The following is a 55128-nucleotide window of genomic DNA, read 5'->3' as shown; positions in this document are numbered from 1 at the left end:
GGCTGGTAGAGGAGCGAATCGGCCAGCCGTTGTTTGCCCGCACCACGCGCAGCGTCTCGCTGACCGAGACTGGCACCGCGCTTGTCGCTGCGGCGGAGCCGGCGTTGGAAGACATTGCCGACCGGATCGAACGCATCCGCTCGGTCAAAGGCCGGGCAAGCGGACTGCTCAGGATCAACGCGCCGCGTTTGTCGCTGCCTCTGGCGCTGATGCCCATCCTAACGGCGATGGCGGAGCGTTACCCTGACGTGACGGTGGAGATCGTCACCGACGAACGTCTGAGCGATATCGTCGGCGAGGGTTTCGACGCCGGCATCCGGCTGGGCGAGATGATCGCCGAGGATATGGTGACGGTGCGACTGACTCAGCCGTTCCGGACGACCATTGTCGCCTCTCCGGCCTATGTCGGCCGCCACGGAAAGCCGCGAACAATTGCTGATCTCTCCACCCGCAACTGCATCGGATATCGGCTGTTACGATCACGTGCGCTCTATCGCTGGGATCTGTCAGACCAGGGCAAGGATATCAGCGTCGAGACACGCGGCAGCGTGGTCGTCAGCGATCCGCTGTCGGCAAGGGACATGGCGCTTGCCGGCATCGGCCTCGCCTATCTGTTCGAGCCGCTTGTCAAGCCCGACATCGAAGCAGGCCGGCTGGTCGAAGTCCTTGGCGAGGCATCGATCGAGGAACCGGGACTGTTCCTCTATTTCCCGCGCCGCGCCGCGATGGCCCCGAAGCTCCGCGCCTTCATCGACACCGCACAAGAAATCGGCCGGGCATCCTCGCGGACACCCGGCCGAAAAAGCCTTTCGAGCGGATAGTTTACTTCTTGACCGCTGCCGCGACTTCCGCCGCGAAATCGGTCTCTTCCTTCTCGATGCCCTCACCGAGCGCGAAGCGCAGATAGGCAGCGATTTTGGCTGGCGCGCCGATCTCGCTTTCGGCATCCTTCAGCGCCTTCTCGACGGTGATGTCGGGATTGAGCACGAAAGCCTGCTTGAGCAGCACGACCTCTTCGTAGAACTTGCGCAAACGGCCCTCGACCATCTTCTCGATGATCGCTTCCGGCTTGCCGGACTGGCGCGCCTGGTCGGCGAAGATCGCCTTCTCGCGCTCCACCGCGACCGGATCGAGCTCTTCGGTGGTCAAGGCCATCGGATTGGTGGCAGCGACATGCATGGCAACCTGGCGGGCGAAGGCGTTCGCGGCATGCGCGTTGCCCGTCGTCTCGATGGCCACCAGCACGCCGAGCTTGCCAAGGCCGTCGGCGACCGCATTGTGAACGTAGGTTGCGACAGCGCCGTGCTCGACGGTGAGCTTGGCCGAGCGGCGGAAGCCCAGATTCTCGCCGATGGTGCCGACGGCGTCCTTGATGGTCTCAGTGACCGACTTGCCCGAGCCCGGATAGGGAGCAGCGGCAACGGCCTCGGTCTTGCCGCCATGGGCGAGCGCAACCTTCGCGACATTGGCGACGATCTCCTGGAACGCAGCATTGCGCGCAACGAAATCCGTCTCGGAATTGACCTCGACGATCGCTGCCTCGCGGACGCCGGAATCGACACCGATCAGGCCTTCGGCAGCGGTACGGCCAGCCTTCTTGTCGGCCTTGGAAATGCCCTTCTTGCGCAGCCAGTCGATGGCTTCTTCCATGTTGCCGTTGGTCTCATTCAACGCCGCCTTGCAGTCCATCATGCCCGCGCCGGTCAAGTCGCGGAGTTCTTTGACCTGTGCAGCCGAAATGCTCATTGTCGCCTCTTTGTCTAAATGCACTGACGACGCACCATCGATTTTCGATGATGCGCCTGGTGCCGGTGGCGCTTACCGCGCCAACATATTGGAAAGATGAAGGCCGCAGCCGGCCTTCGCTACTATGCTTCCGGGGTCTGGGCAGCCGGGCTCTCGGCGGCCGGGGTCTGATCGAGCGCCGGCTCGACCGGAGCCTCGACCGATGCGCCGATATCGACACCGAGCGCGCCCTGCTGACGGGCGATGCCGTCGATAGCTGCCTTGGCGATCAGATCGCAATAGAGCTGGATGGCGCGGGCCGCGTCGTCGTTGCCGGGGATCGGGAAGTCGATCTTGTCCGGGTCGCAGTTGGAATCGATGATGGCAACGACCGGGATGCCGAGACGCTTGGCCTCGAGAATGGCGATCGCTTCCTTGTTGGTGTCGATCACGAACATCAAATCGGGCGTCGAACCCATATCCTTGATGCCGCCCAGCGCCTTGTCGAGCTTCTCACGCTCGCGATCGAGGTTGAGGCGCTCCTTCTTGGTCAGGCCCTGAGCCTCGCCGGCCAGCATTTCGTCGAGCTTGCGCAGGCGCTGGATGGAATTCGAGATCGTCTTCCAGTTGGTCAGCATGCCGCCGAGCCAGCGCGAGTTGACATAGTACTGGGCCGAACGCTGCGCGGCATCGGCGACGATGTCGGAGGCCTGGCGCTTGGTGCCGACGAACAGCACGCGGCCGCCCTTGGCAACAGTGTCGGAAACCTGCTTCAGCGCCTGGTGCAGCAAAGGCACCGTCTGCGAGAGGTCGATGATGTGGATGTTGTTGCGGGCGCCGTAGATATAGGGCGCCATTTTCGGGTTCCAGCGGTGGGTCTGGTGGCCGAAGTGAATGCCAGCTTCCAATAGCTGGCGCATGCTGAAATCAGGCAGAGCCATTTCTTATTTCCTTTCCGGTTAGCCTCCACGGACACAGGCATTTTTGGACTTTGTCCTCGAACGCCACCGGAGGTTTCAGCCGGATTTCTCCCGGGCAGACACCAAAGTCCGTGTGTGGAATGAGCGCGCATATAGAGGGGAAGCGCGACAAACGCAAGCGCTGTGGCGTCGTGCGGCTCAGCGTGCGGCGATCAGCGCACCGGTGTCATCGTCGCATCTTTCCCTTCGGCACCCGCACACGCCGGAAAACAGCGACGATCTCGTCGCGGCTGCATTCGATGGCGCCTAACCGCACCGCGCGGTCGCGCTCGAACCCGGTTATGTCATAATGTGGCGCCGATGTCTTCGGCGGCCCTTGGTAGGACGAGCGCTTGATGCCGAGCTGCCCGGCGAAGCGATGCAGCTCGTCGGTATCGTCTGCCAGCAGATGACACCAGCGGTGGCCGACCCATTTCCAGATCGCCGCATCGACATAGACCGCCATGAGGCTTGCCGCACTCCTTCATCTTGCGCCGACCAACACGCCGCTAACGATGATAGAAGGGATTGGCGTAGAAAATGAAGCCGCCGCCGGCCTCGAGTTGCGCCATGGTGTTGGTGATGGTCGCCTGCATGCGGTCGTGCAGTTCGGCGAGCGCCTCCTCGACGGAGCCTTGATAGGCGTGCAAGCCTAGCGGCTCCGGTACCCGGATATGGGCGCGGCGTGGGCCGGCCGGCTGCGGCACGAAACGGTTGATCGTATCGCGCAGTGTACCCTTGCAATAATCGTTGCGGATCCGCTTCAAATGTTCGGCGATCTCCTCCTGCGTGATGCGCGGATTGGCCGAAGCCCACGGCCCGACACGCTGCAGGCGCTGGATCGTATCTGCCAGCGTTCGGACCTGCTTTTGGCTTCCGGTGCCGTCCGTGTTTTCCCGCAGCCAGCGCCGCGACCGGCGCAAAAGCTCGGCATTGTCGAGCGTGCCGGCTTCGAGCGAAACAAGTTCGGCAAGGCGACGGCCGAGTTCGGTCAGCAGATCCTTCTGACGTGTGGCATATGAAGCCCGCTCATCAGGCCGCAGGCCATTTGCAGCCTCGTCGCGCGATACTAGCGTCGCGTAGATATGATGGACGCGCTCCGGCAGCGTATCGGCGGCACGGCGTTCGATCTTCAGGCTGTGCTCGACATAGGCGCATTCCTTTGCCAGCGCTGCCTCGACATTCCCCGTAAAAGCGAGCTTCCAGATCACGGGCGCGATCCAAACCTTGAAATCCGGATCCATCAGGCGGCCGCGCTTCAGCGCTTCGAACCCCATTTCGACCGCGCCTGGCAGCAGCGGGGCAACGATGTTGGCATGCCAGCCGACACCGCCTTCGGGATGCAGGAGCACGCCGTGCCCTTTCAGCGCCCAGGCCACCGAATGTTCCTTGGCCGCCGCGCTATTGCCCGGGATTTGCGCGATCAGATTGTTGGCCAGCCAGAATTTCTGCATCAGCCGGCCAAGCCCATTGACGACGCCATGCGTGGCCCAGGATGCCGCCAGCGGGCTTACCCGCGACACGACCTCCTTGTCGATCATCCAGTCGGTAAAGAATTCGGGATGGTTGGGTGTGATGAACGTCGCCTTGCCCGCACCGCAACAAGCCTTCAGCCTTTGCCGGTCATCCTCCGGAAAATCGATGTGGCGGACATTGGCGACGCCGCGCAAACCGGCCAGACGGTTGAATGGCAACAGGTCGCGAAGCCCCGGAATGCCGTGCAGCATGACAATCCGGTTGACGAATGTCATGGCCTTGATCAGCGTCGCATTGGGCCGCGGCGCCACAAAAACGTCGATCCTGCTCAACCTGCTCCCCCCACGGCGCTTACCGTCGTAAGACGTTGATAGGCAATTGCGGCATGCTCAAGTCGATGCGACATGCCCCGCAAGATCAAGCGCTACTATCCCGGATAGCGCCGGCGGCTTGTCGTTGGTTCGAGCCTATTTCGACGGGCAGGTCTTTGGCTGATCGAACAGCGACAGATTGACCAGTTTGCCCGTCATCGAGAACTCGCCATAGTCCATCACGAGATCGCGCGTGATGCCGTTCTCGTGCAGCTTGAAGCTGATCCGGTATTCCGGCACCTCCTCGCCGCCTTTGTCGGCATCGTCGAAATAGGCGATGTCGACCGGCCAGTATTTGTCGGTGGCGAGCTTGGCCAGCGCCGGCGCTTCCGGATCGGTGTTGTCGGCATCGGCTTGCTTGCCGACGACGACGGTGGTGGTCACCACCTTGTTGGCGTCCTCAGAGCCGTCGAACAGGTTGGTTTCGTAGAACCGCTCGCCCTTTTCCGCCTTGCCGATCATTTCGACCATTTGCTGGGTCGGGAACTGGGTCGGCGCGAGTTCCAGGCTGCTCTTTTCGGGCTTGTCGATATCGACCTTGAGACCATTGGCCTCCTTCGTTGCGGTACCCTTGACCTCCTTGTCGAGGTTCTGGTCGACAAAGGATTTGTTCACGAAGGAGAAGGTCTTGCCCTCGGCATCCTCGAAGGTGGTCATCTGCTGGTCGGTCAGCCTAGTGTTGTCGTTGGTTACGATCTGGGTCACCAAACGGAACTTTACCGTATAGCCCTCGCAAGGCGAGCCGTTGAACTCGTAGACCATGCGGCCGGTGATGCCAGTAATGCCGGAGCGATCGGAGGCCTTGTCGAGCGAAATGTCGTAAACAGCACGATGCGCCTGCAGCGCAGGCACCGCAAAAGCGGGAGCCGCCCAGGAAGCCGCTGTCAGGAGGACGGCGTTGAATGCGAGGCGCGTTGCGCGCATGGGGTGCTCCGATCATCGCGGCTAATGGCAGGCCGCATGGAAAGATGGTCCAGCTTAAAAAAAGTCGTGGCGGAAGCGAGGCAAAAATAGCAATTTCGGCCCGGCCTGCGCGGCGCCTTCAAGCAATAGGGAAATAGCATGAGCGAAACAATCGAAAAGCGGCTAAGCGAACTCGGCGTGACGCTGCCGGTCGCCGCCGCGCCCGCCGCCAATTACGTGCCATATTGCAGGACCGGCAATCTGCTGTTCACCGCCGGGCAGTTGCCGCTCAAGGAGGGCAAGCTCCAGGCGAGCGGACTGCTTGGCCGCGATGTCGACACCGCGACCGGCAAGGAAGCCGCAAAATACTGTGCGATCAACATATTGGCGCAGGCCCAGGCGGCACTTGGCGATCTCGAGAAAATCCGTCGCTTGGTGAAGATCACCGTCTTCGTCGCCTCGGCACCGGATTTTGTCGAACAGCATCTGGTTGCCAACGGCGCCTCGGATTTTCTCGTCGCCGTGCTCGGCGATTGCGGCAAGCACGCTCGCTCCGCCGTCGGGACCGCCTCCCTGCCGCTTAATGCCGCAGTGGAAATCGAAGCGATCTTCGAAGTCGAATGACCGGGACCGCGACCATGACCGATCTTTCCTGGCTGACTGCCCGGCCCGTCGCCCATCGCGGCCTCCACGACATGAACAAGACGCGCTGGGAGAACACGCTTTCCGCTTTCGCTGCGGCAGCCGAGCGCGGCTACGCGATCGAATGCGATGTGCACCTGTCATCCGACGGCGTCCCCGTCATCATCCACGATGGCGATCTGCGGCGGCTGACCGGCAAGGACGGCTTCGTTTGGCAGCGTACGGCTGCCGAGATCACGGCGCTGAAGGTCGGCGGCACCGCCGACCATTTGCCGACGCTGCAGCAGGCGCTTGATCTGGTCGACGGCCGTGTGCCGATGGTTGTCGAACTGAAAGGCGCTGCCGGGCACGACGAAGGCCTGGTCGAAAGCGTCGGCAAGATGCTCAAGCAATACAAGGGCAAGACCGCGATCATGTCGTTCGACCATTGGCTGATCCGCGAGTTCGCGAAATATGCACCCGGCATACCCGGCGGGTTGACCGCCTACGGCAACGACAACCACCTGATCGAGGCGCATTTCGCCATGCTGGCGCATGACATCGCCTTCACCTCCTACGCCGCCGGCGACCTGCCGAACCGGTTCGTCTCCTTCGTGCGAGAGACACTCGGCATGCCGGTGATCACCTGGACCGTGCATGACCAGCCTGCCGTCGATCTGACCTTCAAATATGCCGACCAGATGACGTTCGAAGGATTCGAGCCCGATCTTGTACGGCTTGCCTGAGCGGGCTTGTATGGGTCCGCAGCGAGCTTAAGTAAGCCTCATGGATCAAGGGGACGACTGCGAAAGACAAACGGCGAATGCGGAGCTGTCGATCCGCATCGCCGCGGGCATCGGCGCCTTCACCAGCGCTGAATGGGACAGCCTCGGCGGCACTACGCGCGGCGATGCAGAAAACGGCTACAACCCGCTTGTTTCATTCGCTTTTTTGAGCGCGCTGGAAGATTCCGGCTGCGCTGTTCGGCGCACCGGCTGGCAAGGCCATCACCTCCGGCTGGAAACCGCGCGAGGCAAGCTGCTCGGGGCGGTCGCCTGCTATCTGAAGTCGCACAGCCAGGGCGAATATGTATTCGACCATGGCTGGTCAGACGCATTCGAACGCGCCGGCGGGCGCTACTATCCGAAGCTGCAGTGCGCGGTGCCGTTCACGCCCGTCACCGGCCCTCGCCTGTTGGTCGGCAAGGGCGAGGACAGCCACACCGTCAAGGCCGGTCTTGCGGCCGGCCTGAAGGCGGTGACGGATAAACTCGGCGTGTCTTCCGCGCATGTTACTTTCGCGCCGGAGGACGACGTCCAGACATTGGCGGCGGCCGGCTTCCTGCATCGCACCGACCAGCAGTTTCACTTCTTCAACGAAGGCTTTTCGAGCTACGACGATTTTCTCGCGACGTTAGCCTCGCGCAAGCGCAAGGCAATGAAGAAAGAGCGGCGCGAGGCGCTCGCCGACGGCATCTCGATCGACTGGCTGACCGGCAAGGATCTGACCGAAAAGGCCTGGGACGACTTTTTCGCGTTCTACATGGATACCGGCAGCAGGAAATGGGGCCGGCCCTACCTCAACCGCGATTTCTTCTCGCTGATCGGCGAGCGCATGGCCGACGACATCCTGCTGATTATGGCCAAACGCAACGGGCGCTACATTGCCGGTGCCATCAACTTCATCGGTTCCGACGCGCTCTACGGCCGCAATTGGGGCTGCATCGAGGACCACCCATTCCTGCATTTCGAGGTCTGCTACCATCAGGCGATCGATTTCGCCATCTCGCGCAAGCTGAAGGTGGTTGAAGCCGGTGCGCAGGGCGAGCACAAGCTGGCGCGCGGCTACCGGCCCGTGACGATGCATTCGGCGCACTACATCGCCCATCCAGGTCTGCGCAATGCAGTGGCCGACTACCTCCATCGCGAGCGCCGCGAAGTCGAGCGGATGAGCGAATATCTGGAAGAGCACACCCCGTTCCGCAAGGACCTGGCGGAGTAGGGTAGCGAGACCCAATCGCTCAGCCGCGCGGGCCGGCATGGCCGATGTCGATCGATCGTCCTTGCCCGCCCGGAACAGCTTCGCTACACGAGACAGCGAGCCAAGAACCGGAGCGCGCGCCATGGCCGAAGCAACCTACGACAGCAGCAACATCTTCGCGAAAATCCTGCGCGGAGAAATCCCTTCGCACCGCGTCTACGAGGATGACGCGGTCATCGTCTTCATGGATGTGATGCCGCAAGGACAAGGTCACACGCTGGTGGTGCCGAAAGCGCCGTCGCGCAACCTGCTCGACGCGGATCCGGCGGTGCTTGGCCCGCTCTTCGTTCACGTCCAGAAAGTTGCGCGGGCCGTAAAGAAGGCCTTCGATGCCGATGGCGTCACGGTCTTGCAGTTCAACGAACCAGCTTCGGGCCAGACCGTCTTCCACCTCCATGTCCATGTCATTCCGCGCTTCGACGGCATTCCCTTGAAGCCGCACAGCGGACAGATGGAAAAGCCTGAAGTCCTGGCCGAGAACGCCGGCAAGATACGGATAGCGCTGGCAAGCTGAACCGGCGCAAACCGCTCCGGCGGGCGCCGGGTGCTTAACCGGAAGGTGTCATAAAAAAAGCCCCGTTTCCGGGGCTTTTTTTGCTGGCTTGTTCGTCAGTTCTTGCGCGGCAGTTGCGGCACAAGGCTGCGCTTGCCGCCATCCTTGCCCTTCGGCTCCGGCTTCTGCGCCACCGCCTTTTTCGCGGCGGGCTTCTTCGCCACCGCCTTCTTGGCTTTCGGCACGTCGTCCGGCTCTTCCTTCTTCGGCTTCACCGGCGCCTCGTCGGCGAGCGATTCGAGCTTCAGGCCGGTCTCGCCGGTTTCCTTCTTCTCGACGGTGACACGCACCGTGCCGCCCTTCTTGAGCTTGCCGAACAGCACCTCGTCCGCTAGCGGCTTCTTGATGTGCTCCTGGATGACACGGCCAAGCGGCCGGGCGCCCATGCGCTCGTCATAGCCCTTGTCGGCCAGCCATGCGATTGCATCCTGCGACAAGTCGAAGGTCACGCCACGCTCGGAAAGCTGCGCTTCCAGCTGCATGACGAACTTCTGCACCACCTGATGGATGACCGGCACCGGCAGCGAGCCGAACGGAATAATCGCATCGAGGCGGTTGCGGAACTCCGGCGTGAACAGCCGGTTGATCGCCTCGACATCGTCGCCTTCGCGCTTCGTCGAACCGAAACCGATCGCCGCGCGCTGCGCATCGGATGCACCCGCATTGGTGGTCATGATCAGGATGACGTTGCGGAAGTCTATCTGCTTGCCGTTGTGGTCGGTCAGCTTGCCGTGATCCATGACCTGCAACAGGATGTTGAACAGGTCCGGATGCGCCTTCTCGACTTCGTCCAGCAACAGCACGCAATGCGGATGCTGGTCGACGCCGTCGGTCAGAAGGCCGCCCTGGTCGAAGCCGACATAGCCGGGAGGCGCGCCGATCAGCCGCGAAACGGTGTGGCGTTCCATATATTCCGACATGTCGAAGCGGATCAGCTCCACGCCAAGCGAGGCGGCGAGCTGCTTGGCCACTTCCGTCTTGCCGACGCCGGTCGGGCCCGAGAACAGGTACGAGCCGATCGGCTTTTCCGGTTCGCGCAGGCCGGCCCGCGCCAGCTTGATGGCCGAGGTCAGTGCTGTGATTGCGGTGTCCTGGCCGTAAACGACGCGCTTCAACTCGATGTCGAGGCCTTGCAGCACCTTCTCGTCGTCGGCGGAAACCGTCTTCGGCGGGATGCGTGCCATGGTGGCGATCGTCGCTTCGATCTCCTTGATGCCGATGGTCTTCTTGCGTTTGGCTTCCGGCACCAGCATCTGCGAGGCGCCGGTCTCGTCGATCACGTCGATCGCCTTGTCCGGCAGCTTGCGGTCGTTGATGTAACGCGCCGAGAGCTCGACCGAAGCCTTGATCGCCTCGCTCGTGTAGCGGACCTTGTGGAACTCCTCGAAATAGGGCTTGAGGCCCTTCATGATCTCGATGGCGTCCTCGACGGTCGGCTCGTTGACGTCGATCTTCTGGAAGCGCCGCACCAGCGCGCGGTCCTTCTCGAAGAACTGGCGGAACTCCTTGTAGGTGGTCGAGCCGATGCAGCGGATGGCGCCTGACGACAATGCGGGTTTCAACAGGTTCGATGCATCCATGGCGCCGCCGGAGGTGGCCCCTGCCCCGATCACGGTGTGGATTTCATCGATGAACAGCACGGCGCCGGGATAGTCCTCGAGCTCCTTGACGACCTGCTTCAGCCGCTCCTCGAAATCGCCGCGATATCGGGTGCCGGCCAGCAGCGTGCCCATGTCGAGCGCGAAGATGGTGGCATTGTGCAGCACTTCGGGAACGTCGCCCTCGACGATGCGCTTGGCGAGGCCTTCGGCGATCGCCGTCTTGCCGACGCCGGGATCACCGACATAGAGCGGGTTGTTCTTGGAGCGGCGGCACAGCACCTGGATGGTCCGGTTGATCTCGCTCTCGCGACCGATCAATGGATCGATCTTGCCGGCCTTGGCCTTGTTGTTCAGGTTGACGCAATAAGCAGTCAGCGCGTCCTGCTGCTGCTTCTTCTTGCCGCCTTCCTCTTGCGGCTCGGCCCCGCCCTGGTTGCCTTGCTCGTCGTCGGCGCCGCGCGGCGTCCGCGTCTCGGAGGCGCCGGGGCGCTTGGCGATGCCATGCGAGATGTAGTTGACCGCGTCGTAGCGGGTCATCTGCTGTTCCTGCAGGAAGTAAGCGGCGTGGCTCTCGCGCTCAGCGAAGATGGCGACGAGCACGTTGGCGCCGGACACTTCCTCGCGGCCTGACGACTGCACATGGATCACCGCGCGCTGGATGACGCGCTGGAAACCGGCAGTCGGCTTGGAATCTTCATCGTAGCCGGTGACGAGGTTGTCGAGCTCGGTGTCGATATAGGTGAGGACCGTATGCTTCAACTCGTCGAGATCGACGTTGCAGGCACGCATGACGGCGGCCGCCTCGGTGTCGTCGATCAGGGCGAGCAGCAAATGTTCAAGGGTTGCATATTCATGGTGCCGCTCATTGGCGAGCGTCAGCGCTTGGTGAAGCGCCTTTTCCAGGCCTTGGGAGAAAGCCGGCATGTTACCTCACTTCTTCTCCATCACGCATTGCAGCGGATGCTGATTCTGTCGGGCGAAATCCATGACCTGAGACACTTTGGTCTCGGCCACCTCGAATGTATAGACCCCGCACTCGCCCACCCCATGATTGTGAACATGAAGCATTATGCGTGTGGCGGCTTCGCGGTCCTTCTGGAAAAAGCGCTCCAGCACGTGGACCACGAATTCCATGGGTGTGTAGTCGTCGTTAAGAATGAGGACCCGATACAGACTGGGCTTCTTGGTCTTGGTTTTTGTGCGCGTGATGACGGCCGTGCCGCGACCGGCCTCATTGCCGTTGCTGCCGTTCTGCATTCGCACCACGTAGCTCGTGGCAGTCAAACCTGTAGTCACGTAGTCCTGCCTCTTTCGAATCCTCATGCATCCTCGACATGTAGGTGTTCGATGGACGATTTTAAGCCCTTCTGTTTAGCTGACAATATGGCTAGGTGGCCAAACTTGACCGATTTTTCAAATCGTGAAGACCGCAGGCCCCGATTTCGAGCTGGCATGAAAAAACCCGGCCGCGCGTTTGCGACCGGGTCTGTCTTTGCGAGCCCAGGGTCGGCTCGGAACGTTCGTCGAATTTACTTCGCCTTGGCGACGATCGATTCGAACGGCTTGTAGGCTTCCTTGGCGAGTTCGGCATAGAGATCGCCAAGCTTGGTGGCCTCGGTGACGAAGCTCTCATAGGACTGCTTGGCATAGTCGGACTGGATCTCGATCGCCTTGTCCAGCGACTTGGCGGAAAAGAGCTTCTCGACAGCGGCGCTACCGGCTTCGAAGCTTTTCTTGGTGTACTCGCCCGCCTCGGCGGCGATAGCCTGCGCACCCTTGGACAGCGATGCAAAGCTCTTCAATCCGGTGTCGGCAAATTCCTTGCCGTATTTGCTGAAATCTTCATAGGTCTGGGTCATTTCACGCATTCCCTTGAACGGTTGCCTTTGGACGATGGACGCGCCTTGTCCGGGCCGCGTTGTGCAATGCGTGTAAATATATTGTGCAGTGCACAAAAAGTCAAGATTTCCGCGGCAATGCGCATCGTGAGCTGCCGGCAATCGCTAAGATTCGAATAAAGAGAAGCTCAATCCCGCAGAAAACGGTGAACGCGGCGGTTACCATAAACGGATTGGTAACGCTGCGCGCGTTAGCGTGGCCGGAGGTGAGGCAGGACCCTTTGCCGCCTCCAAGGCAACGGAAATTCAAAGGAACTATCAGTGCGTAAGGCGTTGTCGGGCTTCGTTTCCAAATCCGCGGGCTCCCTCCAAACGATCATGATCCTCGCTATGGCGATGAGCTTCGTCGTCGCGGACGCGGCTTCATCCATGGCGGCCAAGTCGGCGGCCATCGTCATCGATGCCAAGACCGGCAAGGTGCTTTATTCGTCGGACGCCGATGGCCGGCGCTATCCGGCGTCGCTTACCAAGATGATGACGCTCTATCTGACGTTCGAGGCATTGGCGAAGGGCAGGATCAGCGAGAATTCCCCGGTCGTGTTCTCGGCCAATGCCGCTGCCGAACCGCCGACGAAGCTCGGCGTCAAGCGGGGCGGCTCGGTCACGGTCGAGACCGCGATCCTGTCGATGGTGACCAAATCGGCAAACGATTCCGCAACGGCGCTTGGCGAGATGCTCGGCGGCAATGAAGCCAATTTCGCCCGCATGATGACCGCCAAGGCGCGGGCGCTGGGCATGAGGGGAACCGTTTTCCGCAACGCCAACGGCTTGCCTGATCCCGGCCAGTTCACGACCGCGCGCGACATGGCGATGCTCGGCATCGCCCTGAGAGAGCATTTTCCGCAATATTACGGCTATTTCTCGCAACGCTCCTTTCTTTATGGGCGGCAGCGTATCAACGGCCACAACCGTCTGCTCGGACGTATCAAGGGCGTCGACGGCATCAAGACCGGTTACACCCGCGCCTCCGGTTACAATCTGGTCTCCTCGGTCTCGGATGGCGATCGGCGCATCGTAGCGGTGGTCATGGGCGGCAGGTCCGGCGGCAGCCGCGACAGCCAGATGGCCGGGTTGATCAATGCCTACATGCCGAAGGCGTCGTCGCGCGGCGGCGGCGTGCTGATTGCCAAGGCTGGTGGCGGCAATCCGATTTCAGCCTTGGCCAAGGTGCTTCTACCGAAGCATGACGCGCCGACACCGGACAGTAAGCCGGACGACGATGCCGTTGCCTCCCTTGTCGAGGAAAATGCGCCCGTCGTTGAAGAAACCACTCCGGTCGTTCAGGCCAAGAGGGTCAAGACGACGGCTGTGTCGACGGTGGACGACGTGGCGACAGCCCGGGTCGCCGCAGCCTATGCCGAACCGGCGGCAGAGGTCGATCCGGTCAGCACGGCGTCAGTGCCATCCGGCTGGGCAATACAGGTCGCCTCTTCGCCAAATCAGGCCGAAGCGAAGGCTTTCCTCGACAAGGCGACGAAGCAGGCGCCCTCCGTTCTGGCCGATGCCTCCGGTTTCACCGTCGCCTTCGACAAGGACGGTGTCACCTACTACCGCGCCCGGTTCGGTGGTTTCGGTTCGAAGACCGCTGCCTGGAAGGCCTGCAACGCTTTGAAAAAGAAGAAGATCGAGTGCTACGCCGTCCAGCAGTAAGCGGCGCGCGAAACGATATCTTTCCCGAAAGTTCTGCGTCGAAGGAGACTAGTTGTGATTGGAGAGCAAGACGTCCTTGGCTTCATTGATCCGCGCCGCCAGGAAAGACGTGCCACCGATATCGGGGTGCAGGCGCTGCATCAGGCGGCGGTGCGCCTTGCGGACATCCGCCGCGGCAGCCCCCGCTTCAAGACCAAGGATCTTGTAGGCCTCCTCCTTAGTCATGGCGCCAGAACCTGGCGCAACACCCAGCCCTTCGCCACCATTCGCATCAGCGTCTTTGCGCCAGATGGGAAATCTGCCGTCAAGATACGTCTCTAGCAATTGGCGGCTCTCCGGATCGCCGGAGAGTTCGCGATAGAGTTGCTGCAATTCGGCAAGCCCCATCGAGCCAAGCATCTTGCCTTCATGGCGCCCAGCCAGCACGAGGCCTTCGAGGCCGCCGGTATCGTGATCGAGTTCCATCTCAAGCGCCGCTGTACGAACTGTCGAACGCTTGCCTGGTGCCAGTTTTGCTGCCGGCCGATTCATGCGCATGGAGCCGTACCAGGCGAGCGCAGCCGACAGGATCAAGCCGCCGATACCCTCGCGCCCGACCAGCAGCACGGCGACGCCAATCAGCCCGAGCAGCACAGGTCCAAGCGTCCTCATGCCGCCTGCAAGCTTGGCCGGATCGGCGCGCAGGAAGACAGTGACCGTGCCGAGAAACACCAGAAGCAATGCTACAAAAGCGATAATTGCGCCCATCAGTTTCCGCCGCCCCTCAGATGCTCGATCATCAGCCGGTCCTCCGGCCTGCCCCGGGCCTCCAGTGCTTTCAGGCCGCCGGTCGCAAACACGGCGACGGACGAAAGCAGGCCGGCCAAGGTTGCGGCAGCCCGCCGATCGAACCGGAACCAGGCCCCTTTCGACAGCCGCGCAATTTCCTTGAACGCCTTTTCCGCGGCGGCATCATGGCCCTCCTGAAAGACGAAGACAGGAACGCCGTGCAGACCGAGGCTGCCGGCCTTTTCGGCCAGATCATCTATGTTTTCTTCCATCGCGTCGCCGATATAGACCAGCGCGTTGACCTTGGCCGCCGCCGTCTGTTTCAGCGCATGGGCGAGCACCTTGCCGATTTGGGTATGGCCGCTGCGGCATTCGATCCGCGTCATCAACTGCTTCAGAGCTTCGGTATCGGGGACGAATGCGGAGGAGCGGCACTCGCCAAGGCCGCGAAAATAGACAAGTTGAACCTTGAACGCCCCGGTCTTGCCGACGGCGTCGAACATCTCGGCCTGCAGCGCACAGGCGAGATCCCAGGTCGGCTGGCGGCTCATCGTCGCGTCGAGGGACAGGATCAGCCTGCCTGAACCGGTGGCGGATGCAGCGAGCGTTCTTGCCTGACGGAGAAACGCGTCGATCTCGCCGGTGCTCGATTGAGACTCGACCGGCGCAGGATTTGCCTTTGCAGGCACGGGCTGCTTCTTGTCGCTCATGACATTCAAGATGTGGCGTTGTTCCCCGGCTTGCAAGCCCAGATGAGGCGACCTGGAGGACCGGTGATGATGGCAACTGCGGACAAGCGCTTCGCCTGGTGGTCTTGGCGTCGCGGTTCTCGGCGTCAGAGCAGGCCGAGATCGGCAAGCTCACGCCTGAGCTTCGGCGGCATCTCGATCAGCCCGGCTTTGCCCTTGCCGAGATCGGCCGGCGCGTCCGCCGGCTTCAGGTAGCGCCACCCCTGGAATGCACGGCGCGGTTGCCAGTCGGTGCGCACGACCTCGGGATCGAGGATCAGATGGCAACGGCCGATACCCTCGTCATCGGTAAAGGGCCGGATTTCGGTGATCAGCTGGCGGCATTGAACATTGCCCTTGATCACCCAGTAGAGCGAGCCGCCGTCGGTAATCTCGGCGCCGCGTGTCGGCACCATGCGGGTGGTGTGGTAGTGCTCGGCCGGTTCGCCGGCGCGGCGCCGCTCGTCGAGACGGAAGGCAATCCACTCTTCCAGATCCTCGACGCTGTCACAGCCGACGCAAAGCTTTATGAGATTGAGAGACATCGTTTAAGGTTTAGTCCAGCACGCGAACGCGTCAACGGCCTGATCGACTTCTCCACAGTGGTGGTCCAGGCCGCCAGATTGGCGCTCAGCACTCCACGACATTGACGGCCAATCCGCCAAGGCTGGTTTCCTTGTACTTTTCGTTCATGTCGAGGCCGGTCTGGCGCATCGTCTCGATCGCGGCATCGAGCGGCACGAAATGAACGCCATCGCCCTTGATGGCCAGCGAAGCGGCGGTCACCGCCTTGACGGCGCCAAGCGCGTTGCGCTCGATGCACGGCACCTGCACCAGGCCGCCGACCGGATCGCAGGTCATGCCGAGATGATGTTCCAGCGCGATTTCGGCGGCGTTCTCGACCTGCTCGGGTGTGCCGCCCATGACGGCGCACAGTCCCGCCGCAGCCATTGCCGAAGCCGAACCGACCTCGCCCTGGCAACCGACTTCCGCCCCCGAGATCGAAGCATTGGTTTTGATGATGCCGCCCACCGCCGCCGCCGTCAGCAGGAAATCGCGGATGCTGGGCTGGTCGGCTTCGGGATGGAAATGCAGCCAGTAGCGCAGCACCGCGGGCAGAGTGCCGGCCGCCCCATTCGTTGGCGCGGTGACGACACGGCCGCCGGCAGCGTTCTCCTCGTTGACCGCCATCGCATAGATCGACAGCCAGTCATTGGCGAGCAGCGGGTTGGGCCGGTTCTGCTGCCATTGCTCTTGCAGCTTGTCGTGCAGCATCCGGGCACGACGGCGCACCTTCAGTCCGCCCGGCATGATGCCGTCTTGCGACAGGCCGCGCTCGATGCACCCCTTCATGGCGCTCCAGATGCCGTCGAGACCGGCGTCGAGCTCCTCGCGCGACATCTGCGTCTCCTCGTTGACGCGCTTCATCTCGGCAATGGAAAGCCCGCTTCTCGCTGCCAGGGACAGCATTTCGACGGCATTCTTGAACGGATACGGAACCTTCTTGCCCTCTGTTGTCGCCGAGCCCCTTGCCTTCAGCCGCTGCAGTTCTTCCTCGGACACTACGAAGCCGCCGCCGATCGAATAGTAGACCCGCCTCAGCAGCAACCGGTCGCCGGCATCATAGGCAGAGAAGGCCATGCCATTGGCGTGACCCGGCAGCGGCGTCTTGCGATCCAGCACAAGATCCGTTCCCGGGTCGAAACGATAGGACGGATGGCCAGGCGGCGAAATCCGCTTCTCGGCGGCGATGCGAGCGACGATGCCGTCCGCCTGGTCGGGATCCACCATCTGCGGCGTCTGGCCGGCGAGGCCGAGCACCACGGCACGATCGGAGCCATGGCCGATGCCGGTGTAGGCGAGCGAGCCATGCAGGCTGGCCGCGATGCGGTCGACCTTGGCGCCGGCCGGGCGCGGCCAGTCGTCTCCCGCAATCTCATCGAGAAACCGCCGCGCAGCCGTCATCGGCCCCATCGTGTGCGAACTCGATGGGCCGATGCCGATCTTGAACAGGTCGAAAACCGAAAGGAACACGTGGGCGTTTTCTCCTGGGACCCTGTTGAGGTCTACATATAGGAACTGCCATGATGTTTTCCGCTGTTTTGAAGATCGCGGCGCTGCGCCTGCCGACCTTGTTTGCTCCGGCAGCGACATTCCAGCTTCGACCATCGAAGCGTCCCCTCGGCCTGTGGTAAAAGCAACGCATGAGCGATTCCTTTCATCTATCGATGGCCGACCTTGCGGCGCTGGGGTTCTTCCTTGCCGCGTGGGTGCTGCATACGCTCGCCGCCGACGGAATGCTGGTCAGCCGCATGTCGCTGACGAGGGCGATGAACGTGCAGCGTGAGGCCTGGATGCGGACCATGGCCGAACGCGAGATCCGCATCGTCGACACCGCCATCATGAGCGGCCTGCAACAGGGAACCGCCTTCTTTGCCTCCAGTTCGCTGATTGCCATCGGCGGCTGTTTTGCCCTGCTCGGCGCCTCCGATCAGGTTCTGACCGTGCTGAGCGACCTGCCGTTTGGCGCCACGTCCTCACGCGCGGCCTTCCAGACGAAGGTGTTCGGGCTGGTGCTGATCCTGGCCTTTTCCTTCTTCAAGTTCGGCTGGGCTTACCGGCTATTCAATTATTGCTCGATCCTGATCGGCGCCGTGCCGATTCCGCATGGCGAGGCGTCGCGCAATCCGGTCACCGAAACGGCAGTCTGGCGTGCCGCGCGCATGAACATGCTGGCCGGGAAGCATTTCAATTCGGGCCTGCGCGGCGTGTTCTTCTCGATTGGTTATCTCGGCTGGTTCGTCGATCCCACCGTTTTCGTGCTATCGACGCTGCTGCTACTGGCGGTACTGGTGCGCCGCCAATTTTTCTCGGCGGCGCGGCAGGCGGTGCTCGGTCAGCCGCCCGGCCCGGGAAAAGGCCGATCGATGCGGCCCGACAGCCAATAGGCGATGAGCCCTATCCATTCGCGGATCGCAACAGTGGTGACCTCCAGCCAGTCGCCGGGATAGGGGAACGTGGTGATGCCTTCCCTACCGGAGGTGCGATAGTCGACTGGCCACGGAACGGTCGAAAAGCCGGCTTTGTCGAACAGCGCCTTGGCGCGTGGCATGTGGAAGGCCGAGGTCACCAGCAACCAGGTCTCGCCCGGTTTCGGCGTCACCAGTTCCTTGGTAAAGACAGCATTCTCGTAGGTGTTGCGGGATTTGTTCTCGAGGATCAGCCGATCGGCCGCGACGCCGAAAGCGGCAAAAAGACGCGGCGCGGTATCTGCATCGCCTTCGCCGCCGCGGAACGTTTCGATGCTGCCACCGGAGATAACGACTTTCGCTATCGGAAACCGCCGCGCCAGCACGGCCGCCTCGACCATCCGGTCGCCGCTGGAGTTCATTTCATAGCCACCACGCACCAGATTGACGGCGCCATCCAGACTGCCGCCAAGCACCACGATACCGTCAACCTTTTCCGGCAGCGGCGGCCTGGGGAAGCGTTCCTCCAGCCGATTGAGCATCATGGGGCCGAGCGGGCTCCATGTCGAAACCGCCAGAATGAGGAAGGCAAGAGCGCTGCCGGCGGTCGCCAACCGTCGCCGACCGAACATCGCCGCGACCAGCCCCGCCAGCAGCAGGAAGATCGTGAGATTCAACGGCTGGACGAAGAACCAGAGAATCTTGGAGACATAGAAGAACATCCCTCACCCCCTCAGATGAGAAACGATCCTACCACCATTTTTCCGGCTGAAATGTGCCGGCCGCCTGTTCGATGACGTGGGCGGTCTGGAACAGCGTTTCCTCGTCGAAGGGCCGGCCGATTAGCTGCAGGCCGAGCGGCAGCCCCTTGGCGTCGAGCCCAGCCGGGACCGCTATGCCGGGCAGGCCGGCCATGTTCACCGTCACCGTAAAGATGTCGTTGAGATACATTTTGACCGGGTCGGCTGCCATGTCCTCGTCGGCGATGCCAAAGGCGGCGGACGGCGTTGCCGGCGTCAGAATGACGTCGACGCCTGCGGCAAACACATTTTCGAAGTCACGTTTGATCAGGGTTCGAACCTTCTGCGCCTGCAGATAGTAGGCATCGTAATAGCCGGCGGAAAGCACATAGGTGCCGATCATGATACGGCGCTTGACCTCGCGCCCGAAGCCGGCGGCGCGGGTCTTTTCATACATTTCGACAATGTCCTTGCCGGGCACGCGCAACCCATAGCGGACGCCGTCGTAACGGGCGAGGTTGGACGAAGCTTCGGCGGGCGCCACAATGTAATAGGCCGGCAGCGCGTATTTCGTGTGCGGCAGCGAGATATCGACGATCTCGGCGCCGGCATCCCTCAGCCAGGCAATGCCTTTCTGCCACAGCGCCTCGATCTCCGCGGGCATGCCGTCGACACGGTATTCCTTGGGGATGCCGACCTTCATGCCCCTGATCGGGCGGCCGATCGCCGCCTCGTAATCCGGCACCGGCAGGTCGACGGAGGTCGTGTCCTTCGGGTCGACCGAAGCCATCGACTTCAGCAGGATCGCGGCGTCGCGGACGTCGCGCGCGATCGGCCCGGCCTGGTCGAGCGACGAGGCGAAGGCGACGATGCCCCAGCGCGAGCAGCGGCCATAGGTCGGCTTGATGCCGACCGTGCCGGTGAGGGCAGCGGGCTGGCGGATCGAGCCGCCGGTATCGGTGGCGGTGGCGCCGGCGCACAGGAAAGCCGAGACGGCTGATGCCGAGCCACCGGACGAACCGCCCGGCACCAATTGGGCATTGTCCAACGTGCGCGCGGTCCTGGTGCCGCCGGCCGAAACGAAGCCGCCCTCGCCCTGATGCGTCGTCGGCATCACCACCGTGTCGAGGCGCGAACGCCGCCACGGGTTGATGACGGGCCCGTAATACGAGGTCTCGTTGGACGAGCCCATGGCGAACTCGTCCATGTTGAGCTTGCCGAGCATGACGGCGCCATCCGCCCACAGATTGGCGGTGACAGTCGATTCGTAGCGCGGCTTGAAGCCGTCTAGCACATGGCTGCAGGCCTGGGTGTGGACGCCTTCGGTGCCGAACAGATCCTTGATGCCGAGCGGGATACCCTCAAGCGGCCCGCCCTCGCCCTTGGCTAGTTTCGCGTCGGAGGACTTGGCCATGTCCCGCGCCTTGTCGTCGGTGACCACGACATAGGCGTTGAGCGCCGGATTGGCTCGCTCGATCGCCGATAGATAAGCCTCGGTGATTTCGGTGGCAGTGATCTCCCTGGAGCGCAATTTGGCGCGGGCCTGCGAAATCGTCAGCTGGGTCAGATCGCTCATCAGGCAAGGCTCTTTTCGTAAAACACCGACCACTCGGAATCGGGATAATTCAGCACCGGACGGCAGCGAGAAAAACCGGCGCGTTCGTAGACGGTCCAGGCGGCGGGATGACGGTCCCCCGTCTCCAGCACCAGACGCTTAAGCCCTTCTTGGCGCGCCAGCGCCTCGATTCGCTCGACAATCTTCGCGCCGATCTTGCGGCCGCGATGCGAAGGTCGCGTATACATGCGCTTGACCTCGCCGACGACAGTATCGTGGCGCTTCAGTGGGCCGCAACCGATGGCAAGACCGTTATCGCGGGCGATGAAGACGGTCGTGTCGCCGTCCGCCATCTGCTCGACCGTCAAATGGTAGCAATGCTCCGGCGGCGTCAGCTCCAGCAATGTGGCGTTGAGCTCCTCGACCAGCCCACGCACATCGTCCTGCAGCGGCGTCTCCGCGGCGATCTCGATTGCCATCGGCCAGCTACTCCACGACCTTCGGCACAAGGAAGAAATTCTCTTCGGTCGCCGGCGCGTTGGCGACGATGTCGGCTGCCTTGCCGCCGTCAGTGACGCCGTCCTGGCGCTTTTTCATTGCCATCGGCGTGACCGAGGTCATCGGCTCGACGCTGGAAACATCGACCTCGTTCAATTGCTCGACAAAGCCCAAAATGGCGTTCAATTCGCCGGTCATGCGCTCTGCATCCTCCTCGCTCACCGCAATACGGGCAAGATGCGCGACGCGCTTCACGGTTTTTATATCAACGGACATGTTTGTGCCTCGGGGAAAACCAGCGCTATAGCGGCGCGGCGCGTGCCGCGCAACATGCATCGTGCCGACAACTGCCCTATGGCATCGCGACGCCGTCGCAGAGGAAATAACTGCCGCCGTTGCCGCTCTGCTCGCCTTCGTCGGCGGCAGGCCGAACCGATACCAGGTCGATCTGCTTCGGGCTCATCTGTGTCAGTGAGAGAACATCGGGAAAGACGTAGCCCGGTTCCTGGCATATGGCGGTCACCGCCCAGCTTGGCGAGCGAGTCGCTTTGGTGATCTGCAGGAACTCACAGTTATATTCGATGCTTTCCAGGCCATTTGCAGACAGCACGATATTGCCGCCCTCGATCACCGTCTGCAGCGTATCCTTTTTGGCCTGCGCGCAGAGATCCTCCGATTGCAGATAGATGCCCTCGATGAAATCCTCCGCCGCCAGCGCCGGCGACGCGGCAACCAGCATGGAAATGCAAAGAGAATTTCTCAAGCGCATCGTATCGTTCCGGATCGGCTTTCTTTACAGCGTAATCGTCTTGCCGATCTTCGGCAACGCCACTTTCACGCCCGATCCGTCCAGCCCGGCCACGAATTTGTCGGCGGTCTGGTCGATCATCGGAAACGTGCCGAAGTGAGCGGGAACGACCGTCTCGAACTTGAAGAAACGCAGGCAGGCAAGGGCTGCCACCGCCCCACCCATGGTGAAGCGGTCGCCGATCGGCACGATGCCGATCTTCGGTTCATGCAACTCGTTGATCAGCGCCATGTCGGAAAAGATGTCGGTGTCGCCCATATGATAAAGCGTCTTGTCCTCGGGGAAGTGCAGGACGAGCCCGCCCGGATTGCCGAGATAGGTATTCTGGCCGCCCTCGCCCGGAAAGGACGATGAGTGCAGGGCCTGAACGAAGGTGGTGGTGAAGCCGCCGCAATCGACCGTACCACCGATATTGCCGGGATTGATCTGCTTGTCACCGACGCCCTTGCCGACCAGGTACATGCAAATCTCGAAATTGGCGACCAGCATCGCGCCGCTTTTCTTGAGCACTTCGATGGCGCCGCTGATGTGGTCGCTGTGGCCATGGGTAAGCAAGACATGCGTGATCCCTTCGGCCGGCCCTTCCCAGCCGCCCGTCCACGACGGGTTGCCGACTAGATAGGGGTCGATCAGGATTTTCGCGCCTTCGATTTCGATTCGGAATGCCGAATGTCCGTACCAGGTCAGTCTCATCAATGCTTTCCTCGATTTTTGTTTCGGTAGAGGATAGAACGCCGACGGCGAAATTAAAGTGCCACGCACGCTTTGCGCGTATAGGACGTGCGGCGTCGCGGTCAAAGGAAAAGCCGTTGGGCATCATCACCATCGAGGAGTTGCCGGCCCGGCTAGGCGGCGGCAAAACCCTGGCCGGTCTCGACCTCGGCGACAAGACGATCGGCGTGGCGGTTTCCGACCGCGGCTTGTCCTTCGCGCACCCGCGCCCTGTCATCATGCGCAGGAAATTCTCGCTCGATGCCGCAGTGCTGCTCGCTCTGCTACAGAAGGAAAATGCCGGCGCCGCGGTGATCGGCCTCCCCATCAACATGGACGGCTCGGAAGGCCCGCGCGCCCAAAAATCCCGCGCTTTCGTGCGCAATATGGCTGGATTGACCGATCTGCCGTTCGTCTTTTGGGACGAAAGGCTGTCGACGGTGGCGGTCGAGCGGACGCTGATCGAGATGGATTTTTCCCGCAAGAAGCGCGCCGGCAAGATCGATTCGGCGGCGGCCGCTTTTATCCTGCAGGGCGTTCTCGACCGCCTTCAGGCGCTCGGCGTCGATGCCTGGTCGAAATAGCGGTTGCGCATCGCCGTGATCCAGCCGCCAATTGCCTTGCGGCGGCGAAATGCCCAGAACGCCATCAGCAGCAGCCCGTCGAATACGCAAGCTTTCGCCACCATGCCCGGAATGAGCGCGGGATCAACGCCCAGCATCTGTCCATAGAGCTGGAAGACGAGATCGTGCAATTGGCGGCTCAGCATGACATAGCCGAAATTGATGTCGTTGAGCGACAGAAAGAACCAGCCCCAAAATAAGAGGAGCGGAGCCGCCCACAGCGCGAACAAGGTGCGCATTAGCGGTCATCCCTCGAATCCAGCCGGCCGGAAATGCGGGCAAGCGAGGAATTATGCGCCGCTGCCTTGGCCATGACATGGGCGGCCGCTCGGATTTCGCCGGTTCCTGGAACTGCCGCGGCAACGGCCGACCGCCGCTCGGCGAGCATCGCGACATAGGACGCCAGAAGTGCCGCCAATTGCACCGCGACAACCATGAACAGCCCATTAATGCCTTGCGCGGCGCCGCCGATGACTATCAGCGACAGCACGCCCAAGGCGGAGATGAAGGCGATCCGCACGACGCTGTCGGCGGGGTCCGGGTTGGTCGCGTCGCTGGTCAGTGCTTCAACAAAGGCCCAGCAGAACAGCACCGCGACGACAAGCAGTGCCACGGCGAGCGGCGCCACGACGACAGCGTTTTCGAGATCGGCAAATCGAGTGTTCTGGACGGGAACGCCGAGCACGCCAAGGGCCGTCGCGACGCCTCGATTTCCGTCGATGCAGATGAACGCCAGCAGGGCGAAAACGGCCGCCCAATGCAATGCCAGAAAAGAGCTCAGAATATGCCGCATGACGCTCCTGCTTCGCAGGGCAAAGCCGCTCAAGCTGAACAATCCTTGCCTTAACCATAACACTGGGCTTTGCCACCGGTCGCCGCAATGGAAACCATTCGTTAAGGTTAACGGCCATCCACAGGGGGCGCGAGAGCGGCAGCGAATTGGGCGACGGCACTTAGTTGATCGGCGGGTAGAGCGTATCGATGATCATGCGCGCATCATGGCGCGAATCGATCATGCCATAGGTATTGCGCCACTGGCCGGCGAGGCGCGTTTCGACGAAGGCGTCGGCGATCCGCCCTGCCCCCAGCCTGCGAAGCTCTGCCGCCGCCGCCGACAATGCCAATTGCTCGGTCAACAGCCGCGCCGAGCCCTCGTCGGTAGCCGCGACCTGCATTGCCGCCTTGAGCACGCCGACGGTGCCGCGTCCGCCTGCACCGAGATCGCGGTCGATGCCGGACAGCACGTCATCGAACAGGCCGGGTGCACGCCCCAGCACACGTAGCACGTCAAGCGCCATGACGTTGCCTGAACCTTCCCAGATCGCGTTGACCGGAGCTTCGCGATAGTAGCGGGCGAGCGGCCCCTCTTCGACATAGCCGTTGCCGCCGAGGCACTCCATTGCTTCATAGAGCAGCGGCGGCGCGATCTTGCAGACCCAGTATTTGACGACCGGCGTCATGGCGCGGGCGAAGGCCGCCTCGCCGCGGTCGCCGGCCGCCTCGTCGAAGGAGCGCGCCAGCCGGAACGACAGCGCGGTAGCGGCGGCAACGTCCAGCGCCATATCGGCCAGCACACGCTGCATCAGCGGCTGCTCGATCAGATTGGTTCCAAACACCTTGCGGTGGCGCGTGTGGTGGACAGCCTCGGCCAGTCCGGCCCGCATGATCGCCGACGAGGCGACGGCACAGTCGAGCCGCGTCAGGGTCACCATGTCCATGATCGTCTTCACGCCGGCGCCGGGCTCGCCGACCATCTCGCCGATGGCATTGACGAATTCCACCTCCGACGAGGCATTGGATCGATTGCCGAGCTTGTCCTTCAGCCGTTGAAAACGGAAGCCGTTGCCGGATCCGTCGCCGAGCAAGCGGGGCACGAGAAAGCACGACAGTCCCTCCGGCACCTGTCCGAGCACCAGGAAGGCATCCGACATCGGCGCCGACATGAACCATTTGTGGCCGGTCAGGCGATAAAACCCGCTGCCGGCGCGCTCGGCCCTGGTGACGTTGGCACGGACATCGGTGCCGCCTTGCTTCTCGGTCATGCCCATGCCGAGCGTCAGCCCGGCTTTTTCGACCGGAGGCTTTTGGCTTTGATCGTATTTCCGCGTCGTCACCCGAGGCGCCCATTCGCGAAACAGCTTCGGGCTGGCCATCAGCGCTGCCAGCGAAGCGCTGGTCATGGTGATCGGGCAGAGATGCCCGGTCTCGAGCTCAGCCGTGAGATAAAAGCGCGCGGCACGCACCTGGTGGCGACGGCCGATCTCGGCGTCGCCATTCTCCCAGACCGACGAATGCAGCCCGTTGGCAACAGAGCGGCGCATCAGCGCGTGATAGGCGGGATGGAACTCGACCTGGTCGATGCGCCGGCCCTGGCGATCATGGGTCCTGAGCTTCGGCGTCTCGACATTGGCAAGACGGGCCAGTTCCTGCGCCTCATGGGTCAGAACGAAACGACCAAGCCCGTCGAGGTCCTTGCGGACCGGATCGGAAAAGCGCTCGGCAAGCTGGATCAGCAACGGATCGCCCCGCCAGGCGTTGCCGCCGGCCAGCGGCGGCGGCTGGTTGGTCACGTCGTCAGTCACGCTTCGTCCTTATCACCTGAAGGCTGCGAATCCAAAGCCAAGGCGGTTTATAGCCTATGGCCAGCGGCGCGCGACGAAAATACCGGGGAGAACCAATCCAATCCCAAGCCGGTGCTTGCAGCCGCGAGGCCTCCCCCCTATAGCAGCGACTTGAGATGACCGACGCATCGTCCCTGCCACTTTATCCCCACCGCCATCTTCTGGGCATCCGCGATCTTTCCCCCGCCGATATCGAGCTACTGCTCGACCGGGCGGACCGGGCCGTTGCCATCTCGCGGCAGTCGGACAAGAAGACATCGACGCTGCGCGGCCGCACTCAGATCAATCTCTTCTACGAAGCCTCGACCCGGACGCAATCGTCGTTCGAGCTGGCCGGCAAACGGCTCGGCGCCGACGTCATGAACATGTCCGTAGCGAGCTCTTCGGTGAAAAAGGGCGAAACGCTGATCGATACGGCGATGACGCTGAACGCCATGCGTCCCGACATATTGATCATCCGCCATCAATCGGCCGGTGCGGCAGCACTTCTTGCCCAAAAAGTCGGCTGCTCGGTGGTCAATGCCGGCGACGGCGCCCATGAGCACCCTACCCAGGCGCTGCTCGACGCACTGACCATCCGCCGCGCCAAGGGTCCGCTGTCAAAGCTGATCGTGGCGATCTGCGGCGACATCCTGCATTCGCGCGTGGCGCGCTCCAACATCATCCTGCTCAACGCGCTTGGTACCCAGGTCAGGGTCGTCGCCCCTTCGACGCTTTTGCCCGCCGGCATCGAGAAGATGGGCGTCATCGTCACCCGCTCGATGGCCGAGGGTCTGAAGGACGCCGACGTGGTGATGATGCTGCGCCTGCAGCGCGAACGCATGGAAGGCGCTTTCGTACCGTCGGTGCGCGAATATTTCCACTATTTCGGCCTCGACGCCGAGAAGCTGAAAGCAGCCAAGGACGGCGCGCTGGTCATGCATCCAGGCCCGATGAACCGCGGCGTCGAGATCGCCTCCGAGATCGCCGACGGCCCGCAAAGCGTCATCCAGGAACAGGTTGAGATGGGCGTCGCCGTACGTATGGCGGTGATGGAAGCACTGCTCGATCCCCGTCGAAACCACGAGGGCCGCGGCGCATGAGCATAGCGGTCTTCAGCCGAGCCCGCATCGTCGACCCGTCGCGCGGCATTGATGAGGTCGGTACCGTCATGGTCGAAGGCCGCAAAATCGTTGCGGCCGGCAAGGCGGCCTTGAACCAGGGCGCGCCCGAAGGCGCCACGATCATCGACTGCGCCGGCAAGACTATCATCCCCGGATTGATCGATGCGCGTGTCTTCATCGGCGAACCGGGCGGCGAACACCGCGAGACCATTGCTTCGGCGAGCATCGCTGCGGCGGCCGGCGGCGTCACCTCAGTCGTCATGATGCCCGATACCGACCCGGTGATCGACAATGTCGCATTGGTCGAGTTCGTGCTGCGCACCGCCAAGGACACTGCAATCGTCAACATCTTTCCGGCGGCAGCGATCACCAAGGGGCTGGAAGGCCGCGAGATGACCGAATTCGGCCTGCTGCGCGAGGCCGGCGCGGTCGCCTTCACCGACGGCCGCCATTCTATTGCCAGCGCGCTGGTGATGCGCCGCGCGCTGACCTATGCGCGCGATTTCGGCGGCGTCATCGCGCATGAAACCCAGGACGCCGATCTCGCCTCGGCCGGCGTCATGAACGAAGGCCTTTACGCAAGCTGGCTTGGCCTTGCCGGCATTCCGCGCGAAGCCGAATCGATTCCCCTGGACCGCGATCTCGCGTTGGCTCGGCTGACCGGCGGCGCCTATCACGCTGCCAAGATTTCGACGGCTATGGCGGCAAACGCGGTAGCACGCGCGAAAGCCGATGGCGCCAACGTCACATCAGGCGTGTCGATCCACAATTTGTCGCTCAACGAGAACGATGTCGGCGAGTACCGCACCTTCTTCCGGCTGACGCCGCCGCTGCGCGCTGAAGAAGATCGGCTGGCGATGATCGAAGCGATCAAGGACGGCACCATCGACCTCATCGTCTCCTCCCACGACCCGCAAGACGTCGACACCAAGCGCCTGCCCTTTGCCGATGCCGCGGCCGGCGCCATCGGGCTGGAAACGCTGCTGGGCGCAGCGCTGCGGCTCTATCACAATGGCGACGCGACGCTGCTCCGGCTGGTCGAGACACTGTCGACCGCGCCGGCAAGATTGTTCGGCCTGCCCGGCGGCACGCTGAAACCGGGGGCATTGGCCGATCTTGCGCTCGTCGATCTGGACGAGCCATGGGTCGTCAGCGAGAGCGGCATCCGCTCGCGCTCGAAAAACACCTGTTTCGAAGGCGCGCGGCTGCAAGGCAAGGTCTTGCAAACGATGGTGGCGGGCCGCACAGTGTTTTCGGCGTAGGACGGAGCGGCCGTCACGTCTTCAAATCCGCTCGGCCAAGGAAAGTTCGGGGGAACAATGGTTTACAGTCCCGTCTTGGCATTGGTGTTCGGCTATCTTCTCGGCTCGATCCCGTTTGGCCTGCTGATCACCCGTGCCGCCGGCCTCGGCGACGTGCGCAACATCGGCTCCGGCAACATCGGCGCCACCAATGTGCTGCGCACCGGCAACAAGGGCTTGGCCGCGGCCACGCTGCTGCTCGATGCGCTGAAGGGCACCGCGGCGGTGTTGATCGCAGGCCGCTTTGCGCCCGAGCTCGGACTTTGGGCCGGCTTCGGCGCGTTTTTAGGCCATCTCTTTCCGGTCTGGCTCGGCTTCAAGGGCGGCAAGGGTGTCGCCACGTACCTTGGCGTGCTGATCGCCCTTGCCTGGCAGGTGGCGCTGATCTTCGCCGTCGTCTGGCTGGCGGTGGCCTTCCTGTTCCGCTTCTCCTCGCTTGCGGCACTGACGGCAGCGGTCGTCGTGCCCGTGGCCCTGTATCTCCTGAGCACGCCGCAGATTGCCGGGCTTTTCGCGGCGATGAGCCTCATCGTCATCGTAAAGCACCGCGCCAACATTGCGCGGCTGCTTGCCGGCACCGAGGGTAAGATCGGGGCCAAGGAGTGAGCGAGCCCAATTCCGGGCCGCGCCTCAGCGACCGGCAGCGGCTGAGTTGGCTTCGTCTGATCCGTACGCCGAATGTCGGCCCGGCTTCCTTTCGCGACCTGATCAACCGGTTCGGTTCGGCCGAAGCAGCGTTATCGATGCTGCCGGAGCTGATGATTTCGGGTGGCGCCAAAAAAATCGCCCGCATTCCGTCCATTGCCGAGGCCGAGGCGGAGCTGGAGGCAGCCAGGCGTGCGGGCGCCCGCTTTGTCGGCATCGGCGAGGCGGACTATCCGCCGCTGATGAAGAGCATGGATCATCCGCCGCCGCTGCTCGCGGTCAGGGGCAACAGTGCGGTGTTCCGCTTGCCAGCGGTCGCCATCGTCGGCGCTCGCAACGCATCGCTGGCCGGCATCAAGATGGCGCGGATGCTGGCGGCGGATCTCGGCCGCGACGGCTATGGCATTGTCTCCGGCCTGGCGCGCGGCGTTGATACGGCCGCGCACCAGGGCAGCCTTTCGACCGGGACGATCGGCGTGCTCGCCGGCGGCCTCGATTTGCCCTACCCGCCCGAAAATGCCGGCCTGTGCGACGAGATCGCCGAGCGTGGCGGCGCCATCATTTCCGAAATGCCGTTTGGCTGGCAGCCGCGCGCACAGGATTTTCCCCGCCGCAACCGGCTCGTCGCCGGTGCTGCATTGGGATTGGTGGTGGTCGAGGCGGCGCAGCGCTCCGGCTCGCTGATCAGCGCCCGCCTCGCCGGCGAGATGGGCCGGCTGGTTTTCGCCGTTCCCGGTTCGCCGCTCGATCCGCGCGCCGCCGGCACCAATGGCCTGCTCAAGGACGGCGCCACCCTTGTCACCGAGGCCGCCGATATCACCAGCGCGATCGCGCCGCTGGTCGGCGCCTGGACGCCAAGGACATCGCCGCTCGAAGAGCCGCCCGACTTTTCGGCAACGCCGCCGCCGCGCGAGGACGACCGCGACCGCGTCGTCGAGGCGCTCGGCCCGACGCCGGTAGCAGTCGACGAGATCATCCGCCACACCGGCCTGCATCCCGCTCAAGTGTTCATGGTGCTGTTGGAGCTCGACCTCGCCGGACGGCTCGAACGCCATGCCGGCGGCAACGTCTCACTGATCTGACCGAGAGCTTGCGCATGTCCCGGCAAGCAATTCCGACGTGACCCCGATGGCCGATCCGAGCAATAAACCAAAGCAGACGCTGTTCACTCGTACGACGGCCCTCGTCTGGTCAGTGCTGAGCGTCATGCTGGCGCTGCAATGGTCCGCCGATCTCGGCATGCTGGGTTTTCCTGACGGCTACATAACGCCCTTCGCAAGAGCGACCAGCACGCTTCTGGGCATTCTGACGGCAGCCTGCATGGCCCAGGGTCTCTACTTTTTCCTGGCCGGCATGTTCGACAGCAAGGTAAGCGCCGTCGGTCTTTGCCTGCAAATCCTTGCCGCAGCGGTTCTCACCGTGGTGCCAGTGCTTATCGTGAAGGATTGTCCGCATTCACAGCTGTGCAGCAGAGCCTATGAGGCGCTCACCGGCACGATGATGGACGATGGCGCGGGTGGCTAAGGCCACCGCATGCGTTCGGCACGAGGTTGTCACCCATGTCTTAGGTGCAAACTGTTACCCATGTTTCCGGCCGTACAATTTTATTGATGGTGAGCGCGATGGGATTCGAACCCATGACCTACTGATTAAAAGTCAGTTGCTCTACCGGCTGAGCTACGCGCTCCCGCGGGCTCAGAAAGGCCGCCCTCGAAATTGCGCGGAACATAGGGAGAGTGCCTCTGCCGGTCAACCGGAAAAAGACGGCTCCCAAACCGGACTTTCCTGCCGTGTCATGCATGCCGTGCGGTGCGCTTCGGCGTTGACGGAACTGCCTCCCTCTCGCGCAAGGCCGAAGCTCGCGCTTTGCGGGACAAGCACAAGCAGCGAATCGGGAGAACCTTTGCAGATCAGCAACTTGGGATTTTTAGCGGAACAATTTGCGCAGCCTGCCCGTTTTTCCGCGACAAGGGACACGCGTTTCAAGGAGAAGATCATGAATAGGATCATGTCGGGCCTGCTGGCTACCACCCTTTCGATCTCATTCGCTGCCGCGGAGATCGTGCCAGTCAACGCTCAGCCCAGCTATGCGCCCCCTGCCCAGGGGCTCACCTCGAATGTCCAGACCGTCCAGTACGAGCCGTGGCGGAGGCACCGGAGTTTCAACCGCGATTTCTCGCGGCGCAGTTTTGCGCGTGAGGACGGCATGTATTGGCGTGGCCATCGCGGCTATCGCGAATATCGTCGCGGCTATCGCCGTCACGGTGACTACTGGTTCCCGCTGGCCGCCTTCGCCACAGGAGCGCTGATTACGGGCGCCATCGTCAACAGCCAGAATCGTGTCTATCGTGGCGATGCCCACGTGCAGTGGTGCTATGACCGTTATCGGAGCTATCGCGCTTCTGACAACACTTACCAGCCCAACTACGGTCCGCGCCGGCAGTGCCGGTCGCCTTACTGAGTCCTAGCTTAGAGGCTGCAAGCCCGCGCCCGAAACGGCGCGGGTTATTGCTGGGCGAGGAAGCACTGATATTTCCGCCATAGTCACTGCGTCTCGAACGTTCGGCAGGCAGACATCAAGATCAGTTTGCCCGGCTGATGCTCTTGATGGTCGGATAGAGGCTTGCCCCTTCGCCACGAGGAGAACGATAGACCCCACGGGCGTTGCAAATTCGAGCCATTACGGCCGCCAGTTCCCACCCAAGCACGGTCAGGTCATTATCATCTGTCACAAAAAGCTGAGTCAGTTCATCAATGCCGTTCTTCTCCCCGAAGGATCGAACTCGCTGGGCATCGGTAACTACGTCGCCAGGCAGGTTGAATTTCCCCAGGCCCAAAGCCAATTGCCACCTTTGCCGCTTGTGGAGCCTGCAACCTGGATTTCGGCGACGACCTTGACGACACCTTGATCTGAGAAAAGAAGCTTTCCAGTCTTTAGGGCGTAATCATAACGAGGCCAACTGCCGACGCCGAAATCATCTTGCAAGCCTCTATTCTTAGCGCTCAGTTGCTCGATGGCTTCTTGGCGCCAAGCAGGATACCAATCTGGGTGTTTCATGGACCCTCACCCTGCCTGACCCGCTCTCGGAGTCGCCACACACATCCGAGCAACCACCAGCCCCGCCTGATTAAACAAGGTTGGGAATTCGGCGGCCACTTGCTTATTGCATGCTTAGCGTCCTGCGCACAGCGTGGCGCCAACCTGCCAGCTTGGCGGCACGTGTCGAAGCATCCATGTCTGGGTTGAAGCGGCGCTCGAGCGCCCAACTCCTAGCGAATTCCCGGGCCCTCGGCCAGACACCGGCCTTCGAGCCGGCCAGCCATGCCGCACCAAGCGCGGTCGTCTCGAGAATTGTCGGCCGGTCGACCGGCGCATCGAGAATGTCGGCCAGCCGCTGCATAGTCCAGTCCGACGCCACCATGCCGCCATCGACCCTGAGCACAGTCTTGGCCGAGGCGCCCTTCCAGTCCTTGCGCATGGCGTCAAGCAGATCGCGCGTTTGGAACGCTACGGATTCCAGTGCCGCGCGGGCAAATTCCGCCGGCCCCGAATTGCGGGTCAGCCCGAAGATGGCACCGCGCGCCTCGGCATCCCAGTGCGGTGCGCCGAGCCCGACGAAAGCCGGCACCAGATAGACGTTCTGCGTCGGATCGGCTTCCGCCGCCAATTTGCCGCTCTGCTCGGCCTTGCCGATCACCTTGATGCCGTCGCGCAGCCATTGCACGGCGGCGCCGGCGATAAAGATCGAGCCCTCCAGCGCATAGGTGGTCTTGCCGTTCAGCCTATAGGCGATGGTGGTCAAAAGCCGGTTCTTCGAACGCACCAGATCGCTGCCGGTGTTGAGCAGCGCGAAGCAACCGGTGCCGTAGGTCGATTTCATCATGCCCGGCTCGAAACAGGCCTGGCCGATCGCCGCCGCATGCTGGTCGCCGGCCACACCGAGAATTCTGATCTCTGCGCCAAACAGGCTTTTGTCGGTGATTCCAAAATCATCGGCACAATCTTTCACCTGCGGCAGCATTCTTGCAGGTATGCCGAGAATGGCCAGCAGCTCGTCGTCCCAGGCGTTTTGTTCGATGTTGTAGACCAGTGTGCGCGAGGCATTGGTGGCGTCAGTGGCGTGGACCTTGCCGCCAGTCAGGCGCCAAATCAGAAAACTGTCGATGGTGCCGGCCAGCAGTTCGCCTTTCTCGGCGCGTTTTCTGGCGCCCTTCACTTTGTCCAGCATCCAGGCGATCTTGGTGCCGGAGAAATAGGGATCGAGCAGCAGGCCGGTCTTATTCGTGAATTTCTTCTCCAGCCCTAGCTTCTTCAGTTTCTGGCATAGCGGCGCGGTACGACGATCCTGCCAGACAATCGCATTGTGGATCGGCTTGCCGGTCTCCTTGTCCCAGATGACGACCGTTTCGCGCTGGTTGGTGATGCCGATCGCGGCGACTTCCGCTGCGTTGCGGCCGGCTGTCTTCAGCGCGGCCTTCACCGTTTCCACGACGCTTGCCCATATCTCCTCGGGATCGTGCTCGACCCAGCCGGAGGCCGGATAATATTGGGTGAATTCCTTTTGCCCGCTGCCGACGACCTTCATCTTGTCGTCGAACAGGATCGCCCGGCTCGATGTCGTTCCCTGGTCGATTGCAAGGATGTATCCGGTCATTCTCTCTCCCGTCGAAGCGAATTCAAAGGTGCTACGGTGTCTCGACGCCAGATGGCGCCGAGCCGTTCACGCAAACAGGGGAGACGGCAACATGCCGCCTCCCCTGAGCATGGCGATGCGGGCGCGGACGCCCGCATCAAACGGTCCTATTGCTGCCAGCTCTTCACCAGCTCGTCGTAGTTGATGGTGACCGGCTTTTCCTTCTCGTTCTCGATCTTGAGCTGAGGAGCGAGATTGCCCTTCTTGACCGCGTCCGCATTCCAGTAGGCGAGGTCATGCTCTTCGGCCATCTTCGGGCCAATATCGCCCTGGACGCCCGACTTTTCGATGCGGCTCATCACCTTTTCCTGCTCGGCGCAGAGCGAGTCCATCGCTTCCTGCGCGCTCTTGGCGCCCGACGAAGCATCGCCGATCGCCTGCCACCAGAGCTGTGCCAGCTTCGGATAGTCCGGCACGTTGGTGCCGGTCGGCGACCACTGGACGCGCGCCGGCGAGCGGTAGAATTCGATCAAGCCGCCGAGCTTTGGCGCACGTTCGGTGAAGCTCTTGTCGTGGATCGTGCTCTCGCGGATGAAGGTCAGGCCGACATGGCTCTTCTTCACGTCGACCGTCTTCGAGGTGACGAACTGCGCGTAGAGCCAGGCGGCCTTGGCGCGGTCGGTCGGCGTCGACTTCATCAGCGTCCAGGAACCGACGTCCTGATAGCCGAGCTTCATGCCGTCCTTCCAGTAGACGCCATGCGGCGACGGCGCCATGCGCCACTTCGGCGTGCCGTCGTCGTTCAGCACGGCCTTGGCGCTGGCGTCGACCATGCTGGCGGTGAAGGCGGTGTACCAGAAGATCTGCTGGGCAACCGCGCCCTGCGCCGGAACTGGCCCCGATTCGGAGAAGGTCATGCCTTGGGCTTCCGCCGGTGCATAGGCCTTCAGCCAATCGAGATACTTCTGGATGGAGTAGACGGAAGCCGGACCATTGGTGTCGCCGCCGCGCGCCGTGCAGGAACCGACCGGACGCGAATTCTCGTCGACCTTGATGCCCCATTCGTCGACGGGCAGACCGTTCGGAATGCCCTTGTCGCCATTGCCGGCCATCGACAGCCAGGCGTCGGTGAACCGCCAGCCGAGCGACGGGTCCTTCTTGCCATAGTCCATATGGCCGTAGACCTTCTTGCCGTCGATCTCACGCCCGGTGAAGAACGCTGCAATGTCCTCATAGGCCGACCAATTCACCGGCACGCCGAGGTCGTAGCCGTATTTGGCCTTGAAGTCCGCCTTGTTCTTCTCGTCGTTGAACCAGTCGTAACGGAACCAGTAGAGGTTCGCGAACTGCTGGTCGGGAAGCTGGTAGAGTTTCTTGTCGGGCGCGGTGGTGAACGAGGTGCCGATGAAATCCTTCAGGTCGAGATTCGGGTTGGTGACATCCTTGCCGTCGCCTGCCATCCAGTCGGTCAGGTTGCGCACCTGCTGGTAGCGCCAGTGCGTGCCGATCAGATCGGAATCGTTGACCCAGCCGTCATAGAGGTTCTGGCCGGTCTGCATCTGGGTCTGGATCTTCTCGACAACGTCGCCTTCCTGGGTGACGTCGTGCGTAACCTTGATGCCGGTGATGGCTGTAAAGGCCGGCGCCAGCACCTGCGATTCATACTGATGCGTGGCGATGGTTTCGGAAACCACCTTGATATCCATGCCGGCGAAAGGTTTCGCGGCATCGATGAACCATTGCATTTCGGCTTCCTGGCCGGCGCGGTCGAGCGTCGAGAGGTCGCCGATTTCCTTGTCCAGGAAGGCCTTGGCCTCGTCCATTCCGGCATAGGCGTTGCTTGCCCCGAGCAACAGGACAAGCGCAGTTGTTGATGTCAAGAATTGCCGTCGCATGTATTTCCTCCACTGTTAAAGTTCAAAGTGCGATCTGGATCGGCGGCCGGCACGCCGCCGTTCCAACAGTTTCCCCCTCTATACGTAGCGGAACACGCCAACGGCGTAGACCACGGAGAGAGCGAGAGCCCACCACAGATTGGGTCCGACTAGACCCAGCCAAGCGAGATGGATAAAGGCACTGCCAAGCAGCGACAGGAACAAGCGGTCGCCGCGCGTCGTTTCGAAGCGCAGCACGCCGACGCGCGGATTGCCGCCCGGCGAGACGTATTCCCACACCGCCATGCCGCAAAGCAGCAGAAAGATGGTTCCAAAGAAGGCCGCGGTCGGCCACGTCCAGGCCATCCACGAAAAATCGAGGTTGGACGAGAGGTTAAATCCCCACAGGCGGATATTTGCCGGATCGCTGAAACCTACGGTTATTGCCACGAAATCGATTTGAAGTGCCACCCAGGCCACAACGATCAGGGCGAGAAACAGCACGGCCCACCACCATGGGCTTCTGTCGACCTGCTCCATCATACCCTCCCCAGGGCAAAGCCCTTGGCGATGTAGTTGCGCACAAACCAGATGACGAGCGCGCCCGGGATCAGCGTCAGCACGCCGGCTGCGGCGAGCAGCCCCCAATCCATGCCGGCGGCCGAAACGGTGCGGGTCATGGTCGCGGCGATCGGCTTGGCGTCCGTGGTCGTCAGCGTGCGGGCGATCAGCAGCTCGACCCACGAGAACATGAAGCAGAAGAAGCACGCCACGCCGATGCCGCTCGCAATCAGCGGCATGAAGATCTTTATGAAGAAGCGCGGGAACGAATAGCCGTCGATATAGGCGGTCTCATCGATCTCCTTCGGCACGCCCGACATGAAGCCTTCGAGGATCCACACCGCCAGCGGCACGTTGAACAGGCAATGCGCCAGAGCCACTGCGATATGGGTGTCGATAAGGCCGAAGGCCGAATAAAGCTGGAAGAATGGCAGCGCGAACACCGCCGGCGGCGCCATGCGGTTGGTCAGCAGCCAGAAGAACAGATGTTTGTCGCCGAGGAAGCGATAGCGCGAAAAGGCGTAGGCAGCAGGCAGTGCTGCGGCCACCGAAATCACCATGTTCATAACCACATAGGTGATCGAGTTGATGTAGCCCGAATACCAGGACGCGTCGGTGAAGATGGTGCGGTAATTCGCTAATGTCGGTGCGTGCGGGTAGAGCGTCAGCGACGAGACGATCTCGCCATTGGTCTTGAAGCTCATATTGATGAGCCAGTAGATCGGCAAAAGCAGAACGATGATGTAGAGCGTCGGCACGATCCACCACCAACGCGACTCCTCGCCGCGACGGCGCATGAGCCGTGCGATCTCGTCCTGCCGCAGCGTGCTGGCCAATCCTTGCGAAGCTGTCGTCTCGCTCACTCTGTCGGCTCTTTCGTCAGCGCGGCTCATCTCAGCGCTCCGCGTCGTAATTGGTCATCACGGTGTAGAACACCCATGACAACAACAGGACGATAAGGAAGTAGACCAGCGACATCGCCGCCGCCGGGCCGAGGTCGAACTGGCCGAGCGCCGTCTTGACGAGATCGATCGAAAGAAAGGTCGTCGAGTTGCCGGGTCCGCCGCCGGTCACCACGAACGGTTCCGTGTAGATCATGAAGCTATCCATAAAGCGCAGCAGCACGGCAATCAGCAGCACGCGGTTCATCTTCGGCAACTGGATGTAACGGAACACCGCCCAGCGCGAGGCACCGTCGATCTTGGCCGCCTGATAAAAGGCATCCGGGATCGAGACCAGGCCGGCATAGCAGAGCAGAACGACGAGGCTGGTCCAATGCCAGACGTCCATGATGATGACCGTGACCCAGGCGTCATAAGGGTCTTGCACATAATTATAGTCGATGCCGAGCGCGTTGACGTAATAGCCGAGCAGGCCAATGTCGTTGCGCCCGAACACCTGCCAGATGGTGCCGACGACGTTCCATGGGATCAGCAGCGGCAACGCCATCAAAACAAGGCAAACCGGCACGCCCCAACCCTTCTTCGGCATATTGAGCGCAATGAAGATGCCGAGCGGCACTTCGATCGCCAGGATGATGAAGGAGAAGACAAGGTTGCGGATCATCGCCTGCCAGAAGCGGCTGGAGGAAAGCAGTTCCTCGAACCACTCGGTGCCGGCCCAGAAGAAGACGTTGTTGCCGAAAGTGTCCTGCACCGAATAATTGACAACCGTCATCAGCGGTATGACCGCCGAGAACGCCACCAGCAGCAGCACCGGCAGCACCAGGAACCAGGCTCTGTTGTTCCAGGTCTTTTCCACTTCAGGCTCCCATCTCGACGCGCCAGGAATCGGCATAGATGTTGATGCCGGCAGGGTCGAACCGCACCTTCGGATCAGCCGGAACCGTCTCGTCCTCGCCGATGACGGCGGCGATCTCGCGCCCTTCGAGATTGGCACGGACCACCTTGTGGCGGCCGACGTCCTCGACCTTGCTGATCCGGACGGCCATGCCCTGGCTGCCCAGGCGCACATATTCGGGACGGATGCCGAGCTCGATGGCGCCGCCGCCCGCCTTGGGCACGCCCGGCAGTTCGATCTGCTGCGAGCCCAGCTTCGCGGTCTTGCCGTCGATCGCCACCGTCATGACATTCATGCCGGGCGAGCCGATGAAATAGCCGACAAAGGTGTGGCGCGGGCGCTCGAACAGCTCCGCCGGTGTGCCGATCTGCACGATTTCGCCGTCATACATGACGACCACCCTGTCGGCGAAGGTCAACGCCTCGGTCTGGTCGTGCGTGACATAAACCATGGTGTAGCCGAAGCGGCGGTGAAGCTGCTTCAACTGCGAGCGCAGCACCCATTTCATATGCGGGTCGATGACGGTCAAAGGCTCGTCGAACAGGATGGCATTGACGTCGGAGCGCACCAGCCCGCGCCCGAGCGAGATCTTCTGCTTCTGGTCGGCGGTCAGTCCGCGCGCCTTTCGTTTGGCCATATCGGCCAGCCCGGTCATCTCCAGCGTCTCGCGCACCTTGCGGTCGACGTCGGCCTCCGGCACGCCGCGATTGCGCAGCGGGAACGCCAGATTGTCGTAGACGGTCATCGTGTCGTAGATCACCGGGAACTGGAAGACCTGGGCAATGTTGCGCTCTTGGGTCGACAGATTTGTCACGTCCCTTCCGTTGAACAGCAACTGGCCGTGCGAGGGATGCAGCAATCCCGAAATGATGTTGAGCAGCGTAGTCTTGCCGCAGCCGGACGGGCCGAGCAGCGCATAGGCGCCGCCATCCTCGAACGTGTGGTGCACTTCCTTCAGCGCGAAATCGGCATCCGTGCGCGGGTTCTGCAGATAGGAGTGGCGGATATGATTGACGTCGATGCGCGCCATCGCTTCCTCCTAAGCCGCCAGCTTCGGCGCGGCCACGGCGCGGCCGTGCTCGTCGAAGACCATGATGTGGCGCGGGTCGATGAACACCTCGACTTCCTCATCCGGCTCGAAGTCGCGAATGCCGTGGGTCAGCATGACCCAGCGCGCATCGGCGAAATCGAGATGGATGAAGCTTTCCGATCCCGTGATCTCGGTGATCGTCACCTTTGCGCGCACCGGCACTGCGGCGGCGTTGGGCCGATCGAGGGAAAGATGATGGGGCTGGAAGCCGATCGTATAGATCGCATCGGCAATGCCGAAGAGCTCGGCCGGCACCGGCAATTTCACGCCGCCCTCGAGCAGGAAATCCAGGCCCTTCTTGGCAAGCACGATGGTGTTGAGCGGCGGATCGGCGAAGGTTCTCGCCGTCACCAGATCGACCGGCTTGCGGAACACTTCGATGGTCGGCCCGAACTGGGTGATGCTGCCTTCGGAAAGCGTCGCCGTGTTGCCGCCGAGCAGCAAGGCCTCGTGCGGCTCGGTCGTGGCATAAACGAAGATTGTGCCGGCGGCCGCGAAGACCTTCGGCAGTTCCGCGCGTAATTCTTCGCGCAGCTTGTAGTCTAGGTTGGCGAGCGGCTCGTCGAGCAGCACGAGGCTGGCATTCTTGACGATGGCGCGGGCCAGCGCGGTGCGCTGCTGCTGGCCGCCCGACAGACTGAGAGGCGTGCGGTCGAGATAGGGCGTGAGTTTGAGAAGGGCGGCGGCATTGCGCACCTCCCTGTCGATCGTTGCCTCATCCGTGCCGGCCACCCGCAGCGGTGAGGCGATGTTTTCGTAGACCGTCATCGCCGGATAATTGATGAATTGCTGGTAGACCATGGCGACGTTGCGCTTTTGCACCGGCATGCCGGTGACATCCTTGCCATCGAACCAGACCGAGCCGGAGGTCGGCACGTCGAGGCCCGCCATCAGCCGCATCAGGCTGGTCTTGCCGGAGAGCGTCGGCCCGAGCAGGACGTTGAGCGAGCCGTGCTGAAGCGTCAGCGAGACGTCGCGGATATGTTCCGCCGCACCCACCGTCTTCGTCACGTTTCTCAGTTCAAGCATGATGCCTCCTCCCAGGCTTTCTGCATCAGTCGGCCGTCCCTATTCGGCAGCCGCTACGTGCTGCCGGCTTATTCCGCGCATGAACTCGTCGAGCACTGCCGCCTGCTCACGGCTGAGACGCAGGCCGCGCTTGGTCCGGCGCCACAATACATCCTCGGCAGTCATCGCCCATTCGTTTTCGACGAGGTAGCGCACCTCGGCCTCGTAGAGATCGGCGCCGAAGTTGCGGCCAAGATCGGCGTTCGACTTGGCGAGGCCCAGCAGCTTCCTTGCGCGGGTGCCATAGAGCCGGGTCAACCGGCGGGCCAGCCGCGCGTCGAGGAACGGGTACGCCGTTTTCAGTTTCGCTACCTCGCCATCGAAGCCGGTGACGGGAAAGTCACCGCCGGGCAGCGGCGTGTTTGCTGTCCATGGCTTGCCTCGCTTGCCGAGAAAACCCTCGATCTTCTCGAGCATTGATTCCGACAATCGGCGGTAGGTGGTGATCTTGCCGCCAAAGGCGTTGACGATCGGGGCGGCACCCTCGCCTCCATCGGCCTTCAGCACATAGTCGCGCGTGGCTTCCTGCGCCTTTGAGGCGCCATCATCGTAGAGCGGGCGCACCGCGGAATAGGTCCAGACGATATCCGACGGCTTGACCGGCTGCGCGAAATATTCGCTTGCCGCAGCGCAGAGATAGTCGATCTCGGCATCACTGATCCTGACGTCGTGCGGATCGCCGGGATAGTCCCGGTCGGTGGTGCCGATGAGCGTGAACTCGTCTTCGTAGGGGATGGCGAAAATGATGCGCCCGTCCTTGTTCTGAAAGAAATAGGCGCGTGGGTCGTCGAATTTCTTGCCAACGACGATGTGGCTGCCTTGCACGAGGCGGACATTGTGCACGTCGTTCAGGCCGACGGTGGCCGAAAGAACCTGGTCGACCCACGGGCCCGCGGCATTGACCAGCAACCGCGCCTTGACCTCCTCGGTATCGCCGGTCCGCACGTTTTCAAGCCTGACCGTCCAGAGATCGCCTTCACGTCGGGCGCTGACGACCCTTGTTCGGGTTCGAATGGTTGCGCCGCGCTCGGCAGCGTCACGGGCGTTCAACACAACCAGCCGGGCATCGTTGACCCAACCGTCGGAATATTCGAACGCCTTTCGAAACAACGGCTTCAGCGGCTTGCCGGCCGGATCCTTGGCCATGTCCAGCGTTTTCGTCGGCGGCAGCAATTTGCGCCCGCCAATATGGTCGTAGAGGAAAAGCCCGAGCCGGATAAGCCAGGCCGGACGCAGCCCCTTGGCGTATGGCAGCACGAAGCGCATCGGCCAGATGATATGCGGCGCGTTCCTCCACAGGACCTCGCGTTCCATCAGCGCTTCGCGCACCAGGCGGAATTCGTAGAATTCGAGATAGCGCAAGCCGCCATGGATCAGTTTGGTCGAACCCGAAGAAGTTCCGCTGGCCAGATCGTTCATCTCGGCAAGAAAGACCGAAAAGCCACGTCCAACGGCATCGCGGGCGATGCCGCAGCCATTGATGCCGCCACCGATGACGAAAATGTCATGGATCGGTGATGCGCGCAAAGAAATCCTCCCTCGATTTCGCATTGCAGCATTTTTGAGTTTTGCGAAACCGTGACGGGATTATTTCGAAATGATAACGAATGTCAAACGAAATATGATCGGCGGCAGATGCCGCAGCGGCATCTCTAGGAGAGCGACGTTTCGATCAGCTGAACCTCTGCCTCTTCACAGATCTTGCGCACCGACGGGATGTCGCAACGATCGGTGATGAAGGTGTTGACCTGCGACAGATGGCCGATGCGGACGGGCGCGGTGCGCTCGAATTTGGTCTGGTCCGACACCAGGATCACATGCCGGGCGTTGGCGATGATCGCCTGAGCCACCTTCACCTCACGAAAATCGAAGTCGAGCAGTGCGCCGTCATGGTCGATGGCCGAGGCGCCGATCACCGCAAAATCGACCTTGAACTGCCTGATGAAATCGACCGCTGCCTCGCCGACCACGCCGCCGTCGGAACCGCGCACGACACCGCCGGCGATCACCACCTCGATCGAAGGATATATGCGCATCCTATTGGCAACATTGATGTTATTGGTGATGACCATCAGGCCGCTGTGATCGAGCAGCGACTTGCTGACAGCTTCCGTCGTGGTCCCGATATTGATGAACAGAGATGCGTTGTCGGGGATCAGCCGGGCTGCTGCGCGGCCGATCGCCTCCTTCTCCTCGGCGGCGATCTTGCGCCGAGCCTCATATTCCATGTTCTCGATGCCGGACGGGAACAATGCCCCGCCATGAATGCGGGACAAAAGTCGCTGGTCGCAGAGATCGTTGAGATCCTTGCGGATCGTCTGCGGCGTCACGTTGAAATGCGTCGCCAACTCCTCGACCAGTACGCGGCCATGATCTTTGGCCATCTGGATGATTTCGGAATGACGCGGCGACAGATACATCTAGCAACCTCTCATTTTCGTTTTTCTCGTCTATAGCTGAAAACGAAAGCCATGAACAGGTATGAGCCGGCTAATGAAAATCGGGCGACTGCAGAGAGAAAAGCTCCGGCGCAATCTCGACGAGGCTATCAACTTAGGCCCCGCGCGATGTCAGTGATGACCTCGAAAGCAGTATCGACGTCCGCCGCAGTCGTTTCGAACTGCCCGACCTGAAAGCGGATCGCCACCTGCCCGTCCACCCGGGTCTGCGTCAGGTAAATGCGGCCGTCATTGTTGATCGCGTTGACCAGCCGCAAATTGTGCTCGTCAAGGTCGATTCCCGCAGCCGCGAGATGGCGGAATGAGAACAGCGACAGCATCGGTTCCGTGACGATTTCGAAATCCGGTTCCCGAGCCAGCCAGGCGGCGAGGCCCTCGCTCCAGGCGACATGGTTGCGGATCATGGTCCGCAGATTTTCCAAGCCATGCGCACGCAGCAGGAACCAAAGTTTCAGCGCGCGGAACCTTCGGCCGAGCGGCACCGACCATTCGGAGTAGTTGATGACCCCGTCGCGGCCATGTGTCTTGAGGAATTCGGGCTTGATCGCCAGCGTGCGCACGAGGTCTTCCGGCTGGCGGATGAATTGCATCGAGCAATCGAACTGTGCGCCCAGCCATTTGTGCGGATTGAAGACGATCGAATCCGCATGTTCGGCGGCGGCCCAGAAATGCCGGAACTCGGGGCAGATCATGGCGGAGCCGGCCCATGCGGCATCGACATGCAGGTAGAGCCCGTGCCGCTTCGCCACCGCGGCAACAGCCGCGACATCGTCGGTGCCGCCGGTACTGGTGCCGCCGACGCTGGCGATAATGCCGGCCGGCAGCATGCCGTTTTCGCGGTCGGCGACGATCGCCGCTTCCAGAGCCGCCGTCTGCATAGCGCGGAAGCGTCCCGCGACCGGAATGCGCACGAGGTTCGCCTCCCCGATGCCCGACACCCAGATCGCCCGGTCGATGGAAGTATGGACTTGGTCGGAAGAATAGACCCGCACGACCGGCTGGCCTTGCAGGCCGCTCTTGTTGCCTTGCCAGTCGAGCGCGCGCTCGCGCATGGTCAGCACGGCGGCAAGCGTCGCTGATGAAGCCGAATCCTGCATGACGCCGGAGAATCCCGCCGGCAGACCAAGCGCCTGCCGCATCCAGTCGACGACCCGCATCTCGAGCTCGGTCGCTGCCGGCGAGGTCTGCCAGAGCATGCATTGCGCGGCCATCGCGGAAACCAGATACTCGGCCACGACGGAGGCCGGTGCCGCGTTAGCCGGGAAATAGGCAAAGAAACGCGGATGCTGCCAGTGCGTCATGCCCGGCAGGATCTTTTGTTCGAAATCAGCGAAGATTGCCTGCATCGTTTCGCCGTCTTCCGGCGGCGCGGCGTCGATGCTTTTGAAGATTTCGCCCGGCTCGACAAGCGGCCGCACCGGTCTTTCGCGAAGGCTGTTTCTGTAGTCGGCGCCCCATTCAGCCGCTCGCAGCGACCATTCGCGGAATTCGTTGCTATTCATCTTCGCCTCCGTAGCGCCCCATCGAGCCGCGATCAAAGAGCACGAAAGACGAAGGTTTTCATTCAGGAAAATCAGGCAAGCTGGCAAAGGCGGTCTTCAGCGCGTTCGACCAGCTATCCGAGATCGTGCGATAATATTGATCGTCCTGATTTATTCGCTTTTTGAGGCCGACCTTGAAAGTGTCCTTTTCATAGAACAGCAGGTCGAGCGGCAGGCCGACCGACAGGTTCGACTTCAGCGTCGAGTCGAACGACACCAGCAGCAACTTCACCGTCTCGGCGAAACTCATCGTCCTTTCATAAGCGCGGATGATGATCGGCTTGCCGTATTTGGTCTCACCGATCTGGAAGAACGGCGTGTCGTCGGTCGATTCGATGAAATTGCCCTCCGGATAGATCATGAACAGGCGCGGGGCGCTGCCCTTGATCTGACCGCCGAGGATGAAGGAGGCGTTGAAGTAGGAATCCGCCTTTTCGCCCGCCGGCGACGAACTGGCGATGACCTCCTTGACGGTGTCTCCGACCAACCGGACTGTCTGGTACATGGAGGGCGTTTCGAGCAGCGTGGCACGGCGCTCCGCCACTGCCTTGGTGCGTTCGTCGAGCAGGCTGACTACGGCCTGCGTCGTCGCCAGATTGCCGGCCGACATCAAAACGATGACGCGCTCGCCCGGCTCTTCCCAGACATGCATCTTCCTGAAGGTCGAGATCGAATCCATACCGGCATTGGTGCGCGTGTCCGACATGAACACGAGCCCGTGATTGATTTTCAGGCCGACGCAATAGGTCATCGAATCTCTTTGGCAACAATCTTGCCGGGGATTACTGCTCCACGGTGACGGTGACCGCAAGCTGTTCTTCCGCCTGTCCCAGCCGAATTCCCGATACCGGGGTTGCGTCGCGATAATCGCGGCCAGTCGCTACCTTTACATAGCGTTCGTCGGGAGAAATGCCGTTGGCGACATCGAAGGCGACCCAGCCGAGGCCCGAGACATGCGCCTCGGCCCAGGCGTGGCTTGCTGCCTGCTCGATCGCTGTATCCATCATCAGATAGCCGCTGACGTAGCGCGCCGGGAAATCCATGGCGCGCGCCGCGGCAACGAAGATGTGGCTGTGGTCCTGGCAAACGCCGGTCTTGAGCGCCAGGGCCTCTTCGGCCGGCGTCGTCGCGTTGGTGGTGTCTGGCGTATAAGCGACACGCTCGCCGATCACCGCCATCAACCGGTGCAGCCTTTCGATGTCGGTACCCTTGCCGACCGAGGCAGCAAGTTCGCGAATGCCGCTGCCGATCGTCGTCAGCGGCGTTTCATGGCCGAACAGCCAGAGCGGCGCGAAACCTTGGTGCGGCCCGCAGACGCCGGCGGTGTCGCGCGTCACCACTTCGCCGGCTGCTTCGACGGTGATGAAGTCGCGCTCGCCCTCGACGCTCAACAGCCTGGTATCATTGCCGAAATGGTCGGTGAAGCGCACTTCCTCGCGTGCGCCTTCGATCTTCAGCGCCCAGGACAGTACCGTCTGGGTGCGCCCGTTCACCGGGAGCAGCCGCAAACGCTGCAACAGATAATGCACCGGCGCATCGTAGCGGTATTCGGTCCGGTGGGTGATCTTCAGCCGCATCGCACTCGTCCCTGGAGCATGAGCTTTTCCGAAAACCGGTCTCCGCTTTTTGGGGTCATGCTCAATAGAACCTGTAATCCTGCGCGATCTCGTCGCCGAGCCTGGTGTTGTCGCGGATGAAATTGGCCAGGAATTCATGCAGGCCGGCGTCGAAAATATCCTTGATCGAGCCGGCCGTCAGCATGGCCTGGGTCTTGGCAGCCGTCGCATGACAGGCGTGGCGCTCCCCATAGTCGTCACCCAGGAATTTGAGATGCTCCGTCAGGAAGCGGTAGCAAAAGGTCAGCGAGCGCGGCATGCGGACGTTGAGGATCAGATAATCGGCGATGTTGCTCGGCTTGTAGTCGGCGTCATAAACCCAGCGATAGGAACGGTGCGCCGACACCGAGCGCAGGATCGATTCCCACTGGTAGTTGTCGAGCGTCGAGCCGACCCAGGAGATCGACGGCAGCAGCACGTAGTATTTCACATCCAGGATGCGCGCGGTGTTGTCGGCGCGTTCGACATAAGTGCCGAGCTGCGAAAAATCGAAAATCTCGTTGCGCAGCATCGTGCCGTAGAACGAGCCGCGGATCAGCGCCGTCTCGCGTTTGATCGCGTCGAGCGCGTTGGGCAGGTCGCGCTCGTCGATCGGCTTGGCCAGCATCCGCTTCAGCGACATCCAGGCTTCGTTGATGCTTTCCCAGGTTTCACGCGTCAGTGCGGTACGCACCATGCGGGCATTGTTACGGGCCGTTTCGATAGACGACATCGTGCTCGACGGGTTCGACGTATCGCGCAGCAGATAGTCGGCGACATTGGCGGCGGTGTAGTCGGAATATTTCTGCGTGAAGGCGGCGTCCGAACCGGCGCTGAGCAGCACCGAATTCCACTCCTCCGAAGCGTTCTGAGTACGAGTTAGCGCCATGCGCAAGCCGGCGTCCACCAGCCGCGCCATGTTTTCCGCCCGCTCGATATAGCGGTTCATCCAGTAGAGCCCGTTGGCGGTGCGGCCGAGAAGCATGTCAGGCGGTCCTGCGGTGAATAGTGAATGGTGAATAGCGAATGGTGACTGTCCAGATTCCAGGGCACGATGCCGCGTGCTTCACTTCAGGGCATTTCACCAACATCAACGACACATATCCTTATCTATTCACTATTCACTATTCACTATTCACTCTCTAATCATCCAACACCCACGTATCCTTCGTGCCGCCGCCTTGCGAGGAATTGACGACCAGAGAGCCTTCCTTGAGCGCTACTCGGGTCAGCCCGCCGGGCACGATCTGAATACGGTCGGAAACCAGCACATAGGGGCGCAGATCGACATGGCGCGGCGCCAGTCCCTTGTCCGTCAGGATCGGACAGGTCGACAGCGCCAGCGTCGGCTGGGCAATGTAGTTCGACGGTTTTGCTGCGAGCTTTTTGGAAAACTCTTCGCATTCCTTCTTGGTCGCCGCCGGACCGACCAGCATGCCGTAACCGCCGGACCCGTGGACTTCCTTGATCACCAGTTCGTCGATGTGCTCCAGCACATATTTCAGGCTGTCCGGCTCCGAGCAGCGCCAGGTCGGGATGTTGCCAAGCATCGCCTTGCGGCCGGTGTAGAATTCGACGATTTCGGGCATGTACGAATAGATCGCCTTGTCGTCGGCGATGCCGGTTCCCGGCGCATTGGCGATGGTGATATTGCCGGCGCGGTAGACGTCCATAATGCCCGGCACGCCAAGTGCCGAGTCGGGGCGGAAGGTCAGCGGATCGAGGAACGAGTCGTCGACACGCCGGTAGAGCACATCGATCTGCTTGTAGCCCTCGGTAGTGCGCATCGCGACATGACCATCGACGACGCGCAGATCCTGTCCTTCAACAAGCTGCACGCCCATCTGGTCGGCAAGGAAGGCATGTTCGAAATAGGCTGAGTTGAAGCTGCCCGGCGTCAGCACGGCAATGGTCGGCGTGCCCTTGGTGCTTTGCGGCCGCACCGCCGCCAGCGACTGGCGCAAGAGCTGCGGATAATTCTCCACCGGCCGCACCTTGATCTGCTGGAACAACTCGGGAAAGAGCTGCATCATCGTCTCGCGGTTCTCCAGCATGTAGGAGACGCCGGACGGCGTGCGCGCATTGTCCTCCAGCACGTAGAACTCGTTCTCGCTGATGCGTACGATGTCGACGCCGATGATGTGGGTATAGACGCCGGCCGGCGGCCGAACCCCGATCATCTCGGGCAGGAACGCCTCGTTCTTGGCGATCAACTCCTTCGGCACCCGGCCGGCGCGCAAGATCTCCTGGCGATGGTAGATGTCGTCGAGAAAGGCGTTCAGCGCCTGGACGCGCTGCTCGATGCCTTGCGTCAGCCGTCGCCATTCATTGCCCGAAATGATGCGCGGAACGATGTCAAAGGGTATCAGCCGCTCCGATGCTTCCTGCTCGCCGTAGACGGCGAAAGTGATGCCGGTCTTGCGAAAGACGCGTTCGGCGTCCTGCATCTTCTCGGTAAGCCTGGCCGGGTCCTGTTCCTTCAGCCAGCGATCGTAAGCCGAATACGGTTTTCTCAGCCCGGAAACTTCCGGAAGCATTTCGTCGAACGCTGCCAATCGCATACTCCCCTGTGACGCCATTTCACTGGCCTCGCTGGAGAAAATCAAGCGCAATCGGTGATTTGGCGGGCGCCGGCTATCAGTATATCGCTCTTGCCTAAAATTAAGGCAGCACCAATAGGGCCTTGATCAGGCTTTGCCTGGTGTCCGGGCAATGCCGAACGAGGTCAAAAGGCGCGAAAGGTGACGACCGTGAACGTGTCCTTTATGCCCGGGAGAATCTGCACTTTCTCGTTGACGAAATGGCCGATGTCTTCCTCGTCGTCGACATAGAATTTAGCGAGCAGGTCGTAGTTTCCGGCTGTCGAGTAGATTTCCGAAGCGATCTCGGCATCGGCCAAAGCGCTGGCAACGTCATAGGCCTTGCCCAGATCGCACTTTATCTGCACGAAAAATGCCTTCATTGCCTGGTCCTGCCCAAGATCGCACGCTCTAGGTATAATCGAGCGGCCCTTGTGGCAGACTGACGCCCGCCTTTCAAGCATCGGCCATCGCTCAGGCAATTCTCGCCTCGGCGACGCTTTCTCGGTCTGGACACGGACTGCCGCGCCGAATGTTTGCGCTCGGCTGAAACCCTGAAGCACGGCAAAGCGTATGGTATCATGTACCTTCGGACAGCGATTTCTCAGGGACAACGGAGACAGGCCATGCGCCGCGCGTTTTTCGCATTCGCAGTCATTCCACTCATTTTCGCATCCCCGGCGTTCGCCGGCGACGCCGAAGTCACAGCGGCGCAGACGGTCATCGATGGTCAATTGAAGGCCTTCATCGCCAATGATGGAGCGACGGCCTACAGCTTTGCCGCACCGAATGTGAAACGCATCTTTCCGACCGTCGATACCTTCATGAACATGGTGACCAACGGCTATCCGCCGGTGCGCCAACCGCAGACCTACTCCTTCGGCAAGGTTCGCGAGACGAGCCCGACCTCGATCGTCCAGCAGGTGCTGATCGTCGGCCCGGATGGCAAGGACTACGAGGCGGTCTACACGCTCGAATTACAGCCTGACGGCAGCTTTCGGATCACCGGCTGCAGCCTGCGCGCGTCCACGTCGCTCAGCACCTGAGGGGCGCTTGAGGAGGGGCAAAGCTGCCTCAATCCTGTCGCCGGTAGAGCGTCCAGCTCAGGCCTGAAAACCCCCAATGTCTCGACGCGTCGGCCCGTTCATAGGCCAGAGCGCATGCGGCCGCCGGTTCGACATGTTCGGCTTGTTTGTCCACGTCCCCCTCGAGGATCAGCCAGGCGGGCCGTTCGGTGCACAACCTGTCGTCTGGAACCAGCAATGCCCGACGATCCATTCGCGCCGCAAAATAGTCGACGACCATGGCGGTGCGGAAATCACTGTTGCTGGCATAGGTGGCAGCGCCACTTCTGGTCATCTCGTCGACCATAGCAGCGTACGAGCCGCGTCCGTACTGATAGAACTGGAGCAGCGACGAAATGCTTCCACTCACCACGATCGCCAGCGCCCCCATCGCAAGTAGCCTGGCAGTCCCGCGCGCATCCAGGCCGCGGCCAATCATCTCGCCGGCCCAGAGCAGCAGCAATGTTCCGCTGATGATGAAATAGCGCGGGAACTCGAGGTTGGGCAGATGTGCCGCCGCCATGAGCAAAGGCAGTCCGATAATCCCGATGGCATAAAGGCTGGCCCGGCGACCGCGCCAGACACCGGCGGAGAGGCCGACAAGACCACAGGCGGCAACGATATAGGGCCCGTCGCCGAACCAAGGTGGCAGCCCGAACAGAGAGCGGATCATCCCGCCATAGCCCTGCGCGAAGGCGGCAATCGAGAACGGCGAAACACCACCGACACTGAAGCCGAACAGCCTGCCGCCGACAAACACGCAGACAGCCAGCGGCAGCACGGCAAGCAGGGCCGGCAGGAAGATCGACGCCAGGTCCGCAACGACACGGCCGGCCCGCGCCGTACGCTGCCAGGCGAGCCACGCGGTCCAGGTTGCGAGGACTGCCACCATTCCGATCATGGTGAGGTGGCATAGGAACCCGAAAAGGATCGCCGCTGCCAAGGCCATTCCAGACCACCGTTTATTGTCGAGTCGGCGCTCTAGAAAAACCACCGAAAGCAGCGTGAACAGCACAAGGCCGGCGTAGCCGCGCGCCTCCGAGCCGTAATGGACCATTGGATAGCTCACGGCAAACAACAGGCTTGTGGCAATCATCGCCTGTCGTCCGCGCGATGCGGCGCTCGCTGCCGCCGCACCGATCGTGGCAACACCTAATGCTATCGACAGGCCTCGCTGGATCAGCGGCGAAGCGTCGGGGCCGATGAGATAGAGATAGACCGAGTTGAGGAAATGATTGTTGTCGTGATTGACGCGCCAGAATATCTGACCGATCGAGGTCAGCGGCTCGATCAGCGCAAAGCTCCAGATCTCGTCCAGCCAAAGGTCGCCGCGCGCGCCAAGCAAGCGCAAGACCAGACCGGTCACGGCGATCACCAGAGCGGCAAGCAACGACCCCGCCGTCCATTGCTGGACCGCCACGGAAGACGAAGGCGAAGCGATGCCATTCGTCCGCACCGTCGTGCCAGGAACTGAAACTTGCCCCGAAACGAACAGGTTCTTGATCCTCGCCCAACGTTGTCCGGCAATGCTTATTAGGCAGACGTTTCAAAACAGTTCATGGCAGGTGCAGCTCCTCGCTGGAGCCGGATTCCTGGCGAGCATGCCTACCGGACGGCGAGGTCACCGTTTGCCCATTGCTGCGTGATGATCTCGGCTTGTTCGGCGAACCTGCCAGCCTCGATCGCTTCACGAATGTCGCGCATCAGCTGCTGGTAATAGGACAGATTGTTCCAGGTCAGGAGCATCGCCCCAAGCGCCTCTTGCGAGCGCACCAGATGGTGCAAATAGGCCCGCGAATAGTCGCGTGCGGCCGGGCAGTCGCTTTCCTCATCGAGCGGGCGCGGATCGTCGGCATGGCGGGCGTTGCGCAGATTGACCTTGCCGCGCCGTGTGTAGGCAAGGCCATGGCGCCCTGCCCGCGTCGGCATCACGCAGTCGAACATGTCGATGCCGCGCGCCACCGACTTCAAGATATCGTCCGGCGTGCCGACACCCATCAGGTAGCGCGGCCGGTCAGCCGGCAGCTCCGGGCAAGTGATGTCGAGCATCTCCAGCATCACCGCTTGCGGCTCGCCGACAGCCAGCCCGCCGATCGCATAGCCCTTCAGCTCCATTGCCTTCAGCGCCTGCGCCGAGCGCAGCCGCAGATCCGGCACGTCGCCGCCTTGCACAATGCCGAACATCGCCTTGCCGGGCTGCTCGCCGAATGCCGCCTTGCAGCGCTCGGCCCAGCGCAGCGACAGTTCCATGGCGCGCTCGATCTCTTTTTCCTTGGCCGGCAGCGCCGTGCACTCGTCGAGCTGCATCTGGATGTCTGAATCGAGCAGCCCCTGGATCTCGATGGAACGCTCCGGCGACATCTCGTAGGCGCCGCCGTCGATATGCGAACGGAAGGTCACGCCATTCTCGGTCAGTTTCCGCAGCTTCGACAGCGACATCACTTGGAAGCCGCCGCTGTCGGTGAGGATCGGATACGGCCAGCAGGCGAATTCATGCAAGCCGCCGAGCCGAGCCACGCGCTCGGCGCCGGGTCTCAGCATCAGGTGATAGGTATTGCCAAGGATGATGTCCGAGCCGACGCCGCGCACCTGATCCATATACATGGCCTTCACCGTGCCGCCGGTGCCGACCGGCATGAAGGCAGGCGTGCGGATTTCGCCGCGCGGCATGGTGATTACACCACGCCGCGCCCTGCCGTCGGTCGCCAGCACCGTGAAGGTGAATGCGTTAGTCATTGAATTCCCTAGCCATCGAACTCCTTGTCGAATACCGGCGCGTCCGGAGCCTGCTTATCGAGCGACTGGCGGTAGCGGATGCAGCCGCGCATGAATTTCGGCCACGGCGGCACGGCAATCGCCGGCTCGGTCTTTTCGGGCAAAAGCGACCACAGGTCGGGATGATGCCAGCACAGATCGTGGCCGGTGGCGTCGCGGTGTTGGCGGATGCCGGCGCGCAGTTTCCTGACCTCGGCGATCAAGGCTTCGCGGTCGAAGGTTTCAAGGTCATCGTCCATCGGTATCCTTCCTGAACAGAAGACTTGCGTCTCCATAGGAATAAAACCTGTAGCGGTTCTCGATCGCATGCGCATAGGCCGCGCGCATCGTCTGCAAACCGCAGAAGGCCGAAACCAGCATGAACAGCGTCGAACGCGGCAGATGGAAATTGGTCATCAGCATGTCTGCGGTCTTGAAGCGATAGCCGGGCGTGATGAAGATGTCGGTCGGGCCTGACCATGCTGCCAGCCTGCCGTCCTCGCCAGCCGCGCTCTCCAACAAGCGCAGCGATGTCGTGCCGACAGCGATAATGCGCCCTCCTTTTGCCTTCGCCGCATTCAGCGCCTCGGCGGTTTCCGGGCTGACCGAACCGGTTTCGGCGTGCATCTTGTGGTCGGCGGTGTCGTCCGCCTTCACCGGCAAAAACGTGCCGGCGCCGACATGCAGCGTGACGAAACGGCGCTCTATGCCCTCGGCGTCGAGCGTCGCAAACAGCTCCGGCGTGAAATGCAGCCCTGCCGTCGGCGCGGCCACGGCGCCCTCCTCCCTGGCATAGATGGTCTGGTAGTCGCTCCGGTCACGTTCGTCGTCGTCGCGCCTGGAGGCGATGTAGGGCGGCAGCGGGATATGCCCGACGGCGTGCAGCGCCTCGTCGAGGAACGGACCTGACAGGTCGAAGCCGAGCAGCACCTCGCCACCTTCCCCCTTCTCGATCACGGTCGCGTCGAGCTGGCCGAGAAAGCAGGAATTGGCATCATGACCGAAATGGATGCGATCGCCGGCGGCGACGCGCTTGCCGGGCCGCATGAAGGCGAGCCACCGGTCGGGCGCCGTCCGCATATGCAGCGTGGCTTCGACCTGCGTCGCCGCCTCGCCGCGCCGCCTGATGCCCTTCAGTTGTGCCGGAATAACCTTGGTGTCGTTGAAGGCCAGCACATCACCGGCCTTGAGCAGGGACGGCAGGTCGCGCACCGTCCGGTCCTCGAACCCCTCACCCGGCCTGACCACCAGCATCCTGGCGCTGTCGCGCGGTTCGGCTGGGCGAAGCGCGATGCGCTCTTCCGGCAGATCGAAGTCGAAAAGATCGACGCGCAAGAAATCCCCGCCTCAAGGTTCCGGGCAGGTCACCGCCCAGGCGCCGACACCGTCTATGCTCAATGTGCCGCCCATCGCGAAACTGGACTGCTCGCTGGCTTTGACCAGCCGCAATCTGGCGACGATCGAGCTGAGGCCCTCATCAGTGAGATCGATCAGCATACGCTCGTCGTCTTCGAATGCCTGTCCGACGATCACTTTCGTTGAACCCGGCTGGCCGTCCGTGGTCCATGTCTTGCCGCCGGCATCCAGCCACACGCGCGCCACCGCAATGACGGCCGTGTGTCCCATCAAAACGTCGATCGATGCCGCGCCGCCGTCGGCGCTGCAAACGATCGATTCCGTCGCCAGCGCCGGCGTGGCCGCCGCGACGAGCACAAATGCGATGGCCGCGACAGCCCGGCCGGTCATTTCACGTCGGCCGCTACCTTGAGCGACACGATCTTGTCGGGATCCTGCACCGGTTCGCCGCGCTTGATCTTGTCGACATTGTCCATGCCTTCGATGACCTGGCCCCATACCGTGTACTGGCGGTTGAGGAAGGCGGCATCGTCGAAGCAGATGAAGAACTGCGAATTGGCCGAGTTCGGGTTCTGCGAGCGCGCCATCGAGCAGGTGCCGCGGCCGTGGTTGGCGTTGGAGAACTCGGCCTTCAAGTCGGGCTTGTCGGAACCGCCCGTACCGGCGCGGGTCGGTGCGAAAGACGGCTTGTTGGAGTTGCCGAACTTGACGTCGCCGGTCTGCGCCATGAAGCCGTCGATGACGCGGTGGAAGACCACACCGTCATAGGCGCCTTCGCGCGCCAGCTCCTTGATGCGGCCGACATGGCCGGGCGCCAGGTCTGGAAACAATTCGATGACGACCTTGCCCTTGGTCGTGTCCATGATGAGCGCGTTCTCGCGGTCCTTGATCTCGGCCATGTCAGAAATATCCTTTTGAAACTTGGGTTTATTTGCCGTCGGCGGCGATGCGCACCTTGATCATGCGATCGGGGTCGGTCACCGTCCCGTTCTGCGCCTCTTCGCCTTTCTTGATGTGGTCCACCAGCTCCATGCCGCTGACCACATTGCCAACGATGGTGTACTGGCCATCGAGCGGCGGTGCCGGCGCGAACATGATGAAGAATTGCGAATTGGCGGAATTCGGATCGTCGGAGCGGGCCATGCCGACCACGCCGCGCTGGTAGTGCTCGGTGCTGGAGAATTCGGCCGGCAGGTCAGGAAGATCGGAGCCGCCGGTGCCGACCGCGTCGGCATTGAAGCCGCTCTTCATGTTGCCGAACTTGACGTCGCCGGTCTGTGCCATGAAGCCGTCGATGACGCGGTGGAAGGCGACGTTGTCGTAGGCGCCCTGGCGCACCAGCTTTTTGATCTGCGCGACATGCTTCGGCGCAAGGTCGGGCCTCAGCGCGATGGTCACGTCGCCGTCCTTCAGCGTTACGATCATGGTGTTTTCCGGATCGGCGGCAAACGCCGACACGGATGCGGTCACAAGACCGGCAAGCACGGCAAGCAAGAAGGCAAGCTTTTTCAGCTGCATGGGATCTTTCTCCGAATATCTTCGTTCATGCAAGTCGTTACCCAAAGCCGGGTTCCACTTTTGGGCGACATGCATTTATTTCGCGAATTTGGCGGTGAGCGCGCCGGCCACGGCCGCCGGCACGAAGGGGCGGATGTCGCCTCCCATCGAAGCTATCTGGCGCACAAGTGTGGCGGTAATGGTGCGCACCGAGGGGCTGGCGGGCAGGAAAACCGTCTGCAGCTCCGGTGCCATGGTCTCGTTCATGCCGGCCATCTGCATCTCATAGTCGAGATCGGTGCCGTCGCGCAGGCCGCGGATCATGATCGAGGCGCCATGCTTCCTGGCTGCGTCGATGACCAGCCCGTCGAAGTCGACTACTTTGATAC

The 55128-nt window shown here is 62.0% G+C and carries 59 protein-coding genes, 1 tRNA gene and 1 pseudogene (2 of these 61 only partly in view); 15 read left to right on the top strand and 46 right to left on the bottom strand.

Going from position 1 to position 55128, the window contains the following annotated elements; all coding sequences use genetic code 11:
* On the top strand, positions 1-821 hold the 3' portion of the coding sequence (locus NKH13_RS21685; RefSeq protein ID WP_352720227.1) for a LysR family transcriptional regulator. 118 nt of this gene lie to the left of the window's left edge; the window shows 821 of its 939 coding nt (coding positions 119-939); its start codon lies beyond the left edge, outside the window; it ends in the stop codon at positions 819-821.
* Between the two features lies 1 nt (position 822).
* Here NKH13_RS21685 and tsf read toward each other — a convergent pair whose 3' ends face one another.
* From tsf to NKH13_RS21660, 5 genes are all read right to left on the bottom strand, one after another.
* Positions 823-1746 carry a translation elongation factor Ts gene (gene tsf, locus NKH13_RS21680; RefSeq protein ID WP_352720225.1) on the bottom strand — a complete coding sequence of 308 codons (924 nt, stop codon included), beginning with the start codon at positions 1744-1746 and terminating at the stop codon, positions 823-825.
* A 122-nt stretch (positions 1747-1868) separates the two neighbouring features.
* Positions 1869-2666 (bottom strand): 30S ribosomal protein S2, encoded by a 798-nt coding sequence (gene rpsB, locus NKH13_RS21675; RefSeq protein ID WP_031211288.1) that lies wholly within the window; start codon positions 2664-2666, stop codon positions 1869-1871.
* A 205-nt stretch (positions 2667-2871) separates the two neighbouring features.
* On the bottom strand, positions 2872-3150 hold the full coding sequence (locus NKH13_RS21670; RefSeq protein WP_352720223.1) for a DUF4031 domain-containing protein: 279 nt from the start codon (positions 3148-3150) through the stop codon (positions 2872-2874).
* Between the two features lie 43 nt (positions 3151-3193).
* Positions 3194-4492 (bottom strand): lysophospholipid acyltransferase family protein, encoded by a 1299-nt coding sequence (locus NKH13_RS21665; RefSeq protein WP_352720222.1) that lies wholly within the window; start codon positions 4490-4492, stop codon positions 3194-3196.
* A gap of 135 nt (positions 4493-4627) precedes the next feature.
* A complete protein-coding gene (locus NKH13_RS21660) occupies positions 4628-5455 on the bottom strand; it encodes a cell envelope integrity EipB family protein (RefSeq protein ID WP_292653503.1) in 828 nt (275 codons plus the stop codon).
* A 138-nt stretch (positions 5456-5593) separates the two neighbouring features.
* On the opposite strand from NKH13_RS21660, the gene NKH13_RS21655 reads away from it, so the two are divergent.
* The 4 genes from NKH13_RS21655 to NKH13_RS21640 all read left to right on the top strand — a co-directional run bounded on the left by NKH13_RS21655 (position 5594) and on the right by NKH13_RS21640 (position 8609).
* Positions 5594-6058, top strand: a complete 465-nt coding sequence (locus NKH13_RS21655; protein ID WP_352720221.1) for a RidA family protein — start codon at positions 5594-5596, stop codon at positions 6056-6058.
* 14 nt (positions 6059-6072) lie between these two features.
* Entirely contained in the window at positions 6073-6801 is a 729-nt protein-coding gene (locus NKH13_RS21650; protein WP_352720219.1) for a glycerophosphodiester phosphodiesterase, read from the top strand.
* A gap of 40 nt (positions 6802-6841) precedes the next feature.
* On the top strand, positions 6842-8056 hold the full coding sequence (locus tag NKH13_RS21645; protein WP_352720217.1) for a GNAT family N-acetyltransferase: 1215 nt from the start codon (positions 6842-6844) through the stop codon (positions 8054-8056).
* A 121-nt stretch (positions 8057-8177) separates the two neighbouring features.
* Positions 8178-8609, top strand: a complete 432-nt coding sequence (locus NKH13_RS21640; protein ID WP_352720216.1) for an HIT family protein — start codon at positions 8178-8180, stop codon at positions 8607-8609.
* Between the two features lie 95 nt (positions 8610-8704).
* Here NKH13_RS21640 and clpA read toward each other — a convergent pair whose 3' ends face one another.
* From clpA to NKH13_RS21625, 3 genes are all read right to left on the bottom strand, one after another.
* Entirely contained in the window at positions 8705-11173 is a 2469-nt protein-coding gene (gene clpA / locus NKH13_RS21635) for an ATP-dependent Clp protease ATP-binding subunit ClpA (RefSeq protein ID WP_352720214.1), read from the bottom strand.
* Positions 11174-11179: 6 nt separating this feature from the next.
* Complete coding sequence (clpS, locus tag NKH13_RS21630) at positions 11180-11506, bottom strand: ATP-dependent Clp protease adapter ClpS (protein ID WP_023717744.1); 327 nt, start codon at positions 11504-11506, stop codon at positions 11180-11182.
* A 272-nt stretch (positions 11507-11778) separates the two neighbouring features.
* The gene (locus tag NKH13_RS21625; protein ID WP_023674920.1) at positions 11779-12108 is read right to left on the bottom strand and encodes a phasin family protein; all 330 of its coding nucleotides are present in this window, start codon (positions 12106-12108) and stop codon (positions 11779-11781) included.
* Positions 12109-12408: 300 nt separating this feature from the next.
* Between NKH13_RS21625 and NKH13_RS21620 the strand changes: the two genes are divergently transcribed.
* A complete protein-coding gene (locus NKH13_RS21620; protein ID WP_352720211.1) occupies positions 12409-13797 on the top strand; it encodes an SPOR domain-containing protein in 1389 nt (462 codons plus the stop codon).
* 48 nt (positions 13798-13845) lie between these two features.
* Here NKH13_RS21620 and NKH13_RS21615 read toward each other — a convergent pair whose 3' ends face one another.
* From NKH13_RS21615 to NKH13_RS21600, 4 genes are all read right to left on the bottom strand, one after another.
* Entirely contained in the window at positions 13846-14544 is a 699-nt protein-coding gene (locus tag NKH13_RS21615) for a DnaJ domain-containing protein (protein ID WP_352720209.1), read from the bottom strand.
* Positions 14544-15275 carry a vWA domain-containing protein gene (locus NKH13_RS21610; protein ID WP_352914239.1) on the bottom strand — a complete coding sequence of 244 codons (732 nt, stop codon included), beginning with the start codon at positions 15273-15275 and terminating at the stop codon, positions 14544-14546. Before NKH13_RS21610 ends, NKH13_RS21615 begins: the two co-directional genes overlap by 1 nt.
* A 125-nt stretch (positions 15276-15400) precedes the next feature.
* Positions 15401-15838 carry a DUF1489 family protein gene (locus tag NKH13_RS21605; RefSeq protein WP_352466463.1) on the bottom strand — a complete coding sequence of 146 codons (438 nt, stop codon included), beginning with the start codon at positions 15836-15838 and terminating at the stop codon, positions 15401-15403.
* Positions 15839-15923: 85 nt separating this feature from the next.
* Positions 15924-17327, bottom strand: coding sequence for an L-serine ammonia-lyase (locus NKH13_RS21600; protein ID WP_352720205.1), 1404 nt, complete (start codon positions 17325-17327; stop codon positions 15924-15926).
* A gap of 170 nt (positions 17328-17497) precedes the next feature.
* Here NKH13_RS21600 and NKH13_RS21595 point away from each other — a divergent pair, with 170 nt between their 5' ends.
* Complete coding sequence (locus NKH13_RS21595; RefSeq protein ID WP_352720203.1) at positions 17498-18241, top strand: DUF599 domain-containing protein; 744 nt, start codon at positions 17498-17500, stop codon at positions 18239-18241.
* On the opposite strand, the gene NKH13_RS21590 is transcribed toward NKH13_RS21595, so the two are convergent.
* The 6 genes from NKH13_RS21590 to NKH13_RS21565 form a co-directional block, all read right to left on the bottom strand.
* Entirely contained in the window at positions 18190-18984 is a 795-nt protein-coding gene (locus NKH13_RS21590) for a YdcF family protein (protein ID WP_352720201.1), read from the bottom strand. The genes NKH13_RS21595 and NKH13_RS21590 overlap by 52 nt on opposite strands.
* 28 nt (positions 18985-19012) lie before the next feature.
* The gene (locus NKH13_RS21585) at positions 19013-20578 is read right to left on the bottom strand and encodes an amidase (RefSeq protein WP_352720200.1); all 1566 of its coding nucleotides are present in this window, start codon (positions 20576-20578) and stop codon (positions 19013-19015) included.
* Positions 20578-21036 (bottom strand): GNAT family N-acetyltransferase, encoded by a 459-nt coding sequence (locus NKH13_RS21580; RefSeq protein WP_352914235.1) that lies wholly within the window; start codon positions 21034-21036, stop codon positions 20578-20580. Before NKH13_RS21580 ends, NKH13_RS21585 begins: the two co-directional genes overlap by 1 nt.
* Positions 21037-21043: 7 nt before the next feature.
* Positions 21044-21331 carry an Asp-tRNA(Asn)/Glu-tRNA(Gln) amidotransferase subunit GatC gene (gene gatC, locus NKH13_RS21575; protein WP_352720199.1) on the bottom strand — a complete coding sequence of 96 codons (288 nt, stop codon included), beginning with the start codon at positions 21329-21331 and terminating at the stop codon, positions 21044-21046.
* A 76-nt stretch (positions 21332-21407) separates the two neighbouring features.
* Positions 21408-21824: a hypothetical protein gene (locus NKH13_RS21570; RefSeq protein ID WP_352720198.1), complete on the bottom strand. Its 417-nt coding sequence runs from the start codon at positions 21822-21824 to the stop codon at positions 21408-21410.
* 24 nt (positions 21825-21848) lie between these two features.
* A complete protein-coding gene (locus NKH13_RS21565; protein WP_352720196.1) occupies positions 21849-22556 on the bottom strand; it encodes a metal-dependent hydrolase in 708 nt (235 codons plus the stop codon).
* A 116-nt stretch (positions 22557-22672) separates the two neighbouring features.
* Here NKH13_RS21565 and ruvX point away from each other — a divergent pair, with 116 nt between their 5' ends.
* The gene (ruvX, locus tag NKH13_RS21560) at positions 22673-23158 is read left to right on the top strand and encodes a Holliday junction resolvase RuvX (protein WP_352720195.1); all 486 of its coding nucleotides are present in this window, start codon (positions 22673-22675) and stop codon (positions 23156-23158) included.
* Here the strand turns inward: ruvX and NKH13_RS21555 are convergent.
* The 3 genes from NKH13_RS21555 to NKH13_RS21545 all read right to left on the bottom strand — a co-directional run bounded on the left by NKH13_RS21555 (position 23125) and on the right by NKH13_RS21545 (position 25779).
* Complete coding sequence (locus NKH13_RS21555) at positions 23125-23436, bottom strand: DUF6105 family protein (protein ID WP_352491551.1); 312 nt, start codon at positions 23434-23436, stop codon at positions 23125-23127. The genes ruvX and NKH13_RS21555 overlap by 34 nt on opposite strands.
* The gene (locus NKH13_RS21550) at positions 23436-23990 is read right to left on the bottom strand and encodes a hypothetical protein (RefSeq protein WP_292653483.1); all 555 of its coding nucleotides are present in this window, start codon (positions 23988-23990) and stop codon (positions 23436-23438) included. Before NKH13_RS21550 ends, NKH13_RS21555 begins: the two co-directional genes overlap by 1 nt.
* Positions 23991-24150: 160 nt before the next feature.
* A complete protein-coding gene (locus NKH13_RS21545; protein ID WP_292653482.1) occupies positions 24151-25779 on the bottom strand; it encodes a DNA alkylation response protein in 1629 nt (542 codons plus the stop codon).
* 155 nt (positions 25780-25934) lie between these two features.
* Between NKH13_RS21545 and NKH13_RS21540 the strand changes: the two genes are divergently transcribed.
* The 5 genes from NKH13_RS21540 to NKH13_RS21520 are packed head-to-tail and all read left to right on the top strand — an operon-like array spanning position 25935 to position 30391.
* Positions 25935-26900: an aspartate carbamoyltransferase catalytic subunit gene (locus tag NKH13_RS21540; protein WP_352466452.1), complete on the top strand. Its 966-nt coding sequence runs from the start codon at positions 25935-25937 to the stop codon at positions 26898-26900.
* Positions 26897-28183 (top strand): dihydroorotase, encoded by a 1287-nt coding sequence (locus NKH13_RS21535; protein ID WP_352720190.1) that lies wholly within the window; start codon positions 26897-26899, stop codon positions 28181-28183. Before NKH13_RS21540 ends, NKH13_RS21535 begins: the two co-directional genes overlap by 4 nt.
* A gap of 57 nt (positions 28184-28240) precedes the next feature.
* Positions 28241-28828: a glycerol-3-phosphate 1-O-acyltransferase PlsY gene (plsY, locus tag NKH13_RS21530; RefSeq protein WP_352720188.1), complete on the top strand. Its 588-nt coding sequence runs from the start codon at positions 28241-28243 to the stop codon at positions 28826-28828.
* Positions 28825-29949 carry a DNA-processing protein DprA gene (gene dprA, locus NKH13_RS21525; protein ID WP_352720186.1) on the top strand — a complete coding sequence of 375 codons (1125 nt, stop codon included), beginning with the start codon at positions 28825-28827 and terminating at the stop codon, positions 29947-29949. The genes plsY and dprA overlap by 4 nt, the downstream gene beginning before the upstream one ends.
* A 46-nt stretch (positions 29950-29995) precedes the next feature.
* Positions 29996-30391 carry a hypothetical protein gene (locus NKH13_RS21520; RefSeq protein WP_352720184.1) on the top strand — a complete coding sequence of 132 codons (396 nt, stop codon included), beginning with the start codon at positions 29996-29998 and terminating at the stop codon, positions 30389-30391.
* Positions 30392-30478: 87 nt separating this feature from the next.
* On the opposite strand, the gene NKH13_RS21515 is transcribed toward NKH13_RS21520, so the two are convergent.
* Positions 30479-30554 (bottom strand) — tRNA-Lys (locus NKH13_RS21515).
* Positions 30555-30863: 309 nt separating this feature from the next.
* Between NKH13_RS21515 and NKH13_RS21510 the strand changes: the two genes are divergently transcribed.
* Complete coding sequence (locus NKH13_RS21510; RefSeq protein ID WP_352720182.1) at positions 30864-31328, top strand: BA14K family protein; 465 nt, start codon at positions 30864-30866, stop codon at positions 31326-31328.
* A gap of 121 nt (positions 31329-31449) precedes the next feature.
* Here the strand turns inward: NKH13_RS21510 and NKH13_RS21505 are convergent.
* From NKH13_RS21505 to NKH13_RS21430, 16 genes and pseudogenes are all read right to left on the bottom strand, one after another.
* Positions 31450-31925: pseudogene (locus tag NKH13_RS21505) on the bottom strand (DUF6882 domain-containing protein).
* Between the two features lie 103 nt (positions 31926-32028).
* On the bottom strand, positions 32029-33522 hold the full coding sequence (gene glpK, locus NKH13_RS21500) for a glycerol kinase GlpK (RefSeq protein ID WP_352720180.1): 1494 nt from the start codon (positions 33520-33522) through the stop codon (positions 32029-32031).
* Positions 33523-33668: 146 nt separating this feature from the next.
* Positions 33669-35396: an ABC transporter substrate-binding protein gene (locus NKH13_RS21495; RefSeq protein ID WP_352720178.1), complete on the bottom strand. Its 1728-nt coding sequence runs from the start codon at positions 35394-35396 to the stop codon at positions 33669-33671.
* Positions 35397-35474: 78 nt separating this feature from the next.
* The gene (locus NKH13_RS21490; protein ID WP_031193610.1) at positions 35475-35741 is read right to left on the bottom strand and encodes a DUF2160 domain-containing protein; all 267 of its coding nucleotides are present in this window, start codon (positions 35739-35741) and stop codon (positions 35475-35477) included.
* A 173-nt stretch (positions 35742-35914) separates the two neighbouring features.
* Positions 35915-36829: a carbohydrate ABC transporter permease gene (locus tag NKH13_RS21485; RefSeq protein ID WP_023717772.1), complete on the bottom strand. Its 915-nt coding sequence runs from the start codon at positions 36827-36829 to the stop codon at positions 35915-35917.
* 1 nt (position 36830) lies between these two features.
* Positions 36831-37697: a carbohydrate ABC transporter permease gene (locus NKH13_RS21480; RefSeq protein ID WP_023674893.1), complete on the bottom strand. Its 867-nt coding sequence runs from the start codon at positions 37695-37697 to the stop codon at positions 36831-36833.
* A 1-nt stretch (position 37698) separates the two neighbouring features.
* The gene (locus tag NKH13_RS21475; RefSeq protein WP_352720173.1) at positions 37699-38766 is read right to left on the bottom strand and encodes an ABC transporter ATP-binding protein; all 1068 of its coding nucleotides are present in this window, start codon (positions 38764-38766) and stop codon (positions 37699-37701) included.
* A 9-nt stretch (positions 38767-38775) separates the two neighbouring features.
* Positions 38776-39855, bottom strand: coding sequence for an ABC transporter ATP-binding protein (locus tag NKH13_RS21470; protein WP_352720171.1), 1080 nt, complete (start codon positions 39853-39855; stop codon positions 38776-38778).
* A gap of 39 nt (positions 39856-39894) precedes the next feature.
* The gene (glpD, locus tag NKH13_RS21465) at positions 39895-41421 is read right to left on the bottom strand and encodes a glycerol-3-phosphate dehydrogenase (RefSeq protein WP_352720169.1); all 1527 of its coding nucleotides are present in this window, start codon (positions 41419-41421) and stop codon (positions 39895-39897) included.
* Positions 41422-41546: 125 nt separating this feature from the next.
* Complete coding sequence (locus NKH13_RS21460; protein WP_352720168.1) at positions 41547-42314, bottom strand: DeoR/GlpR family DNA-binding transcription regulator; 768 nt, start codon at positions 42312-42314, stop codon at positions 41547-41549.
* A 128-nt stretch (positions 42315-42442) separates the two neighbouring features.
* Complete coding sequence (locus NKH13_RS21455) at positions 42443-43855, bottom strand: pyridoxal phosphate-dependent decarboxylase family protein (RefSeq protein WP_352914228.1); 1413 nt, start codon at positions 43853-43855, stop codon at positions 42443-42445.
* A gap of 58 nt (positions 43856-43913) precedes the next feature.
* Complete coding sequence (locus tag NKH13_RS21450) at positions 43914-44645, bottom strand: proteasome-type protease (protein WP_352720164.1); 732 nt, start codon at positions 44643-44645, stop codon at positions 43914-43916.
* 31 nt (positions 44646-44676) lie between these two features.
* Positions 44677-45471: a transglutaminase family protein gene (locus NKH13_RS21445; protein ID WP_352466439.1), complete on the bottom strand. Its 795-nt coding sequence runs from the start codon at positions 45469-45471 to the stop codon at positions 44677-44679.
* 61 nt (positions 45472-45532) lie between these two features.
* Positions 45533-46474 (bottom strand): alpha-E domain-containing protein, encoded by a 942-nt coding sequence (locus NKH13_RS21440; RefSeq protein WP_352491567.1) that lies wholly within the window; start codon positions 46472-46474, stop codon positions 45533-45535.
* Positions 46475-46631: 157 nt separating this feature from the next.
* Entirely contained in the window at positions 46632-48044 is a 1413-nt protein-coding gene (locus NKH13_RS21435) for a circularly permuted type 2 ATP-grasp protein (protein WP_352720162.1), read from the bottom strand.
* Positions 48045-48214: 170 nt separating this feature from the next.
* Positions 48215-48451: an Lrp/AsnC ligand binding domain-containing protein gene (locus NKH13_RS21430; RefSeq protein ID WP_023674883.1), complete on the bottom strand. Its 237-nt coding sequence runs from the start codon at positions 48449-48451 to the stop codon at positions 48215-48217.
* 243 nt (positions 48452-48694) lie between these two features.
* On the opposite strand from NKH13_RS21430, the gene NKH13_RS21425 reads away from it, so the two are divergent.
* On the top strand, positions 48695-49114 hold the full coding sequence (locus tag NKH13_RS21425; protein WP_352720160.1) for a DUF4864 domain-containing protein: 420 nt from the start codon (positions 48695-48697) through the stop codon (positions 49112-49114).
* 28 nt (positions 49115-49142) lie between these two features.
* Here the strand turns inward: NKH13_RS21425 and NKH13_RS21420 are convergent, their stop codons facing one another.
* The 8 genes from NKH13_RS21420 to coaD form a co-directional block, all read right to left on the bottom strand.
* On the bottom strand, positions 49143-50522 hold the full coding sequence (locus tag NKH13_RS21420) for a glycosyltransferase family protein (RefSeq protein WP_352720158.1): 1380 nt from the start codon (positions 50520-50522) through the stop codon (positions 49143-49145).
* A gap of 215 nt (positions 50523-50737) precedes the next feature.
* A complete protein-coding gene (gene tgt, locus NKH13_RS21415) occupies positions 50738-51868 on the bottom strand; it encodes a tRNA guanosine(34) transglycosylase Tgt (protein ID WP_292653462.1) in 1131 nt (376 codons plus the stop codon).
* Between the two features lie 8 nt (positions 51869-51876).
* The gene (locus tag NKH13_RS21410) at positions 51877-52146 is read right to left on the bottom strand and encodes a hypothetical protein (RefSeq protein WP_352448773.1); all 270 of its coding nucleotides are present in this window, start codon (positions 52144-52146) and stop codon (positions 51877-51879) included.
* Positions 52136-53221, bottom strand: coding sequence for a tRNA preQ1(34) S-adenosylmethionine ribosyltransferase-isomerase QueA (gene queA, locus NKH13_RS21405; protein ID WP_352720156.1), 1086 nt, complete (start codon positions 53219-53221; stop codon positions 52136-52138). Before queA ends, NKH13_RS21410 begins: the two co-directional genes overlap by 11 nt.
* Positions 53222-53233: 12 nt before the next feature.
* Positions 53234-53632 (bottom strand): hypothetical protein, encoded by a 399-nt coding sequence (locus NKH13_RS21400; RefSeq protein ID WP_352720154.1) that lies wholly within the window; start codon positions 53630-53632, stop codon positions 53234-53236.
* Positions 53629-54141, bottom strand: a complete 513-nt coding sequence (locus tag NKH13_RS21395; protein WP_023717788.1) for a peptidylprolyl isomerase — start codon at positions 54139-54141, stop codon at positions 53629-53631. The genes NKH13_RS21400 and NKH13_RS21395 overlap by 4 nt, the downstream gene beginning before the upstream one ends.
* Positions 54142-54169: 28 nt before the next feature.
* Positions 54170-54760, bottom strand: coding sequence for a peptidylprolyl isomerase (locus NKH13_RS21390; RefSeq protein WP_292653458.1), 591 nt, complete (start codon positions 54758-54760; stop codon positions 54170-54172).
* 75 nt (positions 54761-54835) lie between these two features.
* A protein-coding gene (coaD, locus tag NKH13_RS21385; protein ID WP_292653457.1) for a pantetheine-phosphate adenylyltransferase crosses the window boundary here: on the bottom strand, positions 54836-55128 show its 3' portion. Its footprint extends 208 nt past the window's final position; only the last 293 of its 501 coding nucleotides appear in the window; its start codon lies off the right edge, out of view; its stop codon occupies positions 54836-54838.

Origin of the sequence: Mesorhizobium sp. M1348 (genome assembly GCF_040317925.1) — a bacterium.
In the GTDB taxonomy this organism is placed as follows: Bacteria; Pseudomonadota; Alphaproteobacteria; order Rhizobiales; family Rhizobiaceae; genus Mesorhizobium.
This window is presented reverse-complemented; position numbering and strand designations above follow the sequence as displayed.

Excerpts from the sequence above, each read along its gene's own strand:
- tsf (WP_352720225.1), bottom strand. The coding sequence starts at position 1,746 with ATGAGCATTTCGGCTGCACAGGTCAAAGAACTCCGCGACTTGACCGGC.
- rpsB (WP_031211288.1), bottom strand. The coding sequence starts at position 2,666 with ATGGCTCTGCCTGATTTCAGCATGCGCCAGCTATTGGAAGCTGGCATT.
- NKH13_RS21670 (WP_352720223.1), bottom strand. The coding sequence starts at position 3,150 with ATGGCGGTCTATGTCGATGCGGCGATCTGGAAATGGGTCGGCCACCGC.
- NKH13_RS21660 (WP_292653503.1), bottom strand. The coding sequence starts at position 5,455 with ATGCGCGCAACGCGCCTCGCATTCAACGCCGTCCTCCTGACAGCGGCT.
- NKH13_RS21655 (WP_352720221.1), top strand. The coding sequence starts at position 5,594 with ATGAGCGAAACAATCGAAAAGCGGCTAAGCGAACTCGGCGTGACGCTG.
- NKH13_RS21650 (WP_352720219.1), top strand. The coding sequence starts at position 6,073 with ATGACCGATCTTTCCTGGCTGACTGCCCGGCCCGTCGCCCATCGCGGC.
- NKH13_RS21645 (WP_352720217.1), top strand. The coding sequence starts at position 6,842 with ATGGATCAAGGGGACGACTGCGAAAGACAAACGGCGAATGCGGAGCTG.
- NKH13_RS21640 (WP_352720216.1), top strand. The coding sequence starts at position 8,178 with ATGGCCGAAGCAACCTACGACAGCAGCAACATCTTCGCGAAAATCCTG.
- clpA (WP_352720214.1), bottom strand. The coding sequence starts at position 11,173 with ATGCCGGCTTTCTCCCAAGGCCTGGAAAAGGCGCTTCACCAAGCGCTG.
- clpS (WP_023717744.1), bottom strand. The coding sequence starts at position 11,506 with ATGCAGAACGGCAGCAACGGCAATGAGGCCGGTCGCGGCACGGCCGTC.
- NKH13_RS21625 (WP_023674920.1), bottom strand. The coding sequence starts at position 12,108 with ATGACCCAGACCTATGAAGATTTCAGCAAATACGGCAAGGAATTTGCC.
- NKH13_RS21615 (WP_352720209.1), bottom strand. The coding sequence starts at position 14,544 with ATGGGCGCAATTATCGCTTTTGTAGCATTGCTTCTGGTGTTTCTCGGC.
- NKH13_RS21610 (WP_352914239.1), bottom strand. The coding sequence starts at position 15,275 with ATGAGCGACAAGAAGCAGCCCGTGCCTGCAAAGGCAAATCCTGCGCCG.
- NKH13_RS21605 (WP_352466463.1), bottom strand. The coding sequence starts at position 15,838 with ATGTCTCTCAATCTCATAAAGCTTTGCGTCGGCTGTGACAGCGTCGAG.
- NKH13_RS21595 (WP_352720203.1), top strand. The coding sequence starts at position 17,498 with ATGAGCGATTCCTTTCATCTATCGATGGCCGACCTTGCGGCGCTGGGG.
- NKH13_RS21590 (WP_352720201.1), bottom strand. The coding sequence starts at position 18,984 with ATGTTCTTCTATGTCTCCAAGATTCTCTGGTTCTTCGTCCAGCCGTTG.
- NKH13_RS21585 (WP_352720200.1), bottom strand. The coding sequence starts at position 20,578 with ATGAGCGATCTGACCCAGCTGACGATTTCGCAGGCCCGCGCCAAATTG.
- NKH13_RS21580 (WP_352914235.1), bottom strand. The coding sequence starts at position 21,036 with ATGGCAATCGAGATCGCCGCGGAGACGCCGCTGCAGGACGATGTGCGT.
- gatC (WP_352720199.1), bottom strand. The coding sequence starts at position 21,331 with ATGTCCGTTGATATAAAAACCGTGAAGCGCGTCGCGCATCTTGCCCGT.
- NKH13_RS21570 (WP_352720198.1), bottom strand. The coding sequence starts at position 21,824 with ATGCGCTTGAGAAATTCTCTTTGCATTTCCATGCTGGTTGCCGCGTCG.
- NKH13_RS21565 (WP_352720196.1), bottom strand. The coding sequence starts at position 22,556 with ATGAGACTGACCTGGTACGGACATTCGGCATTCCGAATCGAAATCGAA.
- NKH13_RS21555 (WP_352491551.1), bottom strand. The coding sequence starts at position 23,436 with ATGCGCACCTTGTTCGCGCTGTGGGCGGCTCCGCTCCTCTTATTTTGG.
- NKH13_RS21550 (WP_292653483.1), bottom strand. The coding sequence starts at position 23,990 with ATGCGGCATATTCTGAGCTCTTTTCTGGCATTGCATTGGGCGGCCGTT.
- NKH13_RS21540 (WP_352466452.1), top strand. The coding sequence starts at position 25,935 with ATGACCGACGCATCGTCCCTGCCACTTTATCCCCACCGCCATCTTCTG.
- NKH13_RS21535 (WP_352720190.1), top strand. The coding sequence starts at position 26,897 with ATGAGCATAGCGGTCTTCAGCCGAGCCCGCATCGTCGACCCGTCGCGC.
- plsY (WP_352720188.1), top strand. The coding sequence starts at position 28,241 with ATGGTTTACAGTCCCGTCTTGGCATTGGTGTTCGGCTATCTTCTCGGC.
- NKH13_RS21520 (WP_352720184.1), top strand. The coding sequence starts at position 29,996 with ATGGCCGATCCGAGCAATAAACCAAAGCAGACGCTGTTCACTCGTACG.
- NKH13_RS21510 (WP_352720182.1), top strand. The coding sequence starts at position 30,864 with ATGAATAGGATCATGTCGGGCCTGCTGGCTACCACCCTTTCGATCTCA.
- glpK (WP_352720180.1), bottom strand. The coding sequence starts at position 33,522 with ATGACCGGATACATCCTTGCAATCGACCAGGGAACGACATCGAGCCGG.
- NKH13_RS21495 (WP_352720178.1), bottom strand. The coding sequence starts at position 35,396 with ATGCGACGGCAATTCTTGACATCAACAACTGCGCTTGTCCTGTTGCTC.
- NKH13_RS21490 (WP_031193610.1), bottom strand. The coding sequence starts at position 35,741 with ATGGCCTGGACGTGGCCGACCGCGGCCTTCTTTGGAACCATCTTTCTG.
- NKH13_RS21485 (WP_023717772.1), bottom strand. The coding sequence starts at position 36,829 with ATGAGCCGCGCTGACGAAAGAGCCGACAGAGTGAGCGAGACGACAGCT.
- NKH13_RS21475 (WP_352720173.1), bottom strand. The coding sequence starts at position 38,766 with ATGGCGCGCATCGACGTCAATCATATCCGCCACTCCTATCTGCAGAAC.
- NKH13_RS21470 (WP_352720171.1), bottom strand. The coding sequence starts at position 39,855 with ATGCTTGAACTGAGAAACGTGACGAAGACGGTGGGTGCGGCGGAACAT.
- NKH13_RS21460 (WP_352720168.1), bottom strand. The coding sequence starts at position 42,314 with ATGTATCTGTCGCCGCGTCATTCCGAAATCATCCAGATGGCCAAAGAT.
- NKH13_RS21455 (WP_352914228.1), bottom strand. The coding sequence starts at position 43,855 with ATGAATAGCAACGAATTCCGCGAATGGTCGCTGCGAGCGGCTGAATGG.
- NKH13_RS21450 (WP_352720164.1), bottom strand. The coding sequence starts at position 44,645 with ATGACCTATTGCGTCGGCCTGAAAATCAATCACGGGCTCGTGTTCATG.
- NKH13_RS21445 (WP_352466439.1), bottom strand. The coding sequence starts at position 45,471 with ATGCGGCTGAAGATCACCCACCGGACCGAATACCGCTACGATGCGCCG.
- NKH13_RS21440 (WP_352491567.1), bottom strand. The coding sequence starts at position 46,474 with ATGCTTCTCGGCCGCACCGCCAACGGGCTCTACTGGATGAACCGCTAT.
- NKH13_RS21430 (WP_023674883.1), bottom strand. The coding sequence starts at position 48,451 with ATGAAGGCATTTTTCGTGCAGATAAAGTGCGATCTGGGCAAGGCCTAT.
- NKH13_RS21425 (WP_352720160.1), top strand. The coding sequence starts at position 48,695 with ATGCGCCGCGCGTTTTTCGCATTCGCAGTCATTCCACTCATTTTCGCA.
- tgt (WP_292653462.1), bottom strand. The coding sequence starts at position 51,868 with ATGACTAACGCATTCACCTTCACGGTGCTGGCGACCGACGGCAGGGCG.
- NKH13_RS21410 (WP_352448773.1), bottom strand. The coding sequence starts at position 52,146 with ATGGACGATGACCTTGAAACCTTCGACCGCGAAGCCTTGATCGCCGAG.
- NKH13_RS21400 (WP_352720154.1), bottom strand. The coding sequence starts at position 53,632 with ATGACCGGCCGGGCTGTCGCGGCCATCGCATTTGTGCTCGTCGCGGCG.
- NKH13_RS21395 (WP_023717788.1), bottom strand. The coding sequence starts at position 54,141 with ATGGCCGAGATCAAGGACCGCGAGAACGCGCTCATCATGGACACGACC.
- NKH13_RS21390 (WP_292653458.1), bottom strand. The coding sequence starts at position 54,760 with ATGCAGCTGAAAAAGCTTGCCTTCTTGCTTGCCGTGCTTGCCGGTCTT.